Below are 40,591 nucleotides of genomic sequence, written 5' to 3' on the forward strand. Positions count from 1 at the left end.
CCAGCGAGGGGTCCGCGAGCAGGCGCTCCCAACGGCTGCGGTCGCTCAGCAACATGGCCATCATCTTGGCGATCATGTTCGCGGTGGTCTCGTGGCCCGCGACCAGCAGCGCCATACCGGTGAACACCAACTGCTCGTCGCTCATCCCCTCCCCCTCGGCCGCGCTCTCGGCGATCAGCGTGCTGAGCAGGTCCTCGCCGGGCCGTCGGCGCTTCTCGGAGACCAACTCGGCCATGTACGACGTGAACTCCTCGTGCGCGACAGCGGTCTGCTCCCCGGTGTAGCGCGAGACGTTGAGGAAGGAGTCCGACCAGTGCGAGAACCGGTCGCGGTCCTCGGCGGGGGCGCCGAGCAGATCGCAGATGACGTACACCGGCAGCGGAAACCCGAAGGCGGCCTTGAGATCGGCCGAACTTCCCCGCGCGAGCATCCGGTCGACCAGGAGGTGGGCGGTCCCGGCCATCCCGGGCCGCAGGAGGTTGACGCGCTTGACCGTGAAGTACCGGCTCAACAGCCGCCGCCAACGCTGGTGCCCCTCCCCCTTGGCGGGGATCACCGTCGGCGCCCCGTCGGCCGCGATGCCGCCACCGCCCGGCGGTGCGACGCGCGCGGCGTCGTCCTCGGCGGTGGGCCTGGCGAACCGCTTGTCGGCGAGCAGCGCACGCACATCCGCGTAACGGGTCAGATAGGCAGCGGTGTCGCCGCTGGGCAGTACGGCGGTGGCCACCGGGCACTGCTCTCTCAGCCGGGCCTGCTCCTGCGGCGGATCGAGCGGCCCGTCGCTGACCAGCGGCAGCCGAACGGTGTGCTCCTGGGACGTCATGCGGTTCCTCCGGTGGGGCTGGGGCTGGGCTGGGCTGGGCTGCCGACCGCAGACGCACCTCTGGCATCGGCGGCGGGCACGGGCGCGTAAGCGGGCACGTGAACGGGAACGGAGGCCGAACCCCCTTTTAAATCAAGGCATTTATTTAAAAGGCTAGAGCGAGCTGCTCCACCGTCAAGCAGTCGCATCGGTTTCCGGCCCCGCTTCCGTACGTCCCGCCGACGTTCCCAGTCGGCCGTACGGCGCGCCCCACGGCGCCCGACGTGCCCCGCCTCCGTGCCGCCGCCCGCCCCTCGCACCCTCGCGCGACCCGCCCCAACGGCTTGTTCACGTCGCCGAGTTCAGCGCGTCGCCAGACCTCCCCCGTCCGGGGCCAACTGGGGGCAGGACCCGCACACTGCGTAAAATCCACCCGGCACGCGCTCCCCCACAACTGGCGCCGCCGCCCGCGCCAAAGCCTCGACCGCCCCACCCGGCCGCCACACCACACGTCCGACGACGGAGACCCCCGCCATGACACGGAACGAGCAGGTCGCCGCGACACGCGAAGCCCTGCTGCGGGCCGCGGAACGGCTCTTCGCCGAACGCGGAGTGCACGCGGTGGCCCACCGTCAGATCAGCGAAGCCGCCGGCCAGGGCAACAACGCCGCCGTCAGCTACCACTTCGGCACCAAGGCGGACCTGGTCCGCGCCATCGCCCACCGGCACGCCGAGAGCATCGAGCGCAACCGTCAGCGGATGCTCGACACCGAAGGCGAGTTCACCGATCTCAGAGGCTGGGTCGCTTTCGCCGTACGGCCGGTGACCGAGCACCTCGACTCGCTCGGCACGCCCAGTTGGTACGGCCGCTTCATCGCCCAGACCACCGGCGACCCTGCCCTGCGCGCCCTTACCAGCGAGGCATCCTCGGCCGCCTCACCTTTGATGGGCCGTCTCACCGAAGGTCTGAACCGCTGTCTGCCCGACCTTCCCGCCGAGGTCCACGCCGAACGCGCTGCGATGACGCGCCACTTGATCACCTGCATGGTGGCGGAGCGCGAGCGCGCCCTGGCCGACGACGAGCCGACCGCCCGCACAAGCTGGCGCACCACCGCCGACGGCCTGATCGACGCGATCACCGCCCTCTGGCAGGCCCTCGCCACCACCGGCGCCTGACCCGCCCACCGGGCCCACGCTCCCCAGTATTCCCTCAGGGACACAACAGCGGATCGATGAGCGGCGCCGAGGCGCATTGGCGTTCGAGCACAAGGAGACCGCCTGCATTGGGCCGTGCCCGAACACGATCGAATGCTCAAAGCAGGGCTCTCTCCAACGCGTTCGTTCCCCTCCGCTGCCATGGCATTACCAGCCGCACGGCAGAGAGTCGTTCCCCCCTGGCTGAGCCAGTCCCGAAGTTCCCGACGAAATCACGTTCGTCCAGCGAAGAGCAGTTCGGAGAGGTTTCCAAGTCCCCTGCTGCAGGTACGAAGCTGCCTGCGAGCTCACCCACTTCAAAACCAACTGATCGCCTCAAGCCAGTAAGCTTGCCCACACTCGCCCCTCACTCCTCAAGCCTGTGACCAGCACAGATGCATCACCGCCGGATCGCCGCAAACAAGGTCGACACAAACCCCGACTACACCCCTCCCGCCAGCTGTTTTACCCTCGGGTCGTCATCAGCCCTGGAGGGCTCGCAACACGCGCTGTCGCCGCTGTGCGCACCGGCCGCTGCCCGGTGGTCGTCATCAGCCCTGGAGGGCTCGCAACCTCGTCTGGTCACCGCGAGATCAGGGCCCCTGATCGTCGTCATCAGCCCTGGAGGGCTCGCAACATCTGCGAGACGGAGCCGACGTACATGAACGAGTGCGTCGTCATCAGCCCTGGAGGGCTCGCAACACGGGCGGACGCTGCTTGCTCGGCCCGCCTCGCCAGTCGTCATCAGCCCTGGAGGGCTCGCAACTCGCTGGTGTCCGAGAGCGACGAGAGCGAGCCGCCAGGTCGTCATCAGCCCTGGAGGGCTCGCAACACTTCGGATGCGGCAACGGCCGGTTGACCGTCCCGTCGTCATCAGCCCTGGAGGGCTCGCAACGCGAGCGCACGCCGCGCATCCTGGAGCCGTGCGAGGTGTCGTCATCAGCCCTGGAGGGCTCGCAACCGCGGCGCCTCCGCCCGAGACGCACACACCCGGTACCGGGTCGTCATCAGCCCTGGAGGGCTCGCAACGATGTACATGCGTCGTGATCTCTCTCTGTGGTGAGAGCGTCGTCATCACCCCTGGAGGGCTCGCAACCCGCGGGGTGAGCGTGACGCTGGTGATCTCTTGGCCGGCCGGTCGTCATCAGCCCTGGAGGGCTCGCAACCTTGGCGTTGCGGAAGCGCTCGTACACGGTGATGTTGTCGTCATCAGCCCTGGAGGGCTCGCAACCCATATCCAGCTGCGCTCTGCCCACGGTATTTCCCCTGTCGTCATCAGCCCTGGAGGGCTCGCAACGCGCCGGTGCGGGCGGCGTGGTCGGCGGCGGTGCGCGCGTCGTCATCAGCCCTGGAGGGCTCGCAACGTGATCTTCGCGTCGGCGCTGTAGCAGAACTTCTGGTGTCGTCATCAGCCCTGGAGGGTTCTGTGGGTAGCGGCAACATCCGCTCCTGCGCCACGACATGAAGGCGCTCGCCCGGGTCATCCGGGCGTAGCCCGCTGCGGCCGGAGAGGGAAGGCCCACCAACCGACGCTCAATTCGTCTGCGGTGCACGGCCGTTGGCGTCGCTGCGCATCGCCGGCGATCGGCTGGCGCTCGGCGGTTTCGTGATTTGCGCGCGACGTAAGTGGTGCGGCTCGTATGCTGCCTGACTGGGGGTCAGGTGCCTCGCTTCGGGTCACTGGACGTTGGTGGCCGGGGCCGCGGAGGCCGAGGCGGGAGACAGAGCTGGTTGGGGGGGCCGTGCAGGTCTGCTTGGTGTCGTTCGAAGCGTGGAACATCACGCGGTTCATGTTCGTGACGGGCAAGCGGCGGGAGATCGCCGGCGCGTCGGAGCTGATCACGTATCTGGACCGTCGATGGGTGCGAGAAGCGCTGGAGGAGGTTTTCGGCGCGGAGTGCGGCGACGGGTGGCGGATCGAGGAACAGCCCGTCGAGCTGCTGGAGACCGGAGCGGGTACGGCGAACGTGCTGGTGCGTGACGCGGAGGCGGCTCGTCGGCTGGTGACGGCGGTGGCCGGGCGCGCGTTGCGGGAGGCTCCGGGGCTGGAGGTGTGCGGTGTCGTCAGCGCGGGGTTCGACTGGGAGCGTCCTGGGGCGCTGCACGAGGCGATAGCCGGGTCCGGGCGTGAACTGGCGTCGGTCCGCACGGCGTTGCCCGGTCCGGACGCGCGGTTCCAGCGGCTGCCTCCGGTGGACTACTGCCGGGCGACCGGGCTGCCGGCCGCACGGTTGCTGCGCCTGCCGGACGGTTCGGTGGAGGCGCGTTCGGCCGAGGGGGTGGCGAAGTGGTGGGCCTACGGCAGGCAGGGCGAGGAGCTGGGGCTGCAGCGGCTGGCGGAGCTGGCGGGGACGAGCCCGGGGCCGCTCAGGGACGTGGTGGAGCACCTGAACGACCGGGCGGAGTGGGTCGGCACGGTGTACGCCGACGGCAACGGACTGGGGCAGGTCTTCGGCGCGTTCGACCGGTGCGTGCCGGGTGCGCCGAACCGGGGGTACGCGGACACCTTCCGAGCGTTCTCCGCGGGTCTGCAGGCGTGTACCCGGGAGGCGTTCGCGAGCGCGGTGTCCGAACTGGAGGCGCGTGGCGCGGCGTTGAAATGCGGGAGCGTGCCGGTGCTGCCGCTGATCCTCGGTGGGGACGACATGGTGGCGCTGTGCGACGGCGCCTGGTCGCTCTCGTTCACGGAGGCGTATCTGCGTGCCTTTGAGCGGCTCACCGGTGAGCGCGAGGCGGTGGCGGGCCCGTTGCGCCGGTTCGCCGAGGCGGGCCGAGCGGACTTCGACGGCTCCGGGTCGGTCGGCTCGCAGTCCGAAGGCCCGGCCGACGAGGTGCGGCTGTCGGCGTGCGCCGGGGTGGCGGTGGTGAAGCGGCACTTCCCGTTCGTGGGCGCGCAGGAGTTGGCGTACGCGCTGCTGCGGGAGGCGAAGCAGGTCAAGGGGCAGGTGCCCGGGCCGTGTTCAGCAGTCTCCTTCCATGTGCTCTACGACAGCACCCGGCCCGACCTCGCTCGGCTGCGCGCGGAGACAGCGTTCGTCGCCGATCCCCGCGGTGACCGTGACGGCCAGGGGACTCGGCTGGTGGCACAGCCGTATGTGGTCGGTGACCGGGTACCGGCGGTTCCGTGGGTGCGCGGGCGCCGGTGGGGGGATCTGGTGGACCGGGTGACGGCGCTGACCGCGCGGGGCGAGGACGCGGAGCGGCTGCTGCCGACGTCGCAGATGCACGGCCTGCGCGAGTCGCTGTTCGCCGGGCCGCAGGTGGCGGACGCGCTGTTCGCCGGTCTGCACGCTCGGTACGACGGACGGGGGCTGGACCGCATCGGCGGGGACGGGGGCAGCCTGTTCTGGCAGGAGGAACCGGACCGCGGGCGCTGGATCTGCGGACTCCTGGACGCGATGAACGCCGTGGGCTTCGTGCCGGAAGCGGGCGACGCCACACTGGTCCCGGGCACGGGGAGCCGAGCATGACGCAGACGCCGAACATCGCCGGCCGACCGGCCGAATCCGTGCCGCTGCGCGTGACAGCGCACATGCTGGGCGACTGGCAGATCGGCTCCGGGGCCGGGCGGCACGGCAGCGTGGACCGTGGTGTGCAGCGGGACGACGACGGGCTGCCGTTCGTTCCGGCGAAGACGCTGGTCGGGGTGTGGCGGGATGCCTGCGAGAAGGCAGCCCGGGCGCTGGACGGCAGCGGGTCGGGGTCCGCATGGCAGGCGTGGGTGGAGTTTCTCTTCGGCAGCCAACCGGTGTTGCAGGAGCGCGGGGTGGTGTCCGGGGACGGAACGCTCGGGCCGCCGCGTCCGGCGGCGCTGTGGGTGGACAGCCTGCACTATCCGCCTGTGGTGCGGGAGTCGGTCCGCGGACGGCCGCTGTTGGCGTCGGCCGCGGTGTACATCCGGCCCGGAGTGGTGATCGACCCGATCAGCGGGCGGGCCGAGGACGAGCTGTTGCGGATGGAGGAGCGGGCCCGGGGCGGCGTGGATCTGAGCGGCCAGGCCGAACTGAACGTGTCCGGCGCGGTGTTGAGCGAGGAGCAGTGGGCTTGTGCGGGTGCGCTGCTCGACGCGGGCGCACGGCTGCTTGAGGCTCTGGGCGGCAAGCGTCGTCGCGGGGCAGGGCGGTGCCGGCTTGAGGTGGCGGGCCTTCCGGCCGACTGGCGATGGCTCGAGGGCAGGGCAGCTCCGCCGCTGCCGGATCCGGGCGCTGCGCCCGAGGTGTTGCCCGTGGCGCCGCACCGGACGGACGTTGACGAGGAGTGGGAGGCGGCAGAGCTGCGTCTGGTCGTGCGCCGACCGCTGGTGGCCCACGAGCGCACGGTCGGCAACTCCGTGCGCAGCGCGGGCCGGGTGGCGGGCCGTCGGCTGCTCCCCGCCGTGCTGGAGAAGCTGGGATCGGCCGAGCTGGCTGCGGCGGCACGCGGCGGCCGGCTTGTGATCACCGACGCGACCGTCGAGGTCGACGGCGCGGCAGGGCGGCCGGAGCCGCTGGCCCTCGCACGGACGAAACAGGTCCCGGGGCGACCGGTCAACCTGCTGCAGGAGCTGCCCACCGAGGCTGTCGAGTACCCGGACGGGAGCGGGTACGTGGGCCCCCACAGTCCGGGACGGCCGCCCGAGCGCGGGGCCTGTGGCTACACCCAGCTCACCCACAACACCGTTGACGACGCCCTGCAACGTCCGGTCGAGGAGGTCGGCGGTCTCTACACCTATCAGGCGATCGCCGCGGGCACGGTGCTCCGCGCGCAGGTGCGTCTGCCGGCCGGGCTGCTTCCTGCCGGCTGGCAGGAGCGACTGTCGGGAACCTGGCGGTTGGGACGCTCGCGAAAGGACGGCTACGGGCTGACCGACGTGACCGCGACCGTCGCGCCCAGTCAACGCGGCGGCCCCGCACGACAGTTCGCCGAACGGGGGCCAGGCGAACGGCTGCGGGTCTGGCTGCTGTCGGATCTCCTCGTCCCCGACGAACGGCTGCGCCAGAGCACCCGGCCCCAGGACGTGGCCCGCCATCTGGGGACAGCGCTCGGCGTGACCCTGGCCGCGGTGCCGGACGAGCCGCAGGAGCGGCCCCGCAACACAGGCGCTGCCGAGGGTGGCGGCGCTGCCGGGGGTGTCCGGTTCAGCGAGGTGAGCCGCGGCGATTCGTGGCACACCCGCTGGGGCCTGCCCCAGATCTCCGTGCTGGGGCTGCGGGCGGGCAGCTGCCTGACGTTCGAAGTGGTCGCCGGCACCGTCACCGTGCAGGCGGTCGGGCGGGTGGAGTGCGACGGCCTGGGGCTGCGCCGCGCGGAGGGCTTCGGCCAGCTCACCATCGACGACCCGCTGCTCCGCGCCACGTTCAGCGCTCTCCAAACGCAGGGCCGACCCGCCACGGCGGGAGAGCCCGGTGCCCCGACCTGCAACGGGTCCGGACCGTCAACGTCTGGGCTCGAGGCGGAAGTTGAGCGCGACGAGGCCGACGGGGCGGCGCTCCTGGCGCTCGCAGTCCTGGAAGACGCTGCGTGGCGCGAGGCGTTGAGCCGGCGCAGCCCCGTCCTCGCAGAGCAGGACCGCGACGCGGTGCTCGGGCCCGACCACGGCGGCGTCCGCGCCTCGCAGCTGGCCGGTCTGCTCACCCTGATCTCCCATCTGAGCGGCCCCTCGGACCCGGCGGCGTCGGCGTGGCTGGAGCGCCTGTGTCGGGTGCCCGGCGAGCAGCGCCGCCGTCCCTGGCCGGACGCGGTGGTGGAGGCGGTGACGCGGCTGCTCGGCGAGCCGGGACGGGTGTGGGAGCTGCTGCGGTTGCCCGAGGACCAGCTGACAGCCTCCCCGGACCGGGCAGCGGCGTCCCGGGTCCGGCTGTGGCCGGTCGCCGTGCGGATGGTGGTGGAGGACTGCCTGACCGCGCAGCGTCGCACTCAGGAAGTCCCCGGCGTTGGCGCGGACAGCTGAGCGCGCGGCTCCCGACTACGAGGCCACACCTCGGCATCACCTGGCAGTTGAGCACGGCGGAGAGCGAGGACGGATGATTCAGCACAACGGCGCGGCCGGCTCGGTGGTGCGGCTCCGCGTCGCCGGATGGCTGCGCACGCAGAGCGCACTGCACATCGGCGACTCCGGTCGGGACCCCAACGCGACCCTGGCCACGGCGGTGGACGGCCGCGGAAGACTCTGTGTGCCGGGCAGCAGCCTGGCGGGAGCGCTGCGTTCACTGCTGCACGCCGATCCGGCCGGGGGTGACGGGCCGCGCGACGAAGCGGCCAACCACCGGTGGGGTTGGGCGGAACAGGGCGGCCAGGACGGCGCGGTCTCCCGCATCGTGGTCGGGGACGCACTCGTGGCAGCCGGACCGGAGTTGGACGGGGAGGGGCTTCCGGCGCGCCCGCTGAGCCCGGCCCGGCTGGAGTCGCGCACGTCGGTGGGTATCGACCGCCGCCACGGCGCTGCCGCCCAGGGCATCCTCTTCACCCGCTCGGTCATCCCCCGCGGCGTCTGGCTCCGGCTGGAACTCGACCTGCGCAGCGACGCCCGGAACGCCGGCGACGACAGTGCGTACCTCGCCCGGCTCCTCGCGCTCCTCGCCGCCGGGCAGCTTCGGCTGGGCGCGGCCGTCACCCGCGGCCTGGGCCGCACCCGCCTCGCAGCCGACCGCACCACGGTCCACACAGAGCAACTCGACTCCCCCCGGGGCCTGTTCGCCGTCCTGCGCGGCGACAGCGAACACCACACCGCCGACCGTTGGATACGGGACCACGGAACGGAAACGCCGCAGGCGGCGGCCCGGCACCTGGAGATCCGGGTGAGCTGGCGGCCCCTCGCGCCGGTCATGGTGCGGTCCGGGGTCGACGGCCTCACCGTCGACACCTTGCCACTCACCACGGCCGGCCCGGGAGGCCCCGGGGACGACGGCGAAACGGTGACGCTGGTCCTGCCCGGTACCTCCCTCAAGGGCGCCCTGCGCTCCCGCGCCGAGCACATCGAACGCACCGCACGCGGCACGGACGCCCCCGCCGCGGACACCGAGGCCACCCGGCACGACACCTCCGGAAGCGCCGCCTTTCGTGAACAGCTCGACCAACTGCCCGCCGTTCGGGCTCTGTTCGGCTCAGCACCGCGGCACAAGGGGGACCGCGGACGGGGTCGCGGGGCGCTGCTGGTGGACGACTGCCACGCGGAGAGCGAGATCCCCGCGGAGCTCTGGGACCTGGCCCACCAGCCGGACGCCGCTGCTGCTCTGGTGCGGCTGCGCGAGTACGGACTGGAACGCGCCGACCACGTGGCCATCGACCGCTGGACCGGCGGCGCGGCGGACGGCCTGTTGTACAGCGTCCTCGAACCACACGGTCTGACCTGGTCGCCGATCACGCTCACCGTCGACCTCCGCCGTCTGGCCGGCCACGCGGCGGCCCACGCCACCACCACGGGCCCCGAAACCGGTCAACCAGAGGTGCCCGACGCCGCGTTGGCGCTGCTGCTGCTCGTCCTGCGCGACCTCAAGGCGGGCCGCCTGCCCCTGGGCGGCAGCACCCACCGCGGGATGGGCGACGTGGCGGTGGACGAGATCCTGCTGACCTTCCCCGACGACGACCCCAGCGGCGGGACGCCCGTGGAACTCGACGCCTTCCTGCTCGGCGAGGAGACCGGCCGCCTCACCGACGCCTGGAGCACCTACCTGGACGGAGCCGCCGTATGACCACCCTGTACGGCCGGGCCTGCCCCGCTGTCCCACTCGTCGAAGCCCTGGAACGCGCCGGCTTCACCGAGGCCACCGCGCTGCTCTGCTCTCCGCAGGACTTCCGGGTCGCCCGCTTCAGCCAGGGCCGCTGCCGCACCCACACGGGCGCCCCCGCACCGCTGGACACGGTCTTCGAAGCACGGGTCTTCGACGGCCACCGCGAACTGCGCTGGCTGACCTTCGCCGGCCAGGACACCCAGTGCGTCCTGCTCAGCGAGGAACCGGACGCCCTGCCCGCCGAGTTCGGCAGCCCCCTTCCCGAACTGCACGCGCTCCAGACGCTGCCGGCGCACTACCTGCTCTGGGGCACCCCGGCCCCGAAGCCGATACGCACGTCGGACGGCGACTGGACCGTCCTGCGCACCCCGCGCATCGGCAGCCTCCACGTTCCCGCGCCACCGCCTCCCGACGGCCAACGGCTGCGCCTGGCCGCCCGCGAGTACGTCTGCGTCGAGCCGCGACACGGCAACGCCCACGTGGCGGAGGAACGCCTGCTGCGCCTTGAGCCGGCAGAGCCGCCAGACCCCGAGGCGGCAGCCGGCCCCGTCCCCGAAAGGGAGCACGATGTCTGAGCAGACCGAAACCGGTGTTCTGCGGTGGAACGAAGCCGATCAGCAGCTCCGGGTCATCCGCGACGTCGCCCCCAAGAGTCGGCGCAAGGTCAACCCGGAGTACGACCTGGGCCCGGCTCTGGCCGGCCGTGCCCCATCGGAACTCGACGGCCTCCGCGTCGAGTTCCGATGGTTCAGCGGAAAGGCGAAGGACGTCCGCCCGACCGGCACCGCTGCCACCCCGAAGCCCCGCCGCGTCTCGGTGGACGCGTTCGTCAACCCGTACACCTTCCTGCCCGCCGCCCCGCGCCCCGTCCGGTCTGACGGCTCTGACGGCTCTGACGGCTCTGACGGCTCTGACGGCTCTGACGGCACCTTGGGCGAAGGCCCGCCCCCTGCCCAGGACCGGCTGCACGAAGGCCACTTCACCGGCCGGATCCCCGTACGCCTGACCGTGGTCACACCGCTGCTTCTCCTCGACCCCTCCCGCGCCGACCAGGCGGACAACGGACACCTCACCTACCCGCTGCTTCGCCGCGACGGCCGCCCCCACCTGCCCGTGACCACCGTCAAGGGCATGCTCCGCGCCGCATACGAAGCTGTCACCAACTCCCGTATGGGCGTCTTCACCGGCCACGACGAGCGGCTCGCCGTTCGCATGCCCGCGGCGGAGGCCCAGCACATGGTCCCGGCCCGGGTCAGCGACGACGGCCGGCAGCTGATCCTGCTGCCCGGCGACACCCCGCTCGGCCACACCCAGCCCGGCGGCCAGGCCGACCAGTGGCCCCCGTTGCACGCCGCCTGGCTGCCCCGGTACCCCGGTCCGGCGCTGCCCGTCACCGACACCGGCGGACAGGACCCCGCCCACGGCAACGCGTACGAAGCGTGGGTGGAACGCATCAGGCACTGGAAACGGAACCGGGACAACAGACAGTACAAGCGCGACTTCGACTACTGGCGCGTCCGCACTCTCGCCCCGGCCGGCAGCCCGCTCCCCGACCGACCTGCGCCGGCACAGAGCTCCAGTCATCGCTCCGGCACGTCGTGGCACGAACCGACCGGCGAGCTCAAAGCCGTCCGCGGCTGGGCCTGCCTCACCAACCGCAACATCAACGGCAAGCACGACGAACGGCTCTTCTTCGCGGCCGCCCCAGAGCAGTCGACACCGCTGACCCAAGCGCTCAGGAACCAGTGGGACGGGACCATCCGCAACTACCGGGCCGCCCACCGCGCTGCGGAACTGTACGAGCGCACCGACAGACAGGGGCAACGGGTCGAGCCGGACGCCCATCTCGGGCCGGAACCCGGACGTACCGCCTGGAGCCCTCACCAGTACGACGACTCCTGGCTCACCCTCCGCCCCGGCTCCCTCTGCTATGCCCGCATGGCGCCGGGCGGACGCACCGTGCAGGGCGTCTACCCCGTCATGATCGCCCGCAAGCTCTTCCCCCTTGCACCCGCCGAGTTGCTCGACCCGAGCCTGCGCCCCGCCACCTCGCGCGCCGAACTCACCCCGGCCGAACGGGTGTTCGGCTGGGTCAACCAGTCCGGCCACGGCGCCGAACGCGGTCGTCTGAGAATCGGCCCGGTCGACACCGCAGGCTTCGTCCCGGCCGATTTCGGCAAGGACGGCGTACCTCTGGCCATCCTCAGCGGACCCAAGCCCCAGCAGGCCCGCTTCTACCTCGGCAACGGCCCCGACGGTACGACCCCGCTCCCCGATGGCGCGTCCAAGGACACGTGGTACACCAAGAACCAGCGCCCACGCGGCCGCAAAGCGTACTGGCACCACCGCGACCTGCCCGACGGCTACTGGGACGACCCGACCACCGACCGCACACAACAGCCCGACAGCACCCTGCGGTTCCAGGAGTACCGCCGGCCGGACCAGAACGGCCGGCCCCAGCGCGACAAGCAGAACCGCTCCGTCCGAGGCTGGATCACCCCGGGCTCGTCCGCCACCTTCACTCTCTCCGTCTCCGACCTCACCGCAGTCGAACTGGGCGCCCTCATCTGGCTGTTGCGGCTCCCCGACGGCCACTGTCACCGCCTCGGCCTCGGCAAGCCCCTCGGCTTCGGCAGCGTCCGCCTCGACATCGACCCGGAAGGCACCCTCGACCTCCGCACCGAGCAGCAGTGGCGTACCGCCTACCGCAGCCTCGGCCGTGAGTCCGACCAGCCCATGGACAACGCGCGGTCCGCGCTCGCCCACGCCTGCGAAGCCTTCGAGGCCGACGTGGAAAGGACCTACGGCGCCCCGGCGGCGGACCGGGCCCCGCACCTCGCCGCGTTCCTCGCCACCAGCGCCGGCCCGTCCGGCACCGCCGTCCACTACCCCCGAACGTACGTCGCGGACTCCGGAGACGGGCAAGCCGTCGCACCCGATCCCGACGGCAACAACTACGCCTGGTTCACCGCCAACGAGCGCTCCAGGAATGACAAGCCAAAGAAGGGCCGCGGCCTCAGCCTCCCCATCTGGCACGAACCGAACCTGCCCCTCCACCCCGGCGGGGGCCACTGACGTCCCCCTTGCACCTCAACGCCAAGGTGAACGTGAACGCCAGCGCCAACGCCAACGTGAACGTCAACGTCACCAGCCGACCTCCGGAGCGCCCGCCATGCCCACCCGGCCGACCAACCCGCCGCCCCCTCAACCGCCGCCCGAACACAGGCCGATAGCCGAACACCAGCAGCAACCGGACATGTTGCAGGCTCGCGCCGCCACCCGGGTCGCCTATGACCGGGCCGAGCACATCCGCGCCGTCCAGACTGCCGGCGCCGTCTGTCTGGCCCTGCTCGCGCCCGTTCTTCTGGTGTTCTCGCCGGGCGCCTCCGGCGCACTGGCCGTCGCCGCCGTCCTCTGGCTCCTTCTGGCACGTACCGCCCTCGACACCTGGCAGCGCAACGCCCACCTCCAGGGCGTCCAGCGCAACGAGCTCTACGACACCACCCTGTTCACCCTGCCCTGGAACGCCTCCCTGTCCGGCCCCCTACGCCTCGCCCGCGAACAGGTCCGCTCCCGCACCCATACCACTGTCCACAAGGACCACGACTGGTACGAGCAAGTCCCGAACGTGCCCTGGCCCAACGACGTTCTCTCCTGCCAGACGCAGAACCTCATCCACAGCCGCCGCAACCACCGCAGCTACGTCCGCCTGCTCGGGGCAGTACTCACCGTGACCGTCCTTGCCGCACTCACTCTCGCCACCGTTCGGAACCTCACCCTCCAGCAGTGCCTCGTCCAACTCGCCGTACCCCTCACCCCCGCCCTGCTCAACCTCTCGGACCTGGCCCGCCGCCACACCGAAGCCGCCCGTGCCCAGGAGCAACTCGAAGAGAGCGTCGACGAACTCCTCGAGCAACGCGCCAACGGGCGTCACATCACTGCCGCCGACTGCCGCGAAATCCAGGACGGAATCTTCAACCGCCGCGCCCACCAACCTCCCGTCCCCTCCCGGGTCCACGACCGACTCCGCTCCCAGAACAGCGCAGCCGCCATCGCCCGGATGCACGACCTCCAAGAGGAGTTCAACCGCCCTCCCTCACCCTGACCCCGCCCCCAGCACACGTCCTGGCCGCTCGTTAAGTATCTGAAGCCCCGTAGGCGTCGGCGCTCGGAACATGTCCGCGTTGTACCCAGGTTGTGCCGCAGCGGCTCGAGGCAGAGCTCGCCTTCCGTCAGATGGCAACTGCGCGCTCGCGCACGAGGATTACAGGGTCACAGTACGAAGCTCGACTCGTCGGCCGACCACGTTGGAACGTCAACAGTGAACCCGCGAATGCTGAGGCAACCAGTGCTCCGGCCACCTCGGGACGGACAGCCGCGACGATCAACGCCCGGCGCAATCACTGGGACCGGTGAACCACCAGCCGACCCATCGTGCGAAGTCGTACAGACGCCGTTCCTCCTCGGGCCGCCCTTGTACTGTGGGCTCCTGGCGCCAAGTGTCGTAAACGGCTTGCCTTTCTCATCCGCTGTCGTGAAACCGACTCTGCCAACTCACAATCCTGGGTACCGATCAGGTCGTGGGCGACCCGTCGAGTTGGCCATTGCTCTCGTGCCCAGTACAAGCTCGCATTGTCCGTGTCGACATCTGCTCTGACCCGCATTGCGCTCCCAAGCCCAGTTGCTTCAGGGGCTGTTACTCCCTCGCACAGAAAGCGAGGAGCGCTGCGAACACCGATCTCCGGCACAACGACAAGGTAGTGAGAACACTTGAACGGCGAGAAACAGTGTCACGGGATGACCCACCACCGGAGTTCGGCTCGCTGCCGTCCACGTCCACTCAAGGTGCTGACTCAGTACGCTGTCCAGAACAACTGTCTTCGTTCCTCCCACAGGGCGAGCACTCGAGCCGACGCTTTGACCTGCATTGATGCACTACCGCCGGAACGCTGCACCAATCCACCCGCCGACCACCAGGAGACCACCCCTGACCAGCGACTTTACCCTCGCCCCCGTCATCAGCCCTGGAGGGCTCGCAACAGGATGCTGGCGATGTTGTCCATCTCGTCGAGGGTGCCCCGTCATCAGCCCTGGAGGGCTCGCAACGCGAACCGGGCGGCCCCGCCGCCGGCAGCGTCGACCCCCGTCATCAGCCCTGGAGGGCTCGCAACTCGCTGTACCGGCTGGGGGACGCTCCCCGCTCGCCCACCCCGTCATCAGCCCTGGAGGGCTCGCAACTGGGTGGGTGACGTCAGGAGTTCTTCCGGGCGGCCCCCGTCATCAGCCCTGGAGGGCTCGCAACGCATGTGGGGCGAGCGGTGGGTACTGCCCGCCGAATGCCCCGTCATCAGCCCTGGAGGGCTCGCAACGTCAGCAGCAGGTAGACCCGCTGGTTGTCGCCGCCGCCCCGTCATCAGCCCTGGAGGGCTCGCAACAGGGAGACGGTGAGCTTGTTGCCGCGTTCGGTGAACTCCCCGTCATCAGCCCTGGAGGGCTCGCAACACCTGCTGTCCGGGCCGGCCCAGCCGGCCCGCGACTGCCCCGTCATCAGCCCTGGAGGGCTCGCAACCGATTCAGCCGCATTTTGTATCGACTCATCATTCACTCCCCGTCATCAGCCCTGGAGGGCTCGCAACGCGCGTTGCTCGTCACCAGAGATCCTCATCCGGTGCCCGGCCCCGTCATCAGCCCTGGAGGGCTCGCAACACAGCACATGGCACCACGGCTGGGAGACGGCCGCCGCCCTCCCCGTCATCAGCCCTGGAGGGCTCGCAACGCGAGTTCGCGGGCGCCTGCCGTCCTGCTGGTCTCTCCCCCGTCATCAGCCCTGGAGGGCTCGCAACCCGCACGGCGAGGACCGGCCAAAGGGTTACCCCGGTCCCCGTCATCAGCCCTGGAGGGCTCGCAACCGGTGAGCCGCCGCAGGTCGCCCGCGTGCCCCTCCCCCGTCATCAGCCCTGGAGGGCTCGCAACCCGAACGCGCGGTGGACCGCATGGCCCTGCGTGGGCCCCCGTCATCAGCCCTGGAGGGCTCGCAACCCCCGCATCGCATGCACGCACCGCTCTCGTTCGCCTCCCCGTCATCAGCCCTGGAGGGCTCGCAACGTGCGTCCGGCGGTGCGGCAGATGGCCGCTCAGCACGACCCGTCATCAGCCCTGGAGGGCTCGCAACCTGCTGGCTCGCCGCAGAGTCTGCCCGACCCGCCAGCCCGTCATCAGCCCTGGAGGGCTCGCAACACGATGACCGGGCCGCGCTCGGTGTCGGCGATCACCAGCCCGTCATCAGCCCTGGAGGGCTCGCAACGTCTGGAGGTGAGCGAGCGCCTTTCCTGCGGTCACCGCCCGTCATCAGCCCTGGAGGGCTCGCAACGTGGTGACCGCCGCAGACGTGGCCCCGGCCCCGTACCCGTCATCAGCCCTGGAGGGCTCGCAACCCGGGCTGCGGGCCGCCGTCGCCGCCTGCCCCGACCCCGTCATCAGCCCTGGAGGGCTCGCAACATGATCACGAGCCGCTGCGCGTCCCCCTCGGACGCCTTCCCGTCATCAGCCCTGGAGGGCTCGCAACTCCAGCGATTCACCCGCGGGGGTCCACGCTGACCAACCCGTCATCAGCCCTGGAGGGCTCGCAACGCGTAGAGGGTTCGCGGCCGCCCTCTCGGTTCTGCTCCCCCGTCATCAGCCCTGGAGGGCTCGCAACTGCTCGGGTGGGCGCGGGCCGGGGTGTTGGTCGTCCCCCGTCATCAGCCCTGGAGGGCTCGCAACCCGGGTACAACGCGGGGTGGGGGCGCGTGCAGCAGTCCCCGTCATCAGCCCTGGAAGGCTCGCAACTCGAAGCGCTCCACCTCGCCAGGTGCTGAGCGAGCGCCCGTCATCAGCCCCTGGAGGGCTCGCAACACAGGTGTACGTACCGGGCCTGCACCCAGCCCCCGCCCCGTCATCAGCCCTGGACGGCCCGCAGCGCGGCGACCAGGCCGCGGTCGCGGACCTCCCGCATCCCGTCATCAGCCCTGGAGGGATCGCTCCGGCTCGCAGAAATCCGAGTCGCCCCCAGGTAGTTGAACGGGTCCGCGCCCGGCTAAGGGCGGCCCCGTCCCCTTCTCGACTACCGCTGTCTACTGATCGACGTATTGGCAGAGAGTTCCAGAGCACGCCAGACCCGCGGCGGTGACCGACCGCAGGCTCGACCAGCCGTGGGAGGGGCCGCCATGAAGCCAGGTCGGCCAAGCTGCGGTGCTTGCTGAGGCGTCCTTGAGTAAGAAGCGCGGCGCCGGCGGCGTCACAGGATGTCGCCGGGGCCTCCGAGGTCTATGCCGAGAGTGGCGGTTTCGACCAGGTCGGGTGACCTGGTCCGGTAGGTCACGATGCTGTCGTGGGTGGGGTCGATGACGGCGTTCAGGGCTGCCGTCAGGGCGCGGTACTGGGCGGTGGAGAGTTCGCCCTGGAAGACGCTCCGCTGTGTCCAGTGCAGGTACTTGCGGCACGTCTTCAGCACTTTGGGGTTTCGTTCGACGGCCGTGTCGTAGACGAGGATGACGAAGATCGTTGATCACCACCACGGGCGGAACGGCTTGTAGGGGCTGCCCTCGAGGCACATCCGGACGATCTTGAGGGCTTCGAGGTGGATCAGTTCCTCGTAGCTGACCTTGCGCTTGAGTTTGCGGTGGTGAACGGAGGTGGCCAGTTCCTCCTTCATCAGGGCCGCGACCTTCTTGCGGCCGTCCTTGCTCAGCGAGGCCCTGCCCACCTCGGTCTCGAAGTCGGACGGCTTCAGGCTCTTCTGACTTGCGGCTCGCTTGAGGAGACGTTCGGCGAAGAGAGGTTTGAAGGGCTCGGCCAGGTCGAGGGCGAGGGTGTTGCGGCGCCGGTCGGTGTCGGAGTGGAGGAATCCGATGGCGGGGTGCAGGGGCGTGGTGCGCAGGGCGGTCAGCACGCGGGCGTAGACGAGTGCGTTGAGGTAGCTGATGAAGGCGTTGCCGGCGTTGGTGGGTGGTCGGCGGGTTCGACCGTTCAGTCTCAGCCAGGCCGGCAGTTGGGTGTCCAGGACTGCCCAGCCGGTCCGTCGGAAGTTGCCTTCCTGGCCCATGATTTCCTCGCTGGTCGCGGCCTGCGGGAGCGCGGCTCGCAGGGTGGCCAGGGCAGCGTCGAGAAGGTCTGTGTCCAGGGCCCAGCGCAGGTTCTCCGCCGTTGCGAGGACGAGGGAACGTCCGATGTGGGCGCGTCCCTCGTCGTCCGCGGTGGCGAGGACCTGCCGTCGGACGACGCTCGCCGAGGCCATGCTGTCCGACGGTGCGAAGTGCCCGGCGTGGTTGCCGTAGTGGTCCAGCACATGGAGGGTCACACCGTTGCGGCTGAGGAGGGAGAGCGCTGAGGTGTTGACGTCGACGTGATCGAAGGCGACGACATCGCGGATGTCTGTGACGGGAATGCGGACCGGGGTGCCGTCGTGGCGCTCGATGCGGACGCTGTTGTCCTCGCGGCGGATTCGGCAGGGTTCGGTCAACCAGTAGGTGCGGCCGACGGCCGGCATCAGTCTCCCCAGCAGTAGTCGAGATACGAACATCCGCGGCAGGCCGAGCGTTTGAGTCGCGCTGGTGCTTCAGCTGCGGCGATGACGGCACGAGCTTGTTCTTCGGAGGTTTCGGCTTCGGCGCGTGCGTCGGCGCCCCAGGGGACATCGGTGGTGCGACGTATCAGCGGGTAGTGGACGGTCCCACCACGAACGGAGACGCCGCGGCGTTCCAGCAGGAGGCAGTAATGGCGGACCTGGGCAGCGTGCGAAGGTGAGGGCGCACGCGAGGACTTGGTCTCGTGGACAATCGCTCCCGCGGTCACCCAGTCGATTTTTGCCTCCCCGAGGTCGACGTCGCGACGACGCGTGAAGGTGGTGTCGTCGACGACTTCGCCGAAGGCCACGAGCTCACTGCGCTGTTCGGGCCGGTAGCCGCGGGCGTACAGCCACAGTTGGCGCGGGCAGTGGTGGAAGTACTTGATGTGGATGCCGCCGAGTTGGGCAGCCTCGTCGGCCGGGTTGTTGTCGGGCGGCGTCACAGGATGGTCTCCGGTTCCGGCGGAGGGCGAAGGCCCATCGGTGCGTCGTACTCGCCATCGATGACGTGGACATTCAGAGTGCGGTCGAATCGTGCGTTGTACCTGGCGAGTAGGCCCCGGCTCAGTGGGATCAGCAGCCCGACGGCGAGCAGCGGATCACCCTTGGAATCGTTGAGTTCGCGGTACTCGTCGACATCTTCGCTGTGCAACACGTCGACGCCGTCGAACTGCTCGCTGAGCTTTTCGGCGAACTCGGTTCGGTCGTGGAACGGGTCGGTGAAGGTGAGGAAGGTCGTGGCGAAGGCGTCGCGAGCGTCACGTGCTTCGTCTGCCCACTTCTGTCCCCAGGCCGTGTCGTACGCGATCTGGAGAAGCCGGTCGATGTCGTGCTCGGAGAGGGTTTCGATGCCCTCCTTCACCAGTGTGTTGAGCGCCAGCCATGCGGCATCGACGGCGGCAGCCTCGTACGGACGATGGCTGTCGCCGCGGTGTACTCGGAATTCGACAGCACCGTCGGGGTGCCGTCCGCGTCGGTTGACCCGGCCCGCTCGCTGGGCGACAGCCTCGATCGGAGCGACCTCCACCGCCCCTCTGTCGAAGTCGAGTTGGAGCGAGACTTCGACGGTCTGCGTCGCGACGACAAGACCACCACGGCGCGGCTTCTCCTTTGCCCGGCGCTCGGGGTGGCGGGTCAGCAGGTTGCTCTCGATGGCGTCGCGGTCCCGATTCTTGAAGCGGGAGTGAAGCAGCAAGGCCGCGTAGGGGTCAGCCGGCTGGCCTTCCCGGGCTGTGCGGGACAGCTCCGTGAACAGCTGCTGCGCCACGGCAACGGTGTTGGTGACCGCAAGGACGCTGTGGCCCTCCCCCAGCCAGGAACGCAGCCGGTCGACGCTGGACGGAGAGGTGAGCGCGTCTTCGTCGAGTACGAGGCGGTGACGGACCGGGCTGGTGCCCTGTGGTGCACGGTGGATCGTCACCCGTTGCTTCAGGCTGTCGTCGATCAGGTCCACCATCGGCGGCGCGAGCGTCGCCGAGAGGACAGCGGTGCGACTTCCGAGCCGCTCCCACAGGGCCATTGCCGCACACAGGCGCCCGAATGTCGCCGGCTCGTACGCGTGCAACTCGTCCAGGACGAACAGGGAGTTGGCTTGTTCCAGGAGGGTGGAGGAGTGGGCAGGTCCGGCGATGGCGGCTCGCAGAAGCTGGTGAGGTGTGGCCACCCGCAGGCGTTGGGTGAAGAGCCGCATGGCGTTGGCACGGGCACGAGCCTGTCGGGCCATGGTCGCGCTCGGGGCGGCACGCTGCTCCTCGCCGGAGTCTGACGACGGGCAATCGTCTTCCACGGCCTGGTTGAGCAGGGTGTGGGCGACTGTCCCGTGCAGAAGACCGATGTCGGGAACGTCGTCGCCAGGAGCTGCGATGAGATCACGCTCGAAGCGGCGACGAACGGCGTTGAGGGATGCGCGGTAGGGCAGCGTCCAGACCACTCGTGGCAAGCCAGGCATCACCGCCAGCCGGCGTGCGGCCCAGGCAAGTCCGGCTTCCGTCTTGCCACTTCCGGTCGGGGCGACCAGTACGAGGTGGCTGTCGGCCTCTGCTGCGTGGCGCTGATGCTCGTACGGCACGTACGCCAGCCGCTCGAGGTAGTCGAAGGGCAGGGGTATGTGGGTCTGCAGGCGTTCGTGTGCGGAGCCTGCGTGGTCGGCGAGCGTCAGCGCCCCCTGCGCGAGGACCGCGAGAAGACCGTGGTTCGCCTTGACCGGGCTGCGCCACACGTCGAGGAGGTGTTCAAGGAGTCGGCGGGAGCGTTCGGCCAGGGTGGGGGCGTCCTGAGGTTCAGGTGGCGGATCGGTACCGAGTGCGCCGGACAGCCAGGCCACCAGCTCGCAGTGTCGCCGCCGGGGCACCTGGGTCTGGTCGCCGCCGGACCGAGGCGTGCTGGTGAAGGCCTCAGGCCAGTTGGTGCGCTGGTTGTACATCTGCGCCAGGCTGAGTTTGCTCCCGGTGGCGCTGCCGTACGAAGGGTGCAGGGCACGGTGGTGGGTGGCGACGAGCGTCGCCACCATCAGCCGGTCCTGGTCCGTCCAGCTTGCTGCGAGCGCGAAGATGTCGACGTATGCCAGGGAGAGCACCTCGTGTCGCTCACCCCACCGCTGACCGCCCGGGCGGATCTGCTCCTGGAAGCCTTCGGCGATCTTGCCTGTGTCGTGGAGGAGCGCAGCGAGGCGCACACGGGTCCAGAAGGCGGGTTCGGTGGCCAGGATGCCGGCCGAGGCGACGCGTTCCTCGATCTGCCCCACCGCTTGGTGAACGATCCGTGAGTGCGTGGTCAGGCGCTCTGGGTCTTGCTTGGGAGTGGACTTGGCACGGATACCGGTGAGCCCATGGGGCGTTGCCGGGCGGTCTAAGGAGTCAGAAGCCACACTGCCTGTCCGTTCTCGTCCCGGTGTGCGCCGCGGACCGGAGATTCTCCGGTGTCCGTGTCGTCACACCACAAGTAGTCGGCCCAGCGGGTGCTGAGGCGGTCGACGGAGACGCTGGCCGCCATACGGTGGACCGTCGCAGACGGGACGTCATGGCTCGCCGTCGGTGCCACCGCGTGGCCCACGTGTGCGCTCTCGGCAGGGCGCAGGGTGACGGCATCCACGCGGAGGGGGTGGACGAGGTCCTGTGAACGCCCCAGACGCAGCGGCCAGCGAGGGCGTCGCAGAGCCCGCGCGACCCTCGCCCCTTCCTCCCCGGGCAACCAGACCGTCAGGTGTACGAAGGCGAGGAACGGACGGTCCCGAATCGTCATGCCTCCCTTCACTCCACGAACTCGCCCTGCGACAGCGGGATTTGAACCGTCCGCGGAGATCGGGTGGTACGTCTCGGCGTCCACGCCTCCGCCTTCGGCCCACGCAGCGATACCCAGCGGGAGTGGTTCCGCCACTTCTCCGGTAGCGGCAGCCAGTAGCCCTCGAACCGTGGAGGGCGGTGGGACCGGCAACCCACGGGTGAGGCCGGGGAAGAGCGGATCGCGAAACGAGGCGACAGGCGCCCAGAACTGAGCTCGCCAAGCATGAACGGATTCTGGTGCCATCGAACTCACCGGGCGGGGTCGTCGAACCACGCGTCGAGCTGCCCCTCACGCATGTCAGCGGCCAGCCTGCGCAGGATCGTGCGGGGGTGGTCGATGACGATGGTCCCCGCTTCGATCTCCTCCGCACACTCCTTCTCGAAGTCCTCACGCATCACGTCACGAAAGCCGGGGCGCCAGCCAACGCGGACCGGCGCCTCCCACTCGCCGTCCCACGCTTCAAGCTCTCGCCGCAGTACGTCACCACGCAGTCGAACTCCCATGCCGTCTTCGCCATCGAGGCAGTGAGCGAGCGGGTTGATGCCTCCCTTGAAGGGGACCATCACGATCAGCGAAGGCACCCGGTCCCCGTAGTGCAGAGCCTGTTTGGCCCCGCCGCTGAGATGTGCCAGGGCTTCCAACAGGACTGCCGCACGAGAGCGGCGTTCCTCGATCGGCAACCGCACAGCCGGCTGGTCGCGGAACGTGGTCGCCGTGGCACCGACCTTCGCCGCCTCAGCCAGCTGGAGGGCCTGGTTCTCGTCCAGGTAGTTGGGCCTGCCCACCCCGTTGCTGTTGGGGAGCGTGAACGTCCCGATCCGAGGCATATCGAGCAGGAAAGGAGCTGCGAGGTCCGCCGTGTAGAACTCGTGCCCGTGCAGGACCGGTTCCGAGACACCTCGCGACATGACACCGAAGTCCTCCGTGGGAGGGGCCGCTTCGACCGACATGAGGGTTCCCAGCATGAACGGGCTGTCGCGCAACGTCGTGGCCGCGTCGTCCTTCTTCGCGCCCGCCCGCATGTACCCGAAGAGGTCGTCGTCGGCGTAACGCACCGGATCAGCCTCGGTGTTGGCTTTCTGCGCCTTGTTCTGCGCTTTCCCCACCCGGGTGACCGGTGAAGGTACGGAGCCGAGTTCGACCATGCCGTCCCGGGTCCACCGCCGAACGGCCTGGGCGGAGACATACGGGTACTTCCGCCCGCGGATCCTCGCGAACTTCACCCGCGATGTGGTCTCCTCCCCCTTGCCGTTGTTGGGCGCGCCCGCCTCAACTGCGAGCACCATCTTCCCCGCCAGGTAGGCCATTACGCCGGTCCCATCTCGTCGTCGAACACCGATTTCTGCAACAACTGCTCAACCGGGTCGTCCACTTCTTCCTCTGCCTTGTCGTTCACCGCTACGCCGCGCTCCCGCAGAAGCTCCAGTACGTGCGCCGCCAGCAGCATTCGCTGCTCCCAGGCGCGAGGCCGTTGCTGAATCAACGGTTCCCAGTGCTGCGGCTGGGCCCCCACTTCCCGCCCGTCAAGCGTCAGGCGAAAGTGCGCCTGCAGCAGCAAGGCGCCCAGCCTGTAGTCGTTGAGTGCGACCGACCGGTATTCGGCCAGGCGCCCGCGCGGGCTTCCGCTGCCGTGTTCGATCCAGTCCGCGATCACTGTCGCTACGGGCTTCAGATCGGTCTTCATACCCAGAACCTCCTCGGCATAGGTGAAAGCAAGCCGGCTGAGGGCGGCTCGATCCCTTGCCCGCCATGCACGATCAGGATCTTGCAGGAGATAGTGAAGTTGCGAAATCAGTGACCTGCTGCGTCCGTCCTCAGCTTCGAACAACAGTCGCGCCGCCTCGGCGGGCCCACTTGTGGTCACCTGGCCGTTCTTGTCGCGGCGCGTCAAAGACCGTTGCAACAACAGCCACCCCAGGCGGAGTTCGGCGTTCCCATCGACCCTGGCCAGGAAAAGAGGAACAGCCCGACGGGTCTGGGTCACCCGCAGCCAGGGATCTTGGTTGTCGTTCTTGAAGCTCCACAACGTGGCGGCGGCCGGCAGCAGCGGCTGCAGCGAGCGCAGTGCGTGGGCAGCGACTTGCTCCGCGCGCGCCCCCGGAGGGAGCCCGCCGAAACCGAGCTGCATCACACGTTGTGCGTTGCGCACATTGCGCTCCGCGAATTCCCGCTCCGCCGCGCCGACTTCGCACGAGAGCACCGTGGCCGATCCCACCGTCACCCACGCGCCGTACGGCAGGGCCCACATCGCGATACGACAGCCTCGGCACACTGGCCAGCCCGGCACACCCGGCGGCAGGGTGTTCAGTGCCTTGTTGGTGTCGAACAGGGGAAGTGTGGATTTCGCCCATACGGCGGTCGCTGCGGCCCCACAGAACGTACAGGGTCGCTCCGGCTCTCCTGCGAGCTCAGGCGCGAACATCTCGGCGATGCTCACTTCCAGCACGGCGCGGTCGCGAGACCGTTTGCTGTGGGTGGCCTTGGAGTTCGGGTAGAGCGCGAAGAGCACCTTCCACCAGTCGTAAGCGGCAGTCCCCTTCCCGGCTGAGGCCGCGTTCACGACATCAGCCACCAGCCGCGAGACCACAGCGTCCAAATCGCCGCTCGTGGCGCCCTGCGGCGCAGGTCTGTCAGCAAGCACCGCCACGGCCCAGGCCCCTGCACGTTGCAGCGGATGACTCGTCAACGACAGCGGCGCCACCGCCTCCTTCACCCCGCTCACCGAATCCACCCGAAGCCCTGAACAGTGTCCAGCCCCAACCCCCACGACCGCAGACCGTCCACGAAGCGTGCGTCAGCCTCCATCGCGACCCGCACCTGAGCACCGATACGAGGTGCTCCCCGCACACTGAAACGCCGCCGCGGTCCGCTCTCCAGAACCTGAAGCCCAGTAGGCGCCGGAAGCCCGAGAACGTCCGCCTTGTGCGTCAGGTTGTGCTGCAGCCGCTCGAGATAGTGCGCGTCTCCCGGCAGGAGATAGCGGTTCTCGTGCTTGACGATCACAGGCGTGGCCGTACCAAGCTCCACCGGCCCGTCCCCCGCCGGCGCGGAGACATCAACAGCGAATCCCCGGATGCCGAGACGAGCAGAGCCCCACACAAGCTCGGACCGGGTGGCCAGGGCGGCAATCAACGCCGCCGCGATCTCCGGAACCGGCGAGCCGAACCACAACGCCCCATCCCGCGACGTCGTGTATACGCCGTTCTTCCTCGGAGCGCCCTTGAACTGCGGGCTCGTCGTTCCCAGCGGCTTGAGAGGCTGGCCCTTCCACCCCGTGTCGTGCAACGACTGTGCCAGTTCACGATTCTGGCTGCCGATCAGGTCATAGACCACGCCCCGAGCCGGACCGTGGACTTCGTTCCACGGCAAGCTCGGAACGTTCGCGTCGACGTCCACCCTGACCCGCATCCCACTCCCAAGTCTTGCTGGTTCAGCGACAGTTGAGCCCTCGCACATAGACCTCAAGGGCTGCGAAGCACTGTATTGCGACAGGGGAACAAAGGTGATGAGAACGCATAAATAGCCAGAAACATCACTGTGCGTGACCGAATGCCGTCACCTCAGCCGACCGCCCGCCCTCACCGTGCTGAGCTCGTAAGCTAGCCGGTGCCACTGACAATGGCTCAGGAACGTCAACACCCGAACCAGCCCACCACTCTGACCTGCACTGATGCACTACCGCCAGAACGCTGCAAAAACCGACCCGGCAGCCCACCCCAAGACCACCCCGACCAGCAGCTTTACCCTCGGGTCCTCATCAGCCCTGGAGGGCTCGCAACACCTGGCGGCGGTAGACGACTGCCGGCCCTGTACGCGCGTCCTCATCAGCCCTGGAGGGCTCGCAACAGCGTGCTCCGGCCCAGCCCTGTGCGCTCCTGCAGCGTCCTCATCAGCCCTGGAGGGCTCGCAACACTGGCACACCGCCGAGCGCGGCGCCGTGGCGTCGTCCTCATCAGCCCTGGAGGGCTCGCAACAATGGCTGGACATCCATAAGGGGTTCCTTGCCCACGTCCTCATCAGCCCTGGAGGGCTCGCAACCCGCTCCCCATCGGTTTTCCCTACCTCACCGACAGGACGTCCTCATCAGCCCTGGAGGGCTCGCAACGCGATTACTGCCCCCGGGGCTCGTATCGGTAATCTCTCCGACGTCCTCATCAGCCCTGGAGGGCTCGCAACACGTGCTCGATCCAGCGTCCGCCGCGGGTCAGGTAGTCCTCATCAGCCCTGGAGGGCTCGCAACGCGAGCGCCCTCCACCCCAGCGGGACGTACATGTCGCGTCCTCATCAGCCCTGGAGGGCTCGCAACGCGGACATGGCCGAAGCGAACGACCACACGACACCGAGTCCTCATCAGCCCTGGAGGGCTCGCAACAGCGGGAGGGCCTCGACCCGGACGCCGCCGAGGGGGTCCTCATCAGCCCTGGAGGGCTCGCAACACGACAGGGCCGCATCGGGGCCGTCCGACCAGCCCTGTCCTCATCAGCCCTGGAGGGCTCGCAACTCCGACACCATGATCGGGTCGGGCCGCTCCTCCCCCTTGTCCTCATCAGCCCTGGAGGGCTCGCAACTCGTAGCTGCGGATGATCCCGAGCTCCATCTGCATCGTCCTCATCAGCCCTGGAGGGCTCGCAACGCGGGGGTGGGTACTGTGGTGGCCATAACGGCACTCCGTCCTCATCAGCCCTGGAGGGCTCGCAACCAGATCGCCGGTCAGATCACCTACCGGGCGTCGCTCGTCCTCATCAGCCCTGGAGGGCTCGCAACGCCGCCGCGGTGGTGCGCAGGGCGGCGGCCTGGTCGGGTCCTCATCAGCCCTGGAGGGCTCGCAACAGGAGGAGGACGAGCGCTCGGGGTGGTCGGACGGGGTCCTCATCAGCCCTGGAGGGCTCGCAACCCTGGGTGTCCGAGCGTGTTCGCGAGGCGCGCGGCGAGTCCTCATCAGCCCTGGAGGGCTCGCAACGCGGGTCCGCGCTCAAGGGCGACTGGGTTGGCGTCGCGTCCTCATCAGCCCTGGAGGGCTCGCAACCCGTTCACGCGGTCGCTCCCCTGCTGCTCATCGTGTCCTCATCAGCCCTGGAGGGCTCGCAACACGTGGTAGGCGACGCGGTCCATGTCGGCGGCCATGCGGGTCCTCATCAGCCCTGGAGGGCTCGCAACTCCCACGTCAGGTACGAGTACGCGAACCGGGCGGCGACGTCCTCATCAGCCCTGGAGGGCTCGCAACATGAACTCGGGGTCGTCGTCGGTGTAGTCCTCAGGCGTCCTCATCAGCCCTGGAGGGCTCGCAACGTGGGTACAGCGGGGCCGTCGGCCAGGCGCTCGCCGGTCCTCATCAGCCCTGGAGGGCTCGCAACCTGAGCTGTCTGGACGTGGACGCTGAGTTCATGGCAGTCCTCATCAGCCCTGGAGGGCTCGCAACAGCGCTCCGCCGCGTTCTCCGCCGCCGCCTTCCACTTCGGTCCTCATCAGCCCTGGAGGGCTCGCAACGCGACGTAGTGCGTGGCGGCGCTGATGGCGAGGCCGGTCCTCATCAGCCCTGGAGGGCTCGCAACAGCGAAGCGAGTGGGCGAAGCCCTTGCCCCTGCGGTGGGGGTCCTCATCAGCCCTGGAGGGCTCGCAACACGCCCTGCTTGGCGAGTTTCGCGTCGCTCGTGTGGGTCCTCATCAGCCCTGGAGGGCTCGCAACGCGGCAGCCGGAGGGCGGCGTGCACCTCCCGTTCCAGTCCTCATCAGCCCTGGAGGGCTCGCAACCACGTGCGGCTGGACGGCAAGTGGACGGTCAAGTCCTGTCCTCATCAGCCCTGGAGGGCTCGCAACGCGCGGCGGGCAGGGACACTTGCTCGCGCAGGACCCAGTCCTCATCAGCCCTGGAGGGCTCGCAACATGGCGTAGTAGGTTGCGCCATCGTCCCTCAGCAACGTCCTCATCAGCCCTGGAGGGCTCGCAACGAGAGCGGGTAGTTGATGTTGCGCTGGTGGAAGTAGCGTCCTCATCAGCCCTGGAGGGCTCGCAACCAGGAAAGGAGCCGGCTGATCGTCGACCGCCGGAGCGTCCTCATCAGCCCTGGAGGGCTCGCAACGCCGTCAATCGGCCTCATCGAAGCCGGCCGCGCCAGCGGTCCTCATCAGCCCTGGAGGGCTCGCAAAGCTCACGGCTGGCGTAGGTGTCGGGTCCGTAGGTGTGGCGGTCCTCATCAGCCCTGGAGGGCTCGCAACTTCACCGGTAGGCGGGCAGCTTCTGCTCCGCGGTGGTCCTCATCAGCCCTGGAGGGCTCGCAACCGAGGGCCTGGTCGACGGTGTAGCCGTACTTGGCCAGTCCTCATCAGCCCTGGAGGGCTCGCAACGGTGGGGGTCGGGAGGCGCGCGGAATGCGTGCCTGGGTCCTCATCAGCCCTGGAGGGCTCGCAACTCCGCTCCTGCGACCACTTCAGGTCGTCCCCGTCCGCGTCCTCATCAGCCCTGGAGGGCTCGCAACAGGGCCTCCAGAGCGCGGGTTACCAGTGTGTTCTGCGTCCTCATCAGCCCTCGAGGGCTCGCAACACCCGCTGCAGGCACTGGCTCAGGGGTTCGCCAATGCGTCCTCGTCAGCCCTGGAGGGGGTCGGCCTGCTTTCGACGGAGCGGCCTTCACGCGGGGGCCGGGCCGTCGTCGAGGGCATGGTCAGCACCGTCGACGGCGCCGGCGCGGTCGGCCGGGTGGAAAGCGGGGCGGGCTCTGCTACTCGGGTTGGTACACGGCCCAGGTCTTCGGCGTCTCCGAGACCCGTACTGCGGTCAGTTCGGGGAACTCTCCGATCCAGCGGTCGAAGATCCAACGTGCCAGGTGCTCTGCGGAGGGCGAGAGGTCACCGAGGGCGTCGTTGAGGTGGCGGTGGTCCAGGGTGTCGTCGATCCACGCCTTGACGACGCCCAGTTCCCGGTAGTCGCGGACGAAGCCGACGTCCGACAACTGCTCGTCCTGGGCGCGGAGTTCGAGGACCACCACGTAGTTGTGCCCGTGCATCCGGGAGCACGGATGCCAGGAGGGCAGTCGGGCGAGCACGTGGCTGGCTGAGAAATTGAACTCCTTGGAAATTGTGTACATGCCCGGCTTCGCGCCTTCTGCTCGACTTCGGCTCGTAGTGCGTCAATGTGCTAGGGCTGGGTGCCCGTGATCCACCGGTTGAGCGGTACCTCCTGGAGGAAGCGCTGTCGCCGCTCCGGCTCCTCGATGCTCGCCGCCTTGCGCTCCACCTCGCCGCGCGCCCGCTCCAGCAACTGTGTCGACTCGGCCTGCGCTCCGACGGCCTCCAGCGCGCACGCCGCGTCGTGGAGAACCTCTTCGGTCCGCAGTGCCGGCATGTCGCCGTACTGTTCGAGCAGAGCCAGTGCCTGGCGAGCGTGGGCAGCTGCCGCAGTGGCGTCGCCACGTCGCAGGGCCACCCTTCCGCGCAACGACAGTGCGGCGATCCGGCTGCGGTGCATCCCGCTGCGAACGGTCTCCTCGATGGTGTCCGAGGCGAGCCGATCGGCGAAGTCCAGATCCTCCTCCCCCGGACGTCCCTCTTCCGCGAGCGCCACGAGTACCTCGACGTAGAGGTTGCGCACGATGGGTACGAGGTTGGCCAGCCAGGTGCGCTCGGTCTCGGCCCAGGCAGCAGCGGCCAGATCGCGCGCCTCCTGCCGGCGAGCCGGGTCCTGCGCGTACAGCAGGGCGAGCAGTGCCGTGTTGTAGGCATGCCAGCCGCTGTCCGCGCCGCGTGCGGCCTCGATGTCGCGGGCTTCGGCGAGTACGGCTTCCGCTTCGGTGAACTCGCCTGTCGCGAGGTGCAGTTGGGCGAGGTAGTTGAGCGCGATGGGGAGCTCGGTGCACAGTCTCTCGGCACGCAGGCGCTCGGTGCAGCGCACCAGGCGGTTGCGGCCCTCGCCGAACCGGCCGTGGTCGAAGAGGTTGACGCCGAGCTGCATCTCGTTGAGGTTGCGGGCGTGCTGGAGGACCGGGCTGTTCGCCTCGCCCAGGAGCGGTTCGGAGGCGTACAGCTCCTCGGCCTCGATGAGCACCCGCAGTCCCGCTTCCAGGTTCCGTTTGGGAAGCTGCCGCCCGTACTCCACCTTCGCCACGAACAGGGCCACCGGGTCGCCGGCCTCCTCGGCCCGCTCGACCGCGGCGGCGAGCTTGTCCAGCGAGGGCTCGAGGCCGAACTTGACCAGCAGTGTCTTGCCACGGAGCAGCGTGGTACGGGCGATCTGCCGCTGGTCGCCGAGTCTCAGCGCAGCCTGCTCGGCCTCGTCCGCAAGGCGGTCGATGTCGGGGCCGTCGGCCACCGTGGTGTGGCCCTGCCAGCGGACCTCGGTCAGGCTGAGCAGCAACTCCACTGCTTCGACGAACTGCGCGTCCCGATGACCTTCCGGATCGGGCTCCAGCGCCCGTACTGCCTCGATCGCCACCAGGCAGTGCTGCTCGGCCTCCGTGAACGACAGGCCGCTCAGCGCCACCGAGCGGGCAAGCTCGTGGTGGGCGGCTGCCGAGTCCAGCCGCCGTGCGAAGCCGGCTCGGCGCAACTGCCGAGCCGTCGCCAGGCGCACTTCGTACGGCGTCTGCCTGTTCTGCCAGTTCCGCTCGGCCAACCGTGTCAGGGCGTCGGCCAGCTCGGCGTGCCGAGTCTCGCGCAGGCCGGTGCTCTGGTGCTGCCGGTATATCGCGGCCCGCAGTGCCTGATGTTCGAACTCGTAGCTGTCCGAGCCCAGATGCTCAACCCAGTCGGGCCGCTCTTCGACCGCGCGGATCAGCCCGTGCACGCTGGAGATGCGCAGAAGCCGCTCCATCACGTGGGAGTGGTCCTCTCGGAGCACCTCCGCGAGGACGGCCGCGACGAAGGTGTTCCCGTAACAGGTGGCCAGTTTCAGCAGGTCCCGGTCCGCCTCCTCGACTCGGTCGAAGCGGCGGGCGAAGGCCTCCGGAAGCCGGCGCGGCAACGACACGGTGGAGACACCGTCGCCGGGGAGCAGGGCCAGGCACTGCCGGAGGAAGACAGGGCTGCCCGCGGTCACTTCGGTCAGGGCTCCGGCCAGTTTCTGCTGCTCGGAGGCAGACGCTCCGGGGCGGTCCAGCGTCACCCAGTCCATGACCGCGTCCGGCGGCAACGCTGACAGTGATTCACGGACGATGTGCGACAGGCTCTGCGCTCCGTCCCGCGCCGTCCACAGGGCGAGCAGCTCCGCGACCGCCTCAGCGTTGGTCGCCGGCTCGCGCAGTGTGCGGCTGACGACCAGCCCCAACGGTGCGCCCGGCAGCTCCGCGACCAGGCGGTGCAGCACCTGGAGGCTACTCAGATCAATGTGCTGGATATCGTCCAGGATCAGCAGTACGGGTGCCCCGTCGCGCACGAGCCGCAGCAGCTCCTGAGCGATTCCCAGGGTCACCGCCTGCTGTTGGGGCTGCAGGCTGTCGGCGGGCATCGAGCCGGAGTCGAGGGCCGCGGACACCACGTCCTGACCGATGGTCACCGCCGCCCCCAGGCCGGGCACCAGGTCCCCCACCGCTTTCGGGGTGGACCACGCGGCAGCGACGCCCATGCGCCGCAGCCTGGACCAGAAGGTCTGCTGCGGCTTCACGGTCTCGCCCAGTGCGAGGAGCGCGTCGTACGCGAGGTGGAAGGCGGTGGTCGAAGTCGCCGCCCCGCAGGACAACTGCACCACACGGCAGTTGGTCGCACCGGGCTGCTGCTCCTGCCCCGCCTTGCGGGCGAACGCCGTCAACAGCGCCGTCTTCCCCATCCCGCTCTCGGCCTCGACGATGACCAACCGCCCGGCACCATCCACCACTTCACGGGCAGCCTGCTGCAGCCGCGCCATGGTCTCGACCCGGTCGACGAACGCTGTCGACACCCCGTCCCCTCCCCTAACGATCACTCAATTCCAAGCGGCAGCAATATTCCCGGCGCTGCCTCGCTGAACCCTAGTGCAGCGACAGGAAGGCCGCGGAGAAGATCGTCGGCAACCAGCCCAGCAAGGCGCGGGATCCGGCATGGCAGGGAGCGGTGCCGTCAGGTGCGGGAACACCTGACGGCACCGCTCCCCGGACCGGCCGCTAGCGGATGCCGAGGTCCTTCAGGGCGCGGCGCTGGACTGCGCTCGGCTTGGCCGGGAGGTAGATGTAGCAGACGCCGCCGGAGCCGGATGCCTCCTTGCCCTCCGCGTTGTAGCGCTTGGTGCGGAGCCAGATGTTCTCCCACTGGCGGCGCTTGTAGACGTGGCGGACGTCGCTGTTGTCGCTGCCGGCGGGGTCGTTGGCGATGACGTCGCCGTCCTCGGTGAAGCCGACGACGGTCATCAGGTGGCCCGCGGTGCCGTAGCCGGCGCCGTCCAACTCCTCGGCCAGGAAGGACTGGGAGGTGATCAGCGGGATGCCCGCGCGGATCAGGTGCTCCACGTCCGCGAGGGAGTCCAGGCGGAGCACGATGCCCTGCATGTCGCGGTAGGTGGCGGCGTAGGCGGCGTTGAACGGCCAGTTGCCGCAGCCCTGGTACTGGTAGTCGAAGGTCTGGCGGGCGGCGTGGCAGACCTGCGGGTCGTCGTACTCCGGCTCGACCCAGGCGAGGTCCTCCTCGCTGGGCCCGCGTCCCCAGTACTCGATGATCATCTGCGAGGAGGTGGGGCTGCACCAGGCCTCGCCGCCGTTGTCGTACTCGGGGTAGCGGCCGACGTGGACGTTCTGGGAGTACGTGGGCACGTCCAGTTCCACGCCGCTCGCCTCGCCGGGCTCGGAGGCCGGTACCTCGAAGCGTTCCGGCACCGCGGAGGCCATCACGCCGCCGCGCCACACGGTCGGGGTCGCGTCCGAACCGGGTGTGCGCAGCAGTGTCAGCCGCAGCTGGAAGGCGGCCAGCAGCGGGCCGGCCTCCGTGTCGTCGACGGAGACGGTGTCGGTCCACACCGAGGTGCGGTCGTCGCCCTGGTCGTCGACGGAGGTGCGCCGCGGTACGTCGCTGCCGTCGCCGGAGGCCCAGACACCGAGGGTGTACCAGGGGGTGGTCTCACCGTCGGTGTACGTCCCCTGCACCTCGGTTCGCACCCAACTGCCTTCCGGCGTACGGGCGTTCCACGAGGCGATCAGTTCGGTGGCGGGGGTGTCCAGTTCGGTGACCGGGCCGGTCCAGCGCGCGTACTCCCAGCTGGTGGTCTCGGTGCCGCCGTGCGGGTCCTCGTACTCCACCGTGCCCTGTGCGCTGTCGATGACGATCCCGGCGCGCTTGACCGCATCGACGCGGGTGCCCTCGCCGGTACCGGTGGCCCAGTCCGCCGCGGTCGTCCAGGCGTGGTAGCTCACTGTCGACTCCTCGGCGGCGTTGCGGGCTGCGGGTCCGGCGAGGCCGGCGGGGGTACGGGCGCCGGCCGGGAGGCGGGCGCCCGACGCGGACGCGGCGGACGCGGCACCGAGACCGGCGGCTGCTGCGAGCGCCGCGGTCAGAACGGTACGGCGAGTGGCGGAAGTTCGGCTCATGCGGTGGGGTCCCCCAGTTCGGTGTACGGGCGGCGGCCGGCCGTTGCGCGGCGGATCACTCCACTATCGCGAGCGGCGGAGTCGGGGACCAGTGCCCCCGCCCAACGGGTGCGCACCAATATTGGCGTGGACCAGTGTCAACGGGGCCGGTGCGGCGGGTGGGTGGGCAGCGCCGGCCGGCCGCCGGGGGCGCTCGGGCACGGCCGTTCGGTGAACGAACCGCCGGGGGTGGCCGCTCCTCGCAGGTCGGGCACCGGGTTGCGGGCGCTGCGGTCCTACGGTCGCTACATGCGCGACCTCCCCGTACTGCCCACTTCGCCGCGTTTCTGGCGCAGTCCGCTGCGCGGCACCCGCTTGACCTCCGTGCTCGGCCTCGTACTGCTCGTCGGCGTCCCGGTGCTGTTCCTGACCGGCCTGCTCTCCTACGCCGCGTACAACCCGGACCTGGCGCCGGTGAACGACACGACCCCCGACAAGGGGCTGCTCGGCTTCTACCTGTTCCCCTGGCCGACCGACCCGCACTGGCTGTACCGGCTGAACCAGGGTGTGCACGTGACGCTCGGCGTCACGCTGATTCCGGTGCTGCTCGCCAAGCTGTGGTCGGTGGTTCCGCGGCTGTTCGCGCTGCCGCCGGTGCGCTCCCTCGTCCACGGGCTGGAGCGGATCTCGCTGCTTCTGCTGGTCGGCGGCGGCCTGTTTGTCTTCGCGACCGGGGTGCTGAACGTCCAGCTGGACTACCTCTTCCCGGGCTCCTTCTACCCGCTGCACTTCTACGGGGCCTGGATCTTCCTCGCGGCGTTCCTCACCCATGCCGTGCTCCGGGTGCCGGTCGCGGTGCGGAACCTGCGGACCCTCCGGAAGGCCGGACCGCAGGGCCGTACGGACGTCCTGGCCGCGCCCGAGCCCGACCCGCCGACCGTCTCTCGGCGCGGCGCCCTCTGGTTCGTGGGCGGGGGCTCGGCGCTCCTGTTCGCCACCACGGTCGGGCGCAGCTTCGACAGCCTGCGCCCGACGGCGCTGCTCGCCCCGCGCGGCGGGCCCGAACCGGGCGGCGGCCCGAACGGTTTCCAGATCAACAAGACCGCTGCCGCCGCGGGCATCAAAGCGTCCGAGACCGGCGCGGACACCTGGCGTCTGACGGTCGTCGGGCGTACCGGGACGGTCCGTCTCAGCCGGGCACAGCTCGCCGAAATGCCCCTGCACACGGCCGAGTTGCCGATCGCCTGCGTCGAGGGCTGGTCCACGGGCGACCAGCGGTGGCGGGGCGTGCGGCTGAGCGATCTCGCCGCTCTCGTCGGATACGGCGGCGACGGCCCTCCCCCGGACGTGACGGTCGAATCCCTTCAGCGCCGGGGCGCGTTCCGGCGGGGCGCGCTGCGGGCCAACCAGGTGGCCGATCCGCGCTCCCTGCTCGCGCTGTACGTCAACGGCGCGCGGCTCTCACCGGATCACGGCTATCCGGCGCGCGTCATCGTGCCGGCCGCGCCCGGGGTGCTCAACACCAAGTGGGTGGCCCGGCTGAACTTCGAGAGGCTGTGACCCGTGTCGGACCGGAAGACCACCCACCGCGCCCCCGGGCCGCGACTGCCGCTGGGCAGCCCGCTCCAACTCGCCCTGCTGCTCTGCTCGTTCGCGCTCTCCGCCTACGTCGGCATCCGGTTGCTCGCCGACGACTGGCTCGGTGTGGCGCTGTGGATCGTCGGCGCGGCGCTGCTGCACGACCTCGTGCTGCTGCCGCTGTACTCGGCCGCGGACCGGGCCCTGCTGGCGACGGCCGGAGCCGTCGGCGAACGGGCCCTGGCGGGATACGTACGGGTGCCCGCCGCGTTCTCGCTCCTGTTGCTGCTCGTCTGGTTCCCGACGATCAGCGGGAGGACCGAGGACGCCTACCGTGCGGCCTCCGGTCTGTCCTCCGACCGCTTCCTGACCAACTGGCTGCTCGTGACGGCCGCGCTCTTCGGCGCCAGTGCGCTGCTGCTCGCCGTTTCGGTCCTGCGCAGCCGCAGCTCGACCGGGCCGGACGCTCACTGAGCGCCGCGCGCGGGCGGTACGCGCCGCGTTCCGCCCCCGACGTGTTCGCGCCGCCCCGGGCGGTCGGGCCTGCCGGGTCGGTACGGGTGCGCCGAGGCCGAGGTGGTGCGTGCGGTCAGCCGAGGTGGTGCGTGCGGCCGGGTCGGCGCGCGTGTGTTGGGCGCCGATGCGGACGCGTCGGCCCGTACCCCTGCGCGGGCGGCGAGCGCGAGCGAGGCGGGTGGGTGAGCGCAGGCCGGGCCCTCCGGCCCGGCCGACACCCCGGGCGAACGCGGCAGCGGCAGGGGTGACGCCGGCGGACACAGCCGCGCGTACGGGCCGTTCCACGGACCGCCGCGACGTCCCGAAGGCTCTCGGTTGCGAGTTCGAATCACCGGATTACGGTGTGAAGAGGTACGCGCTCCCGAGGGCGTGGAAAGCGTGAACCCGACCCGAAAACCGCCTGCACCGAGCGGGCCCGTCTGCGGCAGTACCGGTTCGGCGAAACTTCCCGGCGCCCGCCGAGGAGCGCGGCGCACAGCAGGAAGCTCGGTCTCCCGAGATCCGGCCGGACCCGGTCGCACAGCAACTTCTGGGAGGAACGATGGTGCATTCCGAGGACCGGTCGACTGAGGAAGAGGGCCCCGCGGACAGCGGTGCGGCAGGCACCCCGGGCGTCCACGACGGCGGCGCGGACGGAGGCGCCGACGGCGGCGCGGACAGCGGTGCCGAAGGTCCCGCGGACGGCGGCGCAGCCGGCACCCCCGGCGTACACGACGGTGGCGCCGACGGAGGGGCGGACCGCTCTTGAGCCTCCCGCGCGCCGAGACCCGGGACGCCGCCCCGCGGGGTGGCGTCCTGGAGTCGCGTCTGACCGGGCTCGGACGCGAGGAGTTCGCGCGCGACGTCTGGGCCCGTACGGCGCTGCTGACCCGGAACGCGGACGACTTCTCCGATCTGTTCTCCGCGTCCGCCGTCGACGAGCTGGTCGCACGCCGCGGTCTGCGCACGCCGTTCCTGCGGGTGGCCAAGAACGGGTCGACGCTGCCCGAATCGTCGTTCACCTCGCCCGCCGGCGTCGGCGCCACCGTCTCCGACCAGCTCGACGACACCGCGCTCTGGCGCGCCTTCGCCGACGGGGCGACCCTCGTACTGCAGGCGCTGCACCGCACCTGGGCGCCGGTGGCCGACCTCGTGACCGCGCTCGGCAGCGAGCTGGGCCACCCCGTGCAGGCCAACGCGTATGTGACGCCGCCGCAGAACCGGGGATTCGACGCCCACTACGACGTGCACGACGTCTTCGTGCTCCAGATCGAGGGCACGAAGCGCTGGATCGTCCACGAACCCGTACTGTCCCAGCCGCTGCGCGACCAGCCGTGGACCGATCACCGCGCTGCTGTGGCCGAGGCTGCCCGACGGAACGAGCCCGAGCTGGACGCGGAGCTGCGTCCCGGTGACGTCCTGTATCTGCCGCGCGGCTGGCTGCACTCCGCGCAGGCGCAGGGCGAGGTCTCGATCCACCTCACTCTCGGAATCCACGCCTGGACCCGCTACGCCCTGGCCGAGCAGCTCACCGGGGCCGCGCTTGCCGTCCTCAGGGACGACCCCGCGGCTCGCGGCACCCTCCCGCTGGGCGCCGACGATCTGGACGCCGAGATCGAAGTGATCCGTACGCGGCTGCTGGCGGCAGTCGCCGACGCCGAGCCGGAACCCCTCTTCCAACGGGCACGACGCGCCCAGGCACGCCCCGCGCCGCTCGGTCCGCTGGCCCAGCTCGCGGCCCTGCGCGAGCTGGGCCCCGCCACACCGGTCCGGCTGCGGCAGGCGGTCCAGGCCCGGCTCTCCGGCGTCAGGCTCTCCAGCCGAGTGGGATGGCTGGACTTCTCGGAGTCCGAACTCCCGCGTGTGTCACGGCTGTTGGACGGCGGCGTGCACACCGCGGGCGACCTCGGGATGGACCTCGCCGCGCGGCTGCTGCGCGCGGGCCTGCTGGTGGCGGCGGACCGGTGAACGCGGTCGAACCGCCGAGCGCCGGACGGTTCTTCTGCGCCGAGGCGGCCCGCGCCCGCGGCGATTTGTGTGCGGGCACCGCGCCGCACGGGGCAGTCTGGGTACTCATCGAGCACCGGGGCGGCTGGCCCGCCAACGGCTTCGACGGGCTGGACCTCGATCCGGCCGTCAAGGCACTCGTCCACTCCGGGGCCCGGGCGGCGCGGGCGCGCGTCCTCCTGGTCAGGCGCCACGGCCGCCGCCGGGCCGGAGGCAGCGACCGGTGGGCGGTGCTGCGCCACGGAGGGCCGGGCGCGCTGCGTCAGCAGTGGGGCAGCTGGCAGCGCGACCGTGACCTGGTACAGATCGCGGACGCGCTGGAGAGCCCGGGGGAACTCGGCCTGCCACCCGTCGTTCTGGTCTGCGCCCACGGTCTGCACGACGCCTGCTGCGCCGTTCGCGGCCGGCCCGTCGTCCGGGCGCTGAGCGAACGCTGGCCGGAGGCGGTGTGGGAGTGCACCCACGTCGGCGGCGACCGTTTCGCGGCCAATGTCGTCGTACTGCCCGACGGCGTCTACTACGGCGGCCTGGACGCCCGTTCGTCGCTCGCCGTGGTCGAGGAGCATCTGGCCGACCGGATCCACGGCGGCTATCTGCGCGGTTACACCACCCTCCGCCCGCCGCAGCAGGCGGCCGTCGCGGCGGTGCTCGAACGCTTCGGTCCGGCGGGAAGGCACGACTACGCGATCGCCTCGACGGAGCGCTCCGGGGCGGGCTGGCGCATCCGCGTCCTCGGCCGCCCCCCGCATCCGGCGGAGCTCGACGTGGAGGTCGTCGCCCGGCGCTCCCCGCCGCGCAGACTGACCTGCCGCGGACCTGCCGACGGCGTGGCCGTCCGCTACGAGGCGACCTCCGTCCGCCTGCGCTGACCCGGGCCGCAGCCTCACCCACGGGTGATGCGGCGGTAGCGGCGGATGGCCAGGGACATGAACAGCGCGGTGATCGCCGTGGTGGTCATCAGGGAGTACGGCAGGGCGTTCTGCACCGGCCACGAGGCGGCGGTCTCCAGCCCGGGCGGCGGCCGGTTGCCGAACAGGTCGCGGGCGGCGGTGGCGGTGGCGGAGATGGGGTTCCACTCGGCGACATGACGCAGCGGGCCCGGCATGTCCGCCGTGGAGACGAAGGCGGAGGAGACGGAGGTGACGGGGAAGAGCCAGATCAGCCCGGCGCTCTGGGCGACCTCGACGCTGCGCGAGGTCAGCCCGATGGTGGCGCCGACCCAGGACATGGCGAAGGCGAAGGCGAGGATGACGAGAAAGGCGAGCGCGGCCCTCCCCCGGCGACGCCTGAGCCCGCCACCCGACGGCCAGCCCGCACAGCGCCGTCACCGTCAGAGTCACGGAGCTCATCACCAGGTCGGACAGAGTGCGGCCGAGCACGACCGACAGGCGTGGCGTGGGCAGCGAGCGGAAGCGGTCGACAAGGCCCTTGTCCATGTCGTTGGCCAGGCCGAGCGCGGTGAAGCTCACATTGAAGGTGACGGCCTGGACGAAGATCCCGCCCATCGGGTAGACGCGGTAGTCGTCACCGCCGAGGCTGCCGCCGAAGACGTGAACACGGGCGACGGCGCGGAGTTACCGGGTTCCCGGAGCAGAAAAAACCGGCCGGTAACCAATCCGCGGGCCTCGCGGCTCCATAGAGACACGGTGCACCGCGCACGAACAGACACCTGGGAGTAATCGTGAAACACCGTGCGACCATGCAGCGTTGGGCGATCGTCGGCACAGCCGCGGGGGCCCTGCTGCTGCTCTCGGGAACCGCCGCCCGGGCCGCTCCCGCCCAGACAAAGAACACACAGAACGTCTCGCAGAACGCCGCTTCCGCCGACCGGGAGGGCCGCTCCACACAGGGAACGAATCTCTGCCGGCTCTCGATCTGCAATGTCGGCGGAAATGAGAACGAAAACGAGCAGGGCGGACTACTCGGGCTCCAGGGCCTGAACTTCTGCCTGCTCTCCTCCTGAGAGGTTCGCCCCTGAGTGCGCGGTCGCGGCACAACACGTGCCGCGACCGCCGCCCAACCGCCGCGTGAGTGCGGCGAGTCCGACGGCAGCGCACCCCGCGGACCGGAAAACAGAAGGTGCGAGGGACGGCGGCACGGTGCTGCACGCAGCCGCAGCTCGCCGGCAGCACCTGGGTCGCGCCGGACTCCGCGTCGATCGGAGGGCCGGCGCGACCGTCCCCCCGGTCTCCCTGCGCGACCTCCCGACCGAGAGGCACCGCGCAGAACCCGACCGACTCCGCGCGAACAGGAAGCGAGAGGCGGAATATCCACCGCTGCCTCCCCTTCGCCACTCCGATCCGAGGGTTCACGGTCTCGGATAACTGGATCCAGAGGGCCGCAGGACGGAAGGAAGATCGCGAAAGCAGCCAATTGCGCCCGACTGGCAACGAGTTGACGAACAGGGGATTCACCGAGCTGCCGGAATTCACGATCCCGTAAGCCCATCAGATCGTCGGCCCACCTGTTCGCCTGTTCGCCGCCTCAACGGGACAACGGGGACGGATGGACGGCTCCGCGGGGGGCTGGTCGCCGTTCTCGATTCCCGACGGACAAACGGCCGGCAAAACGCGACGCGGCTGAATCCGCATGGGCGCCGGGACTGCCAACACCGCTCCCACCCGCACTTCTTCGCGTACACGGCACCCCGGAAGAACGATGAGGATTACACGCACCGGCCAGAATCCCGGCCCGCCACCTCGAAATCCGAAAGCCACCTGCACAGGGCATCTGCTCCGGGCCGGGAAAGCAGCTGCGGGCGGCGCACAAATGACGCGGCGTCGGGCGGCGACGGCAGTACGGCCCGTGGGGCCGTGGTCGCCGACACGCCTCCGGGGTCGGCACTCCCCGACGGCGTTCACGCACACGTATCGCGGCACGTCGGACCGGGGACGCCGGAAGTCTCATGCGAACGGGCCGCCGGAGGCCCGGCGAGGGACGGGCGTCCGCCTCGGCGGACGGGTCCGGCCCATGGTGTCGAGTCAGTCGAGGTGGACGCCTCCGTGGACCGAGCCGGCCTGGACCGCCAGGCCGTTCACGTCGCCGGTGAGTTGGTTGGTGACGTGACGGGGGCGGGCGCCGTGCGCGCTGACGCCGTCCAGCGGCCAGACCCGTTCGCCGTCGATGTTGACGCCGCCGTCGAGCTGCCCGGTCTGCACCGAGACACCCTGCGAGTGGCCGGGCACACCGGTGACGTTGCCGGTGATGGTGTTCGCACCCGGCGGGCCCTGCTCACCGATGACGTTGTGGCCGCCGATCTGCACCGCGTTCTGCACGTTGCCGTGGACCGTGCCGCCGTCCACCACGATCGCGGTGCCGTGCACATCTCCCTCGACCGTGCCGCCCTGCACCACGACGTCCCCGTGCACGTCTCCCTGCCACACCTCGGCGGGACCGACGGCCGGCAGTGAGTTCTGCTCCCCTTCGCAGGGGGCGAGTCCGAGGGGGTCAGTGTGGGTG

General features: G+C 70.1%; 26 protein-coding genes, 1 pseudogene and 3 CRISPR repeat arrays (1 of these 30 cut by a window edge). Of the genes and pseudogenes, 13 read left to right on the plus strand and 14 right to left on the minus strand.

Annotated features, from left to right (window positions below):
- Nucleotides 1-823 carry the 5' portion of a cytochrome P450 gene (locus JGS22_RS21965; protein ID WP_216815107.1) on the minus strand. 395 nt of this gene lie to the left of the window's left edge, so 823 of the gene's 1,218 nt are visible here — the first part of the coding sequence; the start codon lies at nt 821-823; its stop codon lies off the left edge, out of view.
- Nucleotides 824-1,336: 513 nt separating this feature from the next.
- Here JGS22_RS21965 and JGS22_RS21970 point away from each other — a divergent pair.
- The 7 genes from JGS22_RS21970 to JGS22_RS22000 all read left to right on the plus strand — a co-directional run bounded on the left by JGS22_RS21970 (nt 1,337) and on the right by JGS22_RS22000 (nt 13,810).
- Nucleotides 1,337-1,978 (plus strand): TetR/AcrR family transcriptional regulator, encoded by a 642-nt coding sequence (locus JGS22_RS21970; protein WP_211042116.1) that lies wholly within the window; start codon nt 1,337-1,339, stop codon nt 1,976-1,978.
- A gap of 493 nt (nt 1,979-2,471) precedes the next feature.
- A CRISPR array of direct repeats spans nt 2,472-3,360; the repeat unit is 29 nt; unit sequence GTCGTCATCAGCCCTGGAGGGCTCGCAAC.
- 393 nt (nt 3,361-3,753) lie between these two features.
- A complete protein-coding gene (locus tag JGS22_RS21975) occupies nt 3,754-5,466 on the plus strand; it encodes a hypothetical protein (protein ID WP_211042117.1) in 1,713 nt (570 codons plus the stop codon).
- Nucleotides 5,463-7,925: an RAMP superfamily CRISPR-associated protein gene (locus JGS22_RS26875; protein WP_211042118.1), complete on the plus strand. Its 2,463-nt coding sequence runs from the start codon at nt 5,463-5,465 to the stop codon at nt 7,923-7,925. The genes JGS22_RS21975 and JGS22_RS26875 overlap by 4 nt, the downstream gene beginning before the upstream one ends.
- A 73-nt stretch (nt 7,926-7,998) precedes the next feature.
- On the plus strand, nt 7,999-9,666 hold the full coding sequence (locus JGS22_RS21985) for an RAMP superfamily CRISPR-associated protein (RefSeq protein ID WP_211042119.1): 1,668 nt from the start codon (nt 7,999-8,001) through the stop codon (nt 9,664-9,666).
- Nucleotides 9,663-10,280, plus strand: coding sequence for a type III-D CRISPR-associated protein Csx19 (gene csx19, locus JGS22_RS21990; RefSeq protein WP_211042120.1), 618 nt, complete (start codon nt 9,663-9,665; stop codon nt 10,278-10,280). The genes JGS22_RS21985 and csx19 overlap by 4 nt, the downstream gene beginning before the upstream one ends.
- The gene (locus tag JGS22_RS21995) at nt 10,273-12,780 is read left to right on the plus strand and encodes a TIGR03986 family type III CRISPR-associated RAMP protein (RefSeq protein ID WP_211042121.1); all 2,508 of its coding nucleotides are present in this window, start codon (nt 10,273-10,275) and stop codon (nt 12,778-12,780) included. The genes csx19 and JGS22_RS21995 overlap by 8 nt, the downstream gene beginning before the upstream one ends.
- Nucleotides 12,781-12,877: 97 nt before the next feature.
- Nucleotides 12,878-13,810, plus strand: coding sequence for an S-4TM family putative pore-forming effector (locus tag JGS22_RS22000; protein WP_268980981.1), 933 nt, complete (start codon nt 12,878-12,880; stop codon nt 13,808-13,810).
- A gap of 905 nt (nt 13,811-14,715) precedes the next feature.
- Nucleotides 14,716-16,534: a CRISPR direct-repeat array (repeat unit 30 nt; unit sequence CCCCGTCATCAGCCCTGGAGGGCTCGCAAC).
- Nucleotides 16,535-16,981: 447 nt separating this feature from the next.
- Here JGS22_RS22000 and cas2 read toward each other — a convergent pair.
- From cas2 to JGS22_RS22055, 11 genes are all read right to left on the minus strand, one after another.
- The gene (cas2, locus tag JGS22_RS22005) at nt 16,982-17,245 is read right to left on the minus strand and encodes a CRISPR-associated endonuclease Cas2 (protein ID WP_211041750.1); all 264 of its coding nucleotides are present in this window, start codon (nt 17,243-17,245) and stop codon (nt 16,982-16,984) included.
- A gap of 6 nt (nt 17,246-17,251) precedes the next feature.
- Nucleotides 17,252-18,232 (minus strand): type I-B CRISPR-associated endonuclease Cas1b, encoded by a 981-nt coding sequence (gene cas1b, locus JGS22_RS22010; RefSeq protein ID WP_211041735.1) that lies wholly within the window; start codon nt 18,230-18,232, stop codon nt 17,252-17,254.
- Nucleotides 18,232-18,753 carry a CRISPR-associated protein Cas4 gene (locus tag JGS22_RS22015; RefSeq protein WP_211041736.1) on the minus strand — a complete coding sequence of 174 codons (522 nt, stop codon included), beginning with the start codon at nt 18,751-18,753 and terminating at the stop codon, nt 18,232-18,234. Before JGS22_RS22015 ends, cas1b begins: the two co-directional genes overlap by 1 nt.
- Complete coding sequence (gene cas3 / locus JGS22_RS22020) at nt 18,750-21,176, minus strand: CRISPR-associated helicase Cas3' (RefSeq protein ID WP_211041737.1); 2,427 nt, start codon at nt 21,174-21,176, stop codon at nt 18,750-18,752. Before cas3 ends, JGS22_RS22015 begins: the two co-directional genes overlap by 4 nt.
- A complete protein-coding gene (gene cas5 / locus JGS22_RS22025) occupies nt 21,158-21,835 on the minus strand; it encodes a CRISPR-associated protein Cas5 (protein WP_211041738.1) in 678 nt (225 codons plus the stop codon). Before cas5 ends, cas3 begins: the two co-directional genes overlap by 19 nt.
- A 5-nt stretch (nt 21,836-21,840) precedes the next feature.
- A complete protein-coding gene (cas7i, locus tag JGS22_RS22030; protein WP_211041739.1) occupies nt 21,841-22,899 on the minus strand; it encodes a type I-B CRISPR-associated protein Cas7/Cst2/DevR in 1,059 nt (352 codons plus the stop codon).
- The gene (locus JGS22_RS22035) at nt 22,899-24,314 is read right to left on the minus strand and encodes a hypothetical protein (RefSeq protein WP_308405837.1); all 1,416 of its coding nucleotides are present in this window, start codon (nt 24,312-24,314) and stop codon (nt 22,899-22,901) included. The genes cas7i and JGS22_RS22035 overlap by 1 nt, the downstream gene beginning before the upstream one ends.
- A complete protein-coding gene (gene cas6, locus JGS22_RS22040) occupies nt 24,311-24,988 on the minus strand; it encodes a CRISPR-associated endoribonuclease Cas6 (RefSeq protein WP_308405838.1) in 678 nt (225 codons plus the stop codon). The genes JGS22_RS22035 and cas6 overlap by 4 nt, the downstream gene beginning before the upstream one ends.
- A 354-nt stretch (nt 24,989-25,342) precedes the next feature.
- Nucleotides 25,343-28,132: direct repeats of the CRISPR family, unit length 29 nt; unit sequence GTCCTCATCAGCCCTGGAGGGCTCGCAAC.
- A gap of 177 nt (nt 28,133-28,309) precedes the next feature.
- Nucleotides 28,310-28,675 (minus strand): 6-pyruvoyl trahydropterin synthase family protein, encoded by a 366-nt coding sequence (locus tag JGS22_RS22045; protein WP_211041741.1) that lies wholly within the window; start codon nt 28,673-28,675, stop codon nt 28,310-28,312.
- Between the two features lie 50 nt (nt 28,676-28,725).
- Entirely contained in the window at nt 28,726-31,458 is a 2,733-nt protein-coding gene (locus JGS22_RS22050) for an AAA family ATPase (protein WP_308405839.1), read from the minus strand.
- 202 nt (nt 31,459-31,660) lie between these two features.
- Complete coding sequence (locus JGS22_RS22055) at nt 31,661-33,073, minus strand: C39 family peptidase (RefSeq protein ID WP_211041742.1); 1,413 nt, start codon at nt 33,071-33,073, stop codon at nt 31,661-31,663.
- A gap of 288 nt (nt 33,074-33,361) precedes the next feature.
- Between JGS22_RS22055 and JGS22_RS22060 the strand changes: the two genes are divergently transcribed.
- From JGS22_RS22060 to JGS22_RS22080, 5 genes are all read left to right on the plus strand, one after another.
- On the plus strand, nt 33,362-34,612 hold the full coding sequence (locus JGS22_RS22060) for a molybdopterin-dependent oxidoreductase (RefSeq protein WP_211041743.1): 1,251 nt from the start codon (nt 33,362-33,364) through the stop codon (nt 34,610-34,612).
- A gap of 3 nt (nt 34,613-34,615) precedes the next feature.
- Nucleotides 34,616-35,104: a hypothetical protein gene (locus JGS22_RS22065; protein WP_211041744.1), complete on the plus strand. Its 489-nt coding sequence runs from the start codon at nt 34,616-34,618 to the stop codon at nt 35,102-35,104.
- Between the two features lie 583 nt (nt 35,105-35,687).
- Nucleotides 35,688-35,894 (plus strand): hypothetical protein, encoded by a 207-nt coding sequence (locus JGS22_RS22070; RefSeq protein ID WP_216815109.1) that lies wholly within the window; start codon nt 35,688-35,690, stop codon nt 35,892-35,894.
- Complete coding sequence (locus JGS22_RS22075) at nt 35,891-37,093, plus strand: cupin domain-containing protein (RefSeq protein ID WP_211041746.1); 1,203 nt, start codon at nt 35,891-35,893, stop codon at nt 37,091-37,093. The genes JGS22_RS22070 and JGS22_RS22075 overlap by 4 nt, the downstream gene beginning before the upstream one ends.
- The gene (locus JGS22_RS22080; RefSeq protein WP_211041747.1) at nt 37,090-38,001 is read left to right on the plus strand and encodes a ferredoxin family protein; all 912 of its coding nucleotides are present in this window, start codon (nt 37,090-37,092) and stop codon (nt 37,999-38,001) included. Before JGS22_RS22075 ends, JGS22_RS22080 begins: the two co-directional genes overlap by 4 nt.
- A 14-nt stretch (nt 38,002-38,015) precedes the next feature.
- Here the strand turns inward: JGS22_RS22080 and JGS22_RS27170 are convergent.
- Nucleotides 38,016-38,685 (minus strand): annotated as a pseudogene (locus JGS22_RS27170) (ABC transporter permease); the annotation flags it as partial.
- 146 nt (nt 38,686-38,831) lie between these two features.
- On the opposite strand from JGS22_RS27170, the gene JGS22_RS22090 reads away from it, so the two are divergent.
- Nucleotides 38,832-39,095 carry a hypothetical protein gene (locus JGS22_RS22090; RefSeq protein ID WP_211041748.1) on the plus strand — a complete coding sequence of 88 codons (264 nt, stop codon included), beginning with the start codon at nt 38,832-38,834 and terminating at the stop codon, nt 39,093-39,095.
- A 1,018-nt stretch (nt 39,096-40,113) separates the two neighbouring features.
- Here the strand turns inward: JGS22_RS22090 and JGS22_RS22095 are convergent.
- Nucleotides 40,114-40,591 (minus strand): hypothetical protein (locus JGS22_RS22095; RefSeq protein WP_216815110.1); only part of this gene is annotated, 478 nt, incomplete at its 5' end.

This window comes from Streptomyces tardus (assembly GCF_018101125.2).
GTDB classification, from domain to species: domain Bacteria; phylum Actinomycetota; class Actinomycetes; order Streptomycetales; family Streptomycetaceae; genus Streptomyces; species Streptomyces tardus.

Coding starts and splice junctions, on each gene's coding strand:
- JGS22_RS22000 (WP_268980981.1), top strand. CDS start 12,878: ATGCCCACCCGGCCGACCAACCCGCCGCCCCCTCAACCGCCGCCCGAA.
- cas7i (WP_211041739.1), bottom strand. CDS start 22,899: ATGGCCTACCTGGCGGGGAAGATGGTGCTCGCAGTTGAGGCGGGCGCG.
- JGS22_RS22090 (WP_211041748.1), top strand. CDS start 38,832: ATGCAGCGTTGGGCGATCGTCGGCACAGCCGCGGGGGCCCTGCTGCTG.
- JGS22_RS21985 (WP_211042119.1), top strand. CDS start 7,999: ATGATTCAGCACAACGGCGCGGCCGGCTCGGTGGTGCGGCTCCGCGTC.
- JGS22_RS21970 (WP_211042116.1), top strand. CDS start 1,337: ATGACACGGAACGAGCAGGTCGCCGCGACACGCGAAGCCCTGCTGCGG.
- JGS22_RS21995 (WP_211042121.1), top strand. CDS start 10,273: ATGTCTGAGCAGACCGAAACCGGTGTTCTGCGGTGGAACGAAGCCGAT.
- csx19 (WP_211042120.1), top strand. CDS start 9,663: ATGACCACCCTGTACGGCCGGGCCTGCCCCGCTGTCCCACTCGTCGAA.
- JGS22_RS22055 (WP_211041742.1), bottom strand. CDS start 33,073: ATGAGCCGAACTTCCGCCACTCGCCGTACCGTTCTGACCGCGGCGCTC.
- JGS22_RS22045 (WP_211041741.1), bottom strand. CDS start 28,675: ATGTACACAATTTCCAAGGAGTTCAATTTCTCAGCCAGCCACGTGCTC.
- JGS22_RS22070 (WP_216815109.1), top strand. CDS start 35,688: ATGGTGCATTCCGAGGACCGGTCGACTGAGGAAGAGGGCCCCGCGGAC.
- cas1b (WP_211041735.1), bottom strand. CDS start 18,232: ATGCCGGCCGTCGGCCGCACCTACTGGTTGACCGAACCCTGCCGAATC.
- JGS22_RS26875 (WP_211042118.1), top strand. CDS start 5,463: ATGACGCAGACGCCGAACATCGCCGGCCGACCGGCCGAATCCGTGCCG.
- cas5 (WP_211041738.1), bottom strand. CDS start 21,835: ATGGCACCAGAATCCGTTCATGCTTGGCGAGCTCAGTTCTGGGCGCCT.
- JGS22_RS22060 (WP_211041743.1), top strand. CDS start 33,362: ATGCGCGACCTCCCCGTACTGCCCACTTCGCCGCGTTTCTGGCGCAGT.